We start from the raw sequence: 56,746 nt of genomic DNA on the forward strand, positions 1-56,746 counted from the left end.
GTGGAGCGGCGATGAGCGCCCTCTCCGCTTTCGCGGGGCGGGCGCTCTCGCCGTTTTGACGGCCTGTCCGGCGATGCGCCGCGCGGCCCCGGCGCGGTCGGGCGTGGCTCACGGCGCCGGCGCCGCAACCGACGGTGCGAACCTTCTCGTCGGCGCGCGCCGCTCCTTCGCCAGCGGCCAGCCATGAGGCGCCTCGCGAGAGAGAGTGGACGGGCGAGCCCCCCATATTCCAATGCCACGCCTAGGATTGATCCCCCTCCCGCCGCGCCGGAACCAGCGCCACGGCGGCGAGGCCGGTGAGGATCAGGAGGGCGCCGGCGAGTTTTTGCGGGGTGAGGGGCTCGCCGACGACGAGGGTGGCGAGGATCCACGCGGTCACCGGCTCGGCCAGCGCGAGGGTGACGGCGGTGGAGGCGGCGACGCGGGCGAGGCCGGCGGTGTAGAGCCGGTAGGAGAGCCCGGTGGCGACCACGCCGAGGAAGAGCATCGCCGGCCAGCTTTGCGGCGCCGCCAGCCAGCCGAGCGGGGTGAGGAAAAGGACGGGCAGGGCGGCCAGCGCCGCCACGCTGAAGGTGGCGGCGGCCAGCGTCGCGGCGGGGGCGCGCCCGCCGAGCGCGCTGGTGGCGAGGGAATAGGCGGCGTAGCAGGCGCCGGCGAGCGCGGCGAGAATGACGCCGGTGAGCGAGGCGCCGGCCCCGCCGCCGGCCAGCGCGAGGAGCGCGACCCCGAGGATCGAGATCGCCTGCCCGAGCGCGCGAAGCCGGCCGGGCCGGCGGCGGCGAAAGGCGGCCTCATAGGCGGTGGCCCAGATCGGCGCGCCGCCGATGGCGACCGCCGTGCCGACGCCGACGCCCGCATCCAGCACCGCGCGAAAGAAGAGAAGATTGTAGGCGCCGATGGCGAGCCCGGCGAAGACGACGCCGCGCCAGGGAAGGGCTCCGAATCCGCGCCGGCCGGCGGGCGCGCCGAGCGCGAGCGCGAGAAGGGCGGCGGCGCCGAAGACGAGGCGAAGCGCGCCGACGGCGAACGGGTCGCTCGCGGCGGGCAGCAGGGTCTGGATCGTGCCGGTCGAGCCCCAGAGGCCGGCGGCGGCGACGACCGCGCCGACGCCGAGCGCCCGTCTGGAGGGGGAGACCGCGCTCATTTCAGATCCCGCATCGGTGGCCTGTCATCTGATCGCCGCGCGCCATCGCGCCGGGCTGCGGAGATTCGCAGGTTCGCGGGCGAGCGTCCACCTCGCGTGGAGAGCGGGGGCGCGCCTTTGCGGCGATGGCGCAGTCGGAAGCCGAATCGTCCGGTGGACGAAGCATGTCCTGGCTTTCGGCAGCGAAGGCCTCTCGGCGAAATTTTTGAAGTGTTGATGGCGGCCGGGCTAATCTTGTGAGTTGTCGACGGCGGCCTTGCGGACTTTGTGGATCGTCGCCCGCGCCCGTGCAGGCTATCTTAAATAATGAAAAGAAGCATATGTCAGCGCAAGCATTTCTTCGCGATAGGTATCGGCTAATGATATGGTAGAGAGATCGATCCCAGAGAACCTACAGCGGCTCTGGGCCGCAGAAGATGAGTTAATTTCGTGGGGTGCCGAAACCCTGCTATCGGAACAGTACTTGATCGATCACATCGAACTTATCGAGGCGTACATGGATTGCGTCGAGCTAGTGCGTGTATCTGGACTGTCGAGCGATAGGTTCACCGCATTGGCAGGCTTATTTCTGCGCACATTCGATGCGCTGTCTCATTGTACTCGCGCTGCATTAAGTGGCAACTATAGCGGTAGTGCTATGTATGCGAGGGATTTGCTAGAGACTCACTTTCTGATCAACTATCTTATGGACCAACCGGGAAGGCCGGAAGAGTGGTTGCGATCAGACCCGCAAACGATTCGGAAAAAATACAGGCCAATGAAAATCCGAGAATACCTCGATGCTAGGGACGGGTTTAAAGAGCAGAAGCGCAGGAGGCATTATGAAGTGCTCTCTGTATTAGGCAGCCATCCAACACCATCCGCGCTGGATCTCAAGCGAGATGGGACTAAGGCGATCAACTCTGGCCCTTTCAAGCAAGCCAATATGCTCAAGAATTGCATTCAGGAGGCGGCAAAAGCTGCATTCCTCCTCAGCCGTGACTTGATCACCTTCTGTAATGGAGAGGTTCCACAAGGACAGAGCCGCGCCAGCCGGTTGGCGTTGGCTCGACAGCGTTCATGTGAAAAATACCTCGGGTCGTCGACCGATCACGGCGGTTAAAAGTCCGAGTCTTGCAAAAAGACAGACTTCAGACGGACGCCTTGGGGTCGAGGCCCGCCCTCAGACCGGCGCGAAGCGTCTTGCGATGTCGTCGAGCACATCCTCCATCAGGCCGTCCCGCGCCAGCTTGCCGGTGAAATGGAGGATGTAGCCGTCCGGCGTCCGCTCGCGCCGGATGGTGAGGCCATGCTTCGGGCGGAGCACCCGGCGGGGGCGGCCCGGGGCGGGCGCGGGGGCGCCGGGGCGGGCGGGAAGCTCGGCCTCCGCCAGAATCGGCTCGATCAGGCGCCATTGGGCGTCGAGGCTCCGCGCGCTCGATTGCTCCAGCGCGGTCTGGATCGTCTCCATGAAATTCTCGCGCATGTGGACGGCGGCGAGACGGAGGCATTGGCGCTCGCTCAGCCGCCACGGCTCGGTCAGCAGGTCTTCGAGCGCTTCGACCACGCGGGCGACGGCGCGGATCCGCGAGCGCTTCATCGGTTGCGCGGCGGGGTAGAGGCGGGCGACCGCCTCCTCGACGCTGCTGAAATAGCCCTGATGGGCGGCTTCGACCGCGATGCGGCCCTTCTCCCATGGCGAGATGTCGCGGCGGACGTCGTTCTCCTCGACCATGCGGGCGATCAGGTCGGCGTCGGTCTCGGCCTCGCGGACCCAGGCGGGAATCGCGGCGAAGCGGGCGAGGCCGGTCCGCTCGCGCAAGAGCCGGAAGGCGGTGAGGCGGCGAAAGCCGGAGACCAGCCCGTAGCGAAACGGCGGGCGCGGCGCGGCGAGCGGGAAAAGCTCCACCGGCGCGCGGAGGCCGGAGGCGGCGATCGAGCGGATCAGCTCCTCGAGCGCGGTCTCGTCCATCGCGACGCGGTCGCGGAACAGGGCGCTCTCGTCGATCTCGTCCAGCGGTGCGAGAATCGGGGGCTCGGTCGTCTCCATGGCGGCTCCTTTTCCTGCGCTGCGTGGGCGCGGAAGAATGGCCGAAAGGAGTGAGAGAGTGGTTACAGCTCCGCGCGCTGGGCGTTGCGGACCGGGGGCGGGGCGGGGCTCAGGTCTCGGCGATCTCCGCCAGAATCGCGCGGGCGGCGGCGGCGGGGTCGGCGGCGGCGGTGATCGGCCGGCCGACGACGATGTGGTCGGCCCCGGCCCGGAGCGCGGCCTGCGGCGTGGCGACGCGCTTCTGATCGCCGACGGCGGCGCCGGAGGGCCGGACGCCGGGGCAGATGATGAGCCGGCCCGCGGCCTCGGGCAGCGCGCGGATCGCGGCGGCTTCGAGGGGCGACGCGATGACGCCGTCGGCCCCCGCCTTCAGCGCGCGGCGGGCGCGCTCCAGCGCGATCTCGGCCGGGGCGCCGGAGGCGATCATCGCTTCGTCGAGGTCGTCGCGATCGAGGGAGGTGAGGATGGTGACGGCGAGAATGCGCGGGCCGCGCGCGCCCCGGCCCCGGATGGCGGCGCGCACCACGCTCGGGTCGCCGTGGACGGTGAGAAAATCGAGATCATAGGCGGAGAGGCCGGCGACCGCCGCCTCCACCGTCGCGCCGATGTCGAAGAGTTTCAGGTCGAGAAAGACGCGGGCGCCGCGCTCCTTCAGCGCCATGGCGAGCGCGAATCCGCCGCCGGTGAGCATGCCGAGGCCGATCTTGTAGAAGCCGATATCGGCGCCGAGCCGCTCGGCCAGCTCCTCCCCGGCGTGGGCGTGGGCGACCTGCGGCGGGTCGAGGGCGACGATCAGGCGGTGGTCGGTCATGGCGGCTCCTTCAACGGGGTGATGCGGGTTGGCCGGGGGGGGCGTCAAGGCCGGGATCGGGCTTTTTCCGGGGGCGGGGGCTCTTGCGGTTCCGTTGCCAAAACACCACATCCGCATCGGCGCGCCGTTGGGGCGCCGGTGACTGAATAAGATTATGAGGGACGGCGGGATGCGCGCTTCGGGCGGGTCCCGGAGGCCGGGCCTGGAAAGCGAGACATCATGGATCTGGAAAAATTCACAGACCGCGCGAGGGGCTTCATGCAGGCCGCGCAGACCATCGCGTTGCGGGAGAATCATCAGCGATTCCTCCCCGAGCATCTGCTGAAGGCGATGCTGGACGACAAGGAGGGCGCCGCGGCGGGCCTCATCCAGCGCGCGGGCGGCGACCCCGCGGCGGCGCGGAGCGCGGTGGAGGCGGCGCTGGCGCGCCAGCCGGTCGTCGAGGGCGGCGACGGGCAGCTCTATATGGACGGCGCGACCGCGAAGGTCATCGTCGAGGCGGAGAAGATCGCCGAGAAGGCGGGCGACAGCTACGTCACCGCCGAGCGGCTCCTGACCGCGCTCGCGCTCGCGAAGGGAACCGAGGCGGCGAAGGCGCTGGCCGCGGCCGGGCTCACGCCGCAGGCGCTGAACAGCGCGATCAACGATCTTCGGAAGGGCCGCACCGCCGACAGCGCGAGCGCGGAGCAGAATTTCGACGCGCTCTCGAAATACGCGCGCGATCTCACCGAGGATGCGCGCGAGGGCCGGCTCGACCCGGTGATCGGGCGCGATCAGGAGATCCGGCGCACGATCCAGGTCCTGTCGCGGCGGACCAAGAACAACCCGGTGCTGATCGGCGAGCCGGGCGTCGGCAAGACCGCGATCGCCGAGGGGCTCGCGCTGCGCATCGTCAACGGCGACGTGCCCGAGAGCCTGAAGGACAAGCGCCTGATGAGCCTCGACATGGGCGCGCTGATCGCGGGGGCGAAATATCGCGGCGAGTTCGAGGAGCGGCTGAAGGCGATCCTCGCGGAGGTGACCGCGTCGGCGGGCGAGGTTCTGCTCTTCATCGACGAGATGCACACCCTGGTCGGGGCCGGCAAGGCGGACGGGGCGATGGACGCCTCCAACCTCCTGAAGCCGGCGCTGGCGCGGGGCGAGCTGCACTGCATCGGCGCGACCACGCTGGAGGAGTACCGCAAGCATGTCGAGAAGGACGCGGCGCTGGCGCGGCGGTTCCAGCCGGTGTTCATCGACGAGCCGACGGTGGAGGACACGATCTCCATCCTGCGCGGGCTGAAGGAGAAATACGAGCTGCACCACGGCGTCCGGATCACGGATTCGGCGCTGGTCGCGGCCGCGACCCTCTCGGCGCGCTACATCGCGGACCGGTTCCTGCCGGACAAGGCGATCGACCTGATGGACGAAGCGGCCTCGCGCCTCAGGATGGAGGCGGAATCGAAGCCCGAGGAGCTGGACCGGCTCGACCGCGACATCATGCAGCGCGAGATCGAGGCCGAGGCCCTGAAGAAGGAGACCGACGACGCCTCGCGCGACCGGCTCGCCGCGATCCTGAAGGAGCTGGCGGACCTCAAGGAGGAATCCGCCGGGCTGACCGCCCGCTGGCAGGCGGAGCGCGAGAAGCTGGAAGGCGCGCGCGGCATGCAGGAGGCGCTGGACCGCGCCCGGATCGAGCTGGAGGCGGCGAAACGCCAGGGCGACCTCGCCCGGGCGGGCGAGCTCTCCTACGGGGTGATCCCGGAGCTGGAGGCGAAGCTCGGCGCGGCCGAGGCGACGGAGGACGTGATGGTGGCCGAGGCGGTGACGCCCGAGCATGTCGCCGGCATCGTCAGCCGCTGGACCGGCGTGCCGGTCGACAAGATGCTGGAGGGCGAGCGCGACAAGCTGCTCCGGATGGAGGAGGCGCTGGAGCGCCGGGTCATCGGCCAGCACGAGGCGGTGACCGCGGTCTCCAACGCGGTGCGCCGGGCGCGGGCCGGGCTCTCGGACCCGAACCGGCCGATCGGCTCCTTCCTCTTCCTCGGGCCGACCGGCGTCGGCAAGACCGAGCTGACCAAGGCGCTGGCCGGGTTCCTGTTCGACGACGAGACGGCGATGGTCCGGATCGACATGTCGGAGTTCATGGAGAAACACGCGGTCAGCCGGCTGATCGGCGCGCCGCCGGGCTATGTCGGCTATGACGAGGGCGGCGTGCTGACGGAGGCCGTGCGCCGGCGGCCCTATCAGGTGATCCTGTTCGACGAGGTCGAGAAGGCGCACCCGGACGTCTTCAACGTGCTGCTGCAGGCGCTCGACGACGGGCGGCTGACGGACGGGCAGGGCCGCACCGTCGATTTCAGGAACACGCTGATGATCCTGACGTCGAATCTCGGCTCCGAGGCGCTGTCGGCGCTGCCGGACGGCGCGCGGGCGATCCAGGCCGAGCCGGAGGTGATGCAGGCGGTGCGCGCGCATTTCCGGCCCGAGTTCCTGAACCGGCTGGACGAGATCGTGCTGTTCAACCGGCTGAGCCGGGCGAACATGACCGGCATCGTCGATCTTCAGCTGGAGTTGCTGGAGGCGCGGCTGGCGGATCGGAAGATCACGCTGGACGTGGACGCCGACGCGCGGCGCTGGCTCGGCGATCGGGGCTACGACCCGGTCTACGGCGCGCGCCCGCTGAAGCGGGTGATCCAGAAGACCGTGCAGGACCCGCTGGCGGAGATGCTGCTCGGCGGGGAGCTGAAGGACGGCTCCACCGTCAAGGTCGGCGCCGGCGAGGACGGGCTGATCATCGGCGGCCAGGTGCGCCCGCTCCGCGGCGCGCCGACCGAGCCGCCGGCGGCGACGGTGCACTGACCCGGGCTTTGATCCGGCGAGCGATCCCTCCCCGCGGCGAGAGCCGCGGGGAGGTTTTTTTTATTGGGGGGGGTGTTTTCCCCCGACGCCCCTCAACGACGCATCAGTCGATTGGCGGTCTCTTCGCTTCCCTGTTTGGCGCCGCTATTCCTGAACTCCGCGTTCGATCACAAAAGCTCTGAGGCGTTCCCCAGCCGACAGCAGTTCATCCGCGGCTCGTCCGAAGTCCTCAAGGATGAAATCCGGTTCGCCTTCTCCATAGCCCGTCCCCCTTGCCTTGCCGCCGTGAATGGTCAGGTGGGCTGGTCTCAGGGATGCGGGCCTGTCGCCTGTGGTCCACCAATCGTGGGCGATGGCGTTTCGGAGCTTTGAATAGTTCTGGTGCTCATCGATGATGTTCAGAAGACGCTCAGCGTCAGCGGCGGGGAGGTTTCTTTTCTTGGTTAGTGATGTGGCGACATTTCTCAAGGCCATAGCCGAATAGGGTTCGGTTAGGATAACCGCGTCAAGAATCGTGATGTCCGCAAGGGCGGCGATGGCGATCTTGAGCCGGGTTTCCAACGCCGCATAGAAGTAAATGATGCGCCCCCAGGCTTCGAAATGCGCATCGCTGATGATTAGAGATGCGTCATAACCAGATTTTTCATCGTTTGACTTCACTGCAGGCTCCGCTTCTGGTTCCGCCGAGGTCCCATGAAGGATAAGCGGCGGGCGATGAAAAAGACGACGGCCGAGATGATCCAGGCCGTCGCCTCCGCCGATCTGTTTAGTGGGCGATCAGCAGTTGCGGGGCTTGCGACGAGTGTGGCTGGACACCTTCACCGTCTTGGGCCCTTTTGGGGTGGTCTTGCACCCGCAAGACTTCTTGCTCTTGGCCATTGGCTTCACCTCCTTTCCCGGGCCGTTGCCCGGCGTTCAGCAAGGCTAGGGATTGGGGTGGGGGCGATGGCGCACACAATATACTGACGCCCGCCGGGGCGAGCAAGGAAATGTTCTTGTAATGTTCAAGTAAATCAGCGCGGAGTCGCGCCACGGATAGCGTTGAAACGCGCGCGTAGTCGTTCTGTCGCGTTGTGGTCGGGATGGCTCGGAGGGGGGTGGGCGAAGTTCATATCGCCGGATCCGGCCGCGCCGTGATGAGGTGCGTCTGACGCCCGGTCATCGCGGCCGGGGCCTGGCGGCCCGGCGCCATGGGGCCGCCTCCCGGGAAGAACGATGTTCCGGACTCATCGGGAGGGGCGGGGCGATTGCGCCAGAGCGTTCGCGAGGTCTGGAATCGCCCCGGTTTCAACGGCTGTCCGGGGGCGATCCCTGAGCGGGCGCGCGTCGCCGGGGCTCAGGCCCGGCGGCGGCGCGCGGCGGCGATGAGCGCGCCGAGCCCTGTCATCAGCAAGAGGAGCGGCGCCGGCGCCGGGACCGGCATCACCGGCGGCGGGGCCACTTCGAAGGGCGGCTCGATGTCGATGGTGGGCGGCGCCAGGGGGGGCTGCGGGCCGTCGCCTCCCTCGCCCGTCTCCACGGGCGGGCGGATCACTTCGATCGGGAGCAGCGGCGTGATTTCCTCTCCGCCGCTGGACGAGCCGCCGCCGCCGCCGAAGAAGAAGCCGCCGCCGCCAAAGCCGCCGCCGCCAAAGGGGCCGCGGGCTGGCGGGGCGACCCGGGCGTCCGCGACCTCGATCGGCGCCGCGGGCCCGAGCAGCCGCGCGGCGGGTCTTCTGCGCGGGGCGTCGGGGTCGAAGCGGCTGAGGACCTGCACCGCATTGCCGCATGCGTGCACGAAATGCCACGAGCCATAGGATTGCGAGGGGACGCAGGACCGGCCGTCCGCCAGAGTGCGGTGCTCCAGGCCCTGACTCTCCAGCCAGTCGCGATCGAACGCGACGCCTTCGCGCGGGATGTAGAAGGCGCGCCCGTCGCGCACGCCGGAATTCGAGATGACGTCGCCGTCGCAGATCTCGTCGACCGTGAAGCGCCCCTCCGCGAAGTCGGAGCGCAGCTGCGAGATCACCGGCGCGCTGGACTGGCCGGTCTCCACCGCGCGGTTGAAGATGTCGTCGCCGTCCCAGCAGGGATTGCTCCCGTCCTCCTGCCGGCAGGGGAGGGAGTTCGGCCATTTCCATGCGGAGGAGTAGGTCGCTTCGCCGAGATGAACCGGGAGCGGCCGGAACGCCGCGGCGACCGCGCCCTGATCGGCGAAGGACCCGGCGTGAATGGAAGGCGCTGTCGACTCGTCGTCCACCGAGAAGGCGGTCGACGCTTGCGCCGCGGCCGCCATCAGAGAGACACAGGCCGCCGAAAGCCACCGACGATACATTATAAGGCCCCACACGTTTATTGCGGCTACATTGAAGCACGCAATAGGTTAACTTGACGTTCCGGTCGTTCCCGGAACGGTCATTCAGACAGATTTTCCGCCACGGAGATCAGATAGTGTCGGGTTGTGCGATATGCAAGTAAAAATGCAAGCAATGCGGGTTGCGTGATATTTTTGCGCTCAGAAGATGAAGTGTCAGTATTTGAATACACGCTTGGGGAGAAAAGAGTGTTAACAAAACCCTGAATACAGTGATTTTCCGGCGAAAATGGGGCCGGGGGCGAAGAATGCGCGCGAAAAAGGGCGGCGCGGATCGGTTCTATCATGTCGCTGCGCGTCCTCGCTCGCTCCGGGATGTGGCGAGTAGCGCCGGTTCGCCTGCGCGCGCGATGCGAAAGATCACATGGCCGGGCGCGGGCTTGCGCTTTGATTTTTCCGGCGCTCCGGCTACAGTCCCGGCTCCGCGCCGACATGGAACCGTGAAAGTCTCAGAGCCTTGATCATCCAGACATTCCTCCGGCTTCGCGCCGCCCCTGCCGGACCTTTCCCTTGACGGGACGTCTCGCGCGGGGAGGCGGGCGATGAGCGGCGCGGCGACGGGGGCGGCGCCGCGTCTGGCGGTGATCATCCCGCATTACAACGATCTCACGCGGCTCGGGGTCTGCCTCGAGGCGCTGGCGCCGCAGCTTCGCCGCCGCCGGGCGGAGGTGGAATGCGTGGTGGTGGACAATGACAGCCCGTGCGACCTCGCCCCGGTGACGGCGGCGTATCCGGAGATCCGCGTCCTCGTCGAGGTGAAGAAGGGCGCGGCCGAGGCGCGCAATCGGGGGGTGGCGGAGACCACGGCGCCGAACCTCCTGTTCATCGACAGCGACTGCGTGGCCGCCCCGGACTGGCTGGAGACGGGGCTGGCGCTGGCGGGATCGGACGAGGTGATCGGCGGGCGGGTGGACACCTTCGACGAGACCCCGCCGCCCCGCTCGGGCGCGGAGGCGTTCGAGACGGTGTTCGCCTTTCACCAGAAGACCTATGTCGAGAAGAAGGGCTTCTCCGTCACCGCCAACCTGCTGACCACGCGCGCGGTCTTCGAGGCGACCGGGCCGATGAGGGCCGGGCTTTCGGAGGATGTGGACTGGTCGCGCCGCGCGGCGGCGGCGGGGTATCCGCTCCGCTATGTGGATGAGCTGGCGGTCTCGCATCCGACCCGGCGGGACTGGCCGGCGCTGGCCCGGAAATTCCGGCGGACCACGGATGAGGGGTTTCTGCTCAACGGGGTGACGCCGGCGGCGCGGGTGAAGTGGCTGCTCCGCGCGGCGCTGGTTCTGGGCTCGGGGGTCCTGCATGTCGGCAAGATCCTCCGCTCGCCCAAGCTCGCATCCGGGCTGGAGCGGCGGCGGGCGGCGGCGACGCTTCTCCGGATCCGCGCGGCGCGCTGCGGCTGGATGATCCGCCAGGCGCTGACGGGGAAGCCGCTCGGCGCCTGAGGCGCCGGGGCGGGCGCCCCGCGCTATGGAATCGGCGCCTTCCGCGCTGCGATCCGGCGATGGGCCGGCTTCCGCAGCGCGTCGCCCCCCCCCTTTTTCGTCAGGAGATCGTCAGCAGACCGCCGGCGCACGGGCCGCAGACCGCGGCGCGGGCCTCGTCCGTCTTTGGCGCTTGATTTCCTCCGGAGTGAATAATATATCGAGATATATGGATAGATCTCACGCTCTCGACGCCTTCGCCGCCCTCAGCCAGCCGACCCGGCTCGATGTGTTCCGCCTGCTGATCACGGCCGGCGAGGGGGGCATGTCGGCGGGCGCGATCGGCGAGGCGCTTGGCGTGCGGCAGAACACGATGTCGGCCAATCTGTCGATCCTCGCGCGCGCCGGGCTGATCCGGGGGGAGCGGGAGGGCCGCTCCATCCGCTATTTCGCCGACATGGGGGGGGTGCGCAGCCTGCTCACCTTCCTGATGGAGGATTGCTGCGGCGGGCGGCCCGATCTCTGCAGGCCGGTCATCGATGAGCTCGCCTGCGCGTGTCCGGACGCCGCCCTGACCGGAGACGCGCGCGACGACGCGGGCGGGGCCGCCGCCAGGGCCGACGGATCTCCAATCTCAGAAAGGGCGCCATGACAGACGCAACGCTTCCCGCGGCGGCGGGCCTCGGAACCTTCGAACGCTGGCTTTCCGTCTGGGTGTCGCTCGCCATCGGCGCGGGACTGCTGCTTGGCAATCTCTTTCCGGGGATCTTCTCGGCGCTGGCCGCGCTGGAGGTCGCCTCGGTCAACCTGCCGGTGGCGGTGCTGATCTGGGCGATGGTCTATCCGATGATGGTCGGCGTGGATTTCGGCGCGCTCCGCCAGGTCGGCGACAAGCCGAAGGGGCTGATCGTGACGCTGGCGGTGAACTGGCTGATCAAGCCCTTCACCATGGCCGCCCTCGGCGTGCTGTTCTTCAACCATGTCTTCGCGGGCCTGATTCCGCCGGACGACGCGCAGGCCTATCTGGCGGGGGTGATCCTTCTGGGGGCGGCGCCCTGCACGGCGATGGTGTTCGTCTGGTCGAACCTGACGCGGGGCGACGCGACCTACACGCTGGTGCAGGTCAGCGTGAACGACGTGGTCATGATCTTCGCCTTCGCGCCCATCGTCGCCTTCCTTCTGGGCGTGACGGATATCGTCGTGCCCTGGGGGACCTTGCTGCTGTCGGTCGGGCTTTACGTCATGCTGCCGCTGCTGGCCGGCTATCTGACGCGGCGCCGCCTCGTCGGGGAGGGCGGCGAGGCGGCGGTCGACGCGTTCAAGACCCGCGTGCAGCCGTTCTCGATCCTCGGGCTGCTGGTGACGGTGGTGCTGCTGTTCGGGTTTCAGGGCGAGGTCATTCTCGACCGGCCGCTCGTCATCGCGCTTATCGCGGTTCCGCTGCTGATCCAGTCCTACGGCGTCTTCTTCCTGGCCTATGGCGCGGCGCGCGCCTGGCGGATCCCGTTCAATATCGCCGCGCCCTGCGCGCTGATCGGAACCTCCAATTTCTTCGAGCTCGCCGTCGCGGTCGCGATCAGCCTGTTCGGGCTCGGCTCGGGCGCCGCGCTGGCGACGGTCGTCGGGGTGCTGGTGGAGGTGCCGGTGATGCTCTCTCTCGTCGCCTTCGCCAACCGGACGAAGCACTGGTTTCCGGCCGAGGACGGCGCGTCGTGAGCGCCGCCGCCCGCCGCGCCGCGCGAACAGGGCCGCCCGCGCGAAGGGCGGCCGCCACGCCTTTTTCCGCGGCGCCGACGACAGGGGGCTCAACGCCATGGCCGACCGTCTCTCCTTGATCCTGTTCCTCGCGCTGGCGCTGGGCGGCGGCCTCGTCATCGGCGCGGCGACGGCGCCGGGCGAGTGGTTCGCGCTGCTCGCCAAGCCAGCCTTCAATCCGCCGGCCTGGGTCTTCGCTCCGGTCTGGACCGCGCTCTATGTCGTGATCGCCATCGTCGGGCAGCGCGTCTGGCGGCGGGAGCGGGGCGGCTGGGCGATGAGGCTCTGGTGGCTGCAGCTCGGCCTCAACTTTCTCTGGTCGCCGGTCTTTTTCGTCGCGCATCGGATCGATCTGGCGCTGGGCGTCGTTCTTCTTCTGCTCGTGGTCATCCTCGCCTTTATCGCCGCGGTTCGGCGGAGCGACCCGGCGTCGGCCTGGCTGTTCGCGCCCTACGCGGCCTGGGTCGCCTTCGCCTCGGCGCTGAACGCGTCGATCGCCGCTCTGAACTGAGCGCGCGCCGAATTTGCGGCCCGAACGGCCCGTCGGGCGGAGCGGGGCCGGGGCTCATCGGTCGCGCGGGGATCTGGCGGATTTGTGATGCGCCCGAGGGCGCGCGGCCGCGTTTCGGTTGTTTGGAAACCCGGGGTCTTCGGCTAGACTTCCGCCATCACAGGCGCAGCCGAGAGCCCCGACATGCCACGCAAGACGCTTCGCTCCCTCCTCCTTGCGACCGCGCTTCTCCCGCCCGCCGCGGCTGTCGCGCTGCCGGAGGGCGAAGGGCGCGAGACGGTCGAGGGCGTCTGCGCGGCCTGCCACGGGGTGAACCTGATCGAGCGCAGCGCGGGCTACTCCCGCGACGACTGGCGCTTTCTCACCTCGACGATGATCGACCTGTCGGGCGATCCGGCGACGGAGGCCGAGGCGCTCGACTATCTGGCCGCGCATTTCCCGCCCGGCGACAACAGGGCGGCGACGCCGGTCGCGGGGCCGCTGACCCTCCGCTTCGAGGAATGGCGGGCGCCCACGCCGGGCCAGCGCGCGCGCGACCCGGTCGAGGCGCCGGATGGCGGCGTCTGGTGGGTGGGGCAATGGGGCGACATCATCGGCCGGCTCGACCCCGAGACCGGCGCGATGGAGGAGTTCGATCTGCCCGCGGGCGCCCGCCCCCACTCGGTGACCATCGGCCCCGACGGCGCCGCCTGGTACACCGGCAACGGCAACGCCACCATCGGCCGGTTCGACCCGGAGACCGGAGAGATCACCGAATATCCCATGCCGGACCCGGCCGCGCGCGACCCGCACACGGCCGAGTTCGACGCGGACGGCGTTCTCTGGTTCACTCTTCAGATCAGCAACATGATCGGGCGGCTGGACCCCGGGACCGGAGAGGTTCGGCTGCTCGCCAGCCCGCGCGCGGGCGCGCGCCCCTATGGGGTGAAGATCGGCGCGGATGGCGCGGTCTGGGCGGCGTGCAACGGCGCCAACTGCCTGCTGCGCGTCGACCCCGAGACGATGGAGATCAGCGAGATCGCCTTGCCCGAAGCCGGAACCACCGTGCGCAGGCTCGATATCGACGCGGACGGGATGGTCTGGTGGGTCAATTCGGGGTTGGGGCGGCTGGGCCGGTACGACCCGAAGACCGGCGCCGTTCAGGAATGGGATTCGCCCAGCGGCCCGCATGCGCATCCCTACGCCATCGCGGTTTTCGACGGGGCGGTCTGGTACAACGAAAGCGGGGTCCGGCCCGACATGCTGGTGCGCTTCGACCCGGAAACCGAGACGTTCCAGAGCTGGCCCATCCCCTCCGGCCCGGTCTACGCCGGGATCCTGCGCCACATGCGCGCCACCCTCGACGGCGAGGCGCTCCTGATCCATCAGAGCGCGACCGGCCACATCGCCCGGGTCGCGGTGGAGCGCGCCGGCCCGGCGCGGTAGCGCCCGCCGCGCCGGCACGCGCCGATCGGAGCGCGCCGGCGCCGGGCGTTAGCCCCGCCCTCAGACCCGCCCTCAGCCCCGCCGCAAGCCCCACCCGAAAGCCCGCGAAACGCCCGCCCCAGGCGGGGTTTTGAGGGCCAATCGGGCCAAAATTCCTCAGCCGGTTGAGGAATTGGCGAGGACCTTGCATAATGGCCCCGCTAGGATCAGCGCGCCTGGCGCGGGGCGATAGTCCTTGATGGTCGCCCCATTTCCGAGCGGGGGAACGCTTTTGGCTCCGGCCAATTCCCGTCGAACGCCATGCAGTCGCCAAAACAAGGAAAGCCGATGAGCTTCAAGAAAACGACATTGACGACCACACTTGCATTCACGTTGGGGGCGATGTTCGCCGCCGCCGCGCAGGCCGGCCCGCTGGCGGACCGGGTCGCGGCCGGAGAGCCGATCCGCCTCGGTTTCGCCGCGGCGCCCCCCTGGGCCTACGCCGGCGAGGACGGGTCCGCGAAGGGCTTCGTCAACGACATCACGATCGCCGTTCTGGAGCGGATGGGCCACACGAATATCGAGCCCGTCCTGACCGACTGGGCCGCCCTGATCCCGAGCCTGACCGCGTCGCGCGTGGATATCGTGACCGGGGGCATGTATATTCTGGCCGCGCGCTGCGCGAATATGGATTTCTCCGAGCCGATCGGCGTGTTCGGCGACGCTTTCGTCGTTCCCGTGGGCAACCCCAAAGGCGTCAGGACCTATCAGGAGATCATCGATCAGGATCTGGTGATGGCGGCGCCGGCCGGCTACAACACCGTCGCCGACGCCAAGGCCGCCGGCGTTCCCGACGCCAACATCATGGAGGTGCCCGGCACCACCGAGATGCTGGCCGCGGTGCGCGCGGGCCGCGCCGACGCGGGCGCCACCAACGCGCTCGAGGCGCAGCGCGTTCAGGAGATGTCGGACGAGGTCGAGATGACCGATCCGCTGGCGTTCCCGCCGGAAAGCCGCACCCCGGTCGGCGTCGGCTTCCCCCCCGACGACGACGCCTTCCGCGAGGAGTTCAACAAGGTTCTGGCGGAATATCTCGGCTCGGACGAGATGATGAAGAAGGTCGCCGAGGAAGACTATATCCCGGCGTTCCTCCCGAGCGGTCAGACCACCGCCGAGGCGTGCAAGGCGGACTGACCCCGACGCGCTCAGCATTGAAGGCCGGGCGGCGCCTCTCCGCCGCCCGGCCTTGTTTTACACGCCACCCAGAGGCAAGGAAGCCGATCCGAGATGTCCTATCTGGAATTCCTCAGCGACCACAGCGATCGCCTGGTCGACGGAACGCTGATCACCATCGCGCAATTCGTGCTGGCCGCGCTCGTGGCCGTCGCGGCGGCGCTGATCTCTGGGCTGATGAAACTGGCGCCTTTGAAGATCGTGCGCGGCGCGGCCACGGTCTATATCGAGATCTTTCGCGGCACTTCGCTGCTGGTGCAGCTGTACTGGATCTTCTTCGCGCTGCCGCTGTTCGGGATCAATCTCGACAAGTTCACGGCCGGCTTCGTCACCGTCGGCCTGTGCTACGGGGCCTATGGCGCGGAGCTGGTGCGCGGCGCGATCCTCTCGGTGCCGAGGGGCCAGTGGGAGGCGGCGCTGGCGCTGAACATGTCGCCTCTGCGGCGCATGCGGCGGATCATCCTGCCGCAGGCGCTGGTGGGGATGCTGCCGCCCTGGGGCAATCTGATGGTCGAGATCCTGAAGGGCACGTCGCTGGTCGCGCTGATCTCGGTCACCGACCTGATGTTCGAGACCCGTCAGATCAACAACAACACATTCCTCTCAGCGCAGGCCTTCGGAACGGCGCTGATCATCTACTACGTCTTCGCCCGGCTGATGGTGACGCCCTGCATGCGCTGGCTGGAGCGGGTGATGGCCCGCAAGATCGGAAGGGCCTGAACCATGGTCGGCTGGAAATGGGAGTTCACGTGGGAGATCCTGCCGCGCCTTCTGGCGGCGGCGGGCAACACGTTGCTGGCGGCCGGGGGAGGCTACGCGGTGGCGCTGGCGCTGGGGCTGGCGTTCGCGCTGGCGCAGCGCACGCCCATCCGCCCGCTGACGGTGGCGACGCGCGAGCTGGTCGAGTTCGTCCGCTCGACCCCGCTCCTGTTGCAGATCTTTTTCATCTATTACGTCGGCCCGCAATTCGGCGTGCGCCTGTCGCCCTGGACGGCCGGGTTGATCGCCATCGGGTTGCATTACGGGGCCTATCTCTCGGAGGTCTATCGCGGCGGCATCGAGGGCGTGCCCAAGGGCCAGTGGGAGGCCGCGCGCGCCATCAACCTGTCGGTCGTCCAGACCTATCGGCGCATCGTCATCCCGCAGGCGCTGCCGCCGGCGCTGGCGGGCATGGGCAATTATCTGGTCGGCATCTTCAAGGACACGCCGATGCTTTCGGTGATCGGCGTGGGCGAGCTGATGCACGCCGCCAATTCCATCGGCGCCGAAAATTACCGGTATCTGGAGCCCTATACGATCGTCGGCCTCATCTTTCTGGCGATATCGCTGCCGACGGCCTGGCTCATCCGCCGCTTCGAGACGGTCGTGCGCCGCAAACTGGGACTGATCAAATGACAGACGACATGAGCCAATACCCCCTGACGCTGGAGGGGGACGACGCGCCCATGGTGCGGTTTCAGAACGTGACCAAGAAATACGGCCGGCTGACCGTGCTGGACCGGCTGGATCTCGATGTCGCGGCGGGAGAGATGGTGACGATCATCGGCCCGTCCGGTTCGGGCAAGACCACGGTGCTGCGCATGCTGATGACGCTGGAGAAGATCGACAGCGGCGTGATCTACGTCGAGGGGGAGCCGCTGACCCATATGGAGAGAAAAGGCCGTCTGGTGCGCGCGAACGCGGCCCATATGCGCCGGATGCGCTCCAAGATCGGCATGTGTTTCCAGCATTTCAACCTGTTCCCGCACATGACGGCGCTCGGCAATTGCATGGAGGGGCCGGTGCAGGTTCTGGGCATGCCGAAGAAGGAGGCCGAGGCGCGCGCGCTCGAACTGCTCGACATGGTCGGCATGAGCGAGAAGCGCGACCAGCACCCCGCGCGGCTGTCCGGGGGGCAGCAGCAGCGCGTGGCCATCGCCCGCGCGCTCGCCATGCGCCCGAAGGTCATGCTGTTCGACGAGGTGACGTCGGCGCTCGATCCCGAAGTGATCAGCGAGGTGACGGGCGTGATCCGCGGGCTGGTCGATCGACACAACCTGACGATGCTGATGGTCACGCATCAGATGGGCTTCGCCCGGGAGATCTCCGACAGGGTCTGCTTCTTCTTTGACGGCGGCATCGAAGAGCAGGGGGCGCCGGAAGCCCTGTTCGACAACCCCCAGAAGGACAGAACGCAGCAATTCCTGAGCGCCGTCATGGACGCGAACTGACCTGAGCCGTTCCGCCTCTCGGCGTTTGCGCGCGGACGCGCGCCGGTGAATAGTGGGGCGGGCCGCCGCGCCATGTCGCTTTCGGGCCCGGGGTCATCATGACGCCGGCGGGCGGGCGCCGCATTCGCTCAGGGAGGATCGATGACGCCGACATTTCAGTTCGATCCGGTCGGATTGCCGCAAGAGGCCGAGCGCGCGCGCCGCGACATCCGGGAGTTCCTGGAGAGGGAGCTGGCCGAAGGCCGGTTTGAGCCGCATCGTTGCAGCTGGAGCTCGTTCGACGCGGAGTTCAGCCGCAGATTGGGGCGGGCGGGATTCATCGGGATCACATGGCCGACGGATTTCGGCGGGAAGGCGGCGTCGACGCTCACCCGCTTCGTGATCACCGAGGAGCTTCTCGCCGCCGGAACCCCCTGCGGGGCGCACTGGATCGCCGACCGCCAGTCCGGCCCGCAGATCCTGCGCCATGGGTCCGAGCGCGCGAAAGCGGAGATCCTGCCTCGGATCGCCAGGGGAGAGTGCTTTTTCGGCATCGGCATGAGCGAGCCCGGCGCGGGGTCCGATCTGGCCGCGGTCAGGACGCGGGCCGCGAAGGTGGAGGGCGGCTGGTCGATCACCGGCCAGAAGATCTGGACCACGCAGGCCCATCAGGCCCACTACATGATCGTTCTGGCGCGCACGGGAGACCGGGGCGCGAGCCGGCATGAGGGCCTCTCGCAGTTCATCGTCGACATGAAAACGGACGGGGTCACGCCCCGCGCCGTCACGGATCTGGCCGGCAATCACGAATTCAACGAGGTCTTCTTCGACGAGTGCTTCGTTCCCGACGACATGGTCGTGGGCGACGTGGGCGGAGGCTGGGCTCTGGTGACCGGGGAGCTGGCGTTCGAGCGGTCCGGGCCGGATCGGTTCCTCTCGGACTTCCAGTTGTTCCGCGCGCTCGTGGACCGGATAGGCCCCGACCCCGACCGGGGGCAGGCGGTGCGGATCGGCGCGATGGTCGCCGAGCTTGCGAGCCTTCGGCGGATGTCGGTTTCGGTGGCGGGCATGCTGGATCGCGGCGAGCAGCCGCTGATTCAGGCCGCGATGGTGAAGGATCTCGGGACCGCGTTCGAGCGTTCCGTCCCCGAAATCGCCCGCGAACTGGCGGCGGTCGAGCCGAGCAGGCGGGCGGATGACCCTTTCGTCGAGGCCATGGCCGACACGATCCTGAGGGCCCCGTCCTTCACGTTGCGGGGCGGCACGCGGGAAATCCTGAAAAGCATGATCGCCCGCGGGCTCGGGCTGCGCTGAGGCGACAGGAGAGGCGTTGGCATGAATGACGATATCGGCCCGATCATCGAAGACCAGTTTTCCCGGCTGCTCGGCCGGATCGTGGATCGGGCCGCGATCCGGGCGGCCGAAGGCGCGGAGACGCCGGCCGGGCTCTGGCGCGCGGTCGAGGAGGCGGGCGTTCCCCTCGCGCTGGTCTCGGAAGCTGGCGGGGGGATCGGGCTGGCGCCGACGACCGCCTTCAACCTGATCAGCATCGCCGCCTATCATGCGCTGCCGCTTCCCCTCGGCGAGACGATGGCGGCGGCGGGGCTGCTCGATCGGGCGCTGACGGGGCCGGCGACCCTCGCCAGCTTTTCCGGCCTCGCCGCGAAACGGGCGCCCTATGGCGCCGACGCGGCCCATGTGCTCTGCGCGCTTGAGCGCGGGTGGATTCTCGCGCCCGCCTCCTGCGTCGAGGCGCGCCGGGGCGCGAACCTGGCGGGCGAGCCGCGGGACGATCTGCGCATCGCCGCCGGGGCGGGAGAGCCGGTGGACGCGCCGGCCTGGCTCGGGCCGGACGGGCTCGACGCCGTCGGGGCGCTGGTCCGCGCGGCGCAGATGCGCGGCGCGATGCGGCGCGCGGTCGAGATGTCTCTCTCTCATGCGCGTGAGAGAGAGCAATTCGGGCGCCCCATCGCCAGGTTTCAGGCGGTTCAGCATATGCTCGCGGACGCGGCGGGCCAGTCGCTCGCGGCGGGCGCGCTCGTCGACAACGCGGCCGAGGCCTGGGGGGACCCCGATTTCGCGTTTCGGGCGGCGTTGGCGAAAAGCCGGGCGGGCGCAGCGGCCGGGAAGGTGGCCGAGGCGGCGCATCAGACGCATGCGGCGATGGGTTTCACGCAGGAGCATGACCTGAATTTCCACACGCGGCGGCTCTGGGCCTGGCGCGATGAATTCGGCGGCGAAGCCCTGTGGCGGGAGCGGATCGGGCGCGCCGTCTGCGCCGAGGGCGGGGAGGCTCTCTGGCCGCGCATCGTCGCGGCGACGTCGGGGCCTCGGGCGTGATCCGGCTCATGGCGCCATGGGCCGGCCGGGCCGCATGGCGCCTGCGGACCCATCAACCGTCGCGCGCGCGGAATGCGCGGACAAGAAATCGCAAGGAGGAGGCTTGATGTCCGAGAATCTGAAATTCCAGGTCGATGACGACGGGATTGGCCGCATCACTCTGGACCGGCCCGAACGGCTCAACGCGTTCACGTTCGAGATGATCGACGCGTGGCGCGACGCGCTCGAGCGCTGCCGGACCGATGAGCGGGTGAAGGTGGTGATCGTCACCGGGGCGGGGGGCGCGTTCTGCTCGGGCGGCGATATCGTGGAGATGGAGGACCGGCTGGAGCAGACGCCGGCCCAGAGGAAGGCCGAGCTTTTCGAGCGGATCGAGCGGATCCCTCTCCTGCTGGAGGATATCGACAAGCCCGTCATCGCCGCGATGAACGGGGCCGCGGCGGGCGCCGGGCTGGACATGGCCCTGATGTGCGATATCCGCATCGCCGCGCGCTCGGCGAAATTCGGGGAGACCTATACCAAGGTGGGCCTGGTGCCGGGCGCGGGGGGAACGTGGTTTCTGCCGCGTCTCGTGGGGGCGGCGAAGGCGCTGGAGCTGTTCTGGACGGCGGAGTTTCTGACCGCCGAGGAGGCGCATGAGATCGGCATGGTCAATCGCGTGGTCGACGACGCCGACCTGATGGACGCCGCCAACGAGATGGCGCGAAAGATCGCCGCCGCCCCGCAGCAATCGGTCCGGATGATCAAGCGGGCGGTCCTGGGCGGCCTGAGGACCGATCTCAGAAGCCATCTCGACATGATCTCGTCGCATTACGCCGTGATCACGGCGGGAGAGGATCACAAGGAGGCCGTCCGCCGGTTCGTCCGGAAACGCGGCGAGCGGGGCTGACGCGGCGGGCGAGGGCCTTCCGCGCCGGGGGCGGGGCCGGTCAGCGGCGCTCCAGCGCGGGGAGCATCTCCGCCAGCCCGAGCGCGCGCGCGATCCCGGCGATGCCCTCGATCACCGCTTCGGGCGCCGGGAGCCCCTCTTCGAGGCGGCGCCGGCGGAGCTCGCGTTCGGGATCGCCCGGGATGCGCACCCGGTCCACCCCCGCCGCCGGGCGCGCGCCGCGGATATAGGCGATATAGTCCGCGACCTCGCGCGCGAAGCCGCCGGGCGCGTCGAGCTCGGCCGGGCGGATGAAGATCGAGAGCATGCCGTTGCCGAAAGGCGCGTCCGCCTTGCCGTTGGTCCCGTTGCCGGTGAGGGCGCCGGCGAGCAGCTCGCAGGCGAGCGCGAGGCCGGAGCCCTTGTGCTCGCCCATCGCGCGGAGCGCGCCCGGCCCCCCGCGCGGATCGGGAACGCCGGTCGCGAGGCTGTCGCCGTAGAGCGCGGCGGGGTCGCCGGTCGGGACGCCGTCGCCGCCGATCAGCGCCGCGTCGGGCAGCGGCTTGCCGCCCTGCGCGGCGACGAGCGCCTTGCCCTCGGCGACGGAGGAGGTGGCGAAATCGAGGATGAAATCGTCGCCGTCCCCGTTCGGGACGCCGATCGTCACCGGGTTGGTCGAGGCGCAGCGCTCGGCCGAGCCGAACGGCGCGACGAGGCGCGAGCCGGCGACATTGACGAAATGGATGCTGACCAGCCCGGCCGCCGCGGCCTGTTCGGCGTAGGCGCCGACGCGGCCGATATGGCCGGCGCGGCGCAATGAGACCAGCGCCAGCCCATGCGCCGCCGCCCGCTCGATCCCGAGCGCGGCCGCCTCCGCGGCGAGGCGCTGGCCCATGCCGTCCTGACCGTCGAGCTGCAGCATCGCGCCGGTGTCGGATACGGTGAGCAAGGGGCGGTTGGCGTGGATCTGGCCGCTCCTGAGCCATTCGTGATAGCGCGCGGTGCGGATCACGCCGTGGCTGTCATGGCCGCGGAGGCTGGCGTCGACGAGGTGATCGGCGACGATCCGCGCCTCCGCCTCGGCGCAGCCGTCGGCGCGGAGAATCGCCGCGATGAGATCGGCGAGCGCCGAGGGGTTGAGCAGCCTGTCCGACATGGGTGGTTTCCTGATTTTGGGTCCGGGCGACGCCGCATTCATGCCGCATCGGGCGGATTCGTCCAGCCCGTTCCGCGCCGTCGCCGCGCGCGCCGGTCAGCCGCCGGTGGCGCGGGCGATCAGCAGCGCCTCGTCCATCCGCCCGGCGCCGGCCCCGTAAGTGAGCCCGCCGCCGCCGCCGAGCCGCGCGCCGGTGAAGGTCGCCGCCACCGGGCCCGGCGCGAACCGGGTGAGGAGCGCGCCCTGAAGGATCAGCGCCATCCGCTCCGCCAGCCGCCGGGCGCCGCGCTCGTCGAGGCCGCCGTCGGCGAGATCCGCTTTCAGATCGCGGAGCGCCGCGCCGAGTGCCGGATCCTGGGCTCCGGCCTCCTCGACCTCCTTGAAATAGGCGGGGAGCGCCGCCTCCTCCTTGCGGATGGTGCGGATGACGTCGAGGGCGATGACGTTGCCGGAGCCTTCCCAGATCGCGTTCAGCGGCGCCTCCGCATAGAGACGCGCCACCGGGCTTTCGCGGATATAGCCGCCGCCGCCGTGGCATTCGAGGCATTCGCAGACGAAATTGGCGCAACGCTTGGTCACGAGATATTTCGCCAGCGCGACCGCGAGCCGCGCGAAGCTCCGGTCTTCGGGCGCGGGGGACTCGTAATATTTCGCCACCCGCATCACCAGAACCGCCGCCGCCTCGTATTCGAGGGCGAGCTCCGCGAGCACGGTCCGCATCAGCGGCTGGTCGATCAGGGTCTTCTGGAAGGCGCGCCGGTGCGCGGCGTGGTGGAGCGCCTCGCCGAGCGCGGCGCGCATGATCCCGAGCGCGCCGGCGACCGTGCCGAGGCGGGTGTGGTGGACCATGTCGATGATGACGTTGACGCCGCGCCCCTCCTCGCCGAGGAGTTCGGCGAACGCGTCGTGATATTCGATCTCGGCGGAGGCGTTCGAGCGGTTCCCGAGCTTGTCCTTGAGGCGCATGAGGCGGACCGTGTTCCGCGCGCCGTCGGGCCGGACCCGCGGGACGAGAAAGCAGGAGAGGCCCTTGTCGGTGTAGGCGAGGGTGAGGAACCCGTCCGACATCGGGGCGGAGCAGAACCACTTGTGGCCGCGGAGGACCCAGGCGTTCTCGCCCGCCCCCTTGAAGCGGGCGGCGCGGGTGGTGTTGGCGCGCACGTCCGAGCCGCCCTGTTTCTCCGTCATCGCCATGCCCATGGTGAGCCCGCGCTTGCCGGCGATCGGGGCGAGGGGCGCGTCGTAGACGCCGCCGATGATCTTCTGCAGCCAGAGGCCGCCGATCTCGGTGTGGGCGCGAAGCGTCGGGACGGCGGCGTAGGTCATGGTGACGGGGCACATCACGCCGGCGTCGACGCTGTGAAAGAGGGCGAGCATCGCGGCGTGCGCGCAATGGGCGCCCGGCCCGGGATCGGTCCAGGAGATGTCGTGGATCCGGTGCTCCATCGCGAGAGTCATCAGCGCGTGATAGGCGGGATGGTAGCGCACCTCGTCCAGCCGGCGGCCGTAGCGGTCGAAGGCGACGAGCTCCGGGGGGTTGCGCTCGGCCTCCACGCCCCATTCATGGGTCTCGGCGGCGCCGAGCGCGGCGCCGAGGGCGGAGAGGCGGCGGTCGAGCCAGTCTCCGGCCTCGCGGAGCGCCGCCTCGCGCAGCGGCGTGTCGAGATGGTGGAGATTCCGGCCGGTGAAGGGGCCGGGCTGGTTCGTCACCTCGTGGGTTTCGAGAGTGGCGGCGGCGGGAACAGCGCTCATGTCCGGCTCCATGTCTGGCTCGTCACCCCTCCCGGGCGCAGAGTGCCGCGCCCGCGGCCGGCGCGTCAAGCGCGGGGCCGGGTGAACTGCGGGCCGCGTGATGATAGCATCGGGCGCGACTCGCCGCCGGCGCTTTTCGTCGGCGGCGGACGCATGAGGCCCGCGCCGATGAAGATCCTTGTCGCCGAAGACGACGCCAGCTCCGCCGAGTTCATCCGCAAGGGATTGATCGAGGCGGGGCACAGCGTCGAGGCGGTCGCGGACGGGCGCGACGCGCTCACCCATTGCCTCTATAATCCCTGCGATCTGATCGTGCTGGACCGGATGATGCCGGGCATGGACGGGCTCTCGGTCCTGAAGGCGCTGCGGGCGGCGGGGCGGGCGACGCCGGTGATCTTCCTCACCGCGATGGGCGACGTGGAGGACCGCGTCGCCGGGCTCACCGCCGGGGGCGACGATTATCTGGTGAAGCCGTTCCATTTCTCCGAATTGCTGGCGCGGATCGAGGCGCTGGCGCGCCGCCCCGCGCCGAGCGGGGAGGCGACGGCGCTGAAGGTCGCGGATCTCGAGCTCGATCTGCTCAGCCGCACCGCGACGCGCGCCGGCGTGACGATCGAGCTTCTGGCCAAGGAGTTCGCGCTGCTCGAGGTTCTGATGCGCAACGCCGGGCGCATCGTCACCCGGACGATGCTGCTGGAGCGGGTGTGGGATTTCAGCTTCGATCCGAAAACCTCGGTGGTGGAGACGCATATCAGCCGGCTCCGCGCCAAGATCGACAAGCCGTTCGCGACGCCCCTGATCCACACCACGCGCAATTCCGGCTACTCGATCCATGCGCCGCGGTAGGCTGTTCTCCGGCGCCATCCTCTCGGGCGCGCCGCTTCGCGCCATCGCGCTCTCGCTCATAACCTTCCTGGTGGTGATGGTCGTCGCGGGGGCGGTTCTGGTCGAGATCATGCGGGTCTCGATGGTCAACGATCTTCGGGCGCAGATCCGCGAGGAGGCGATTCTCTTCGGCGAGATCTACCGGAACGAAGGCCCGGAGGCGCTGGCCGAGGTGGTGCGCACGCTCTCGCGCACGCATGCGCACGGGAGCGGGGTGGTCGGCCTTTTCGGCGCGAACGGCGCGCCGCTGGCGGGGGATCTGTCGCTGGCCCCCGATTTCATCGGCTTCGGGACGCTCACCCGGCGGATCGCGGGCGGGGGGGCGGGGCCCTTTGACGTCGAGGTCGTCGATCTCAGCGCGCACAAGCTCGTCGTCGGCCGGAACATGACCAGCGCCGACGCGCTCCGCGCGACGCTGATCAAGGCGCTGGTCCTCGTGGGCGGGGTGGTGACGGTGGTCTCGCTCATGATCGGCTTCGCCGTCAGCCGCGATGTCTTCGGCAAGCTCCAGCGGATGTCCTCGGTGCTTGAGCAGGTCTCCCGCGGGGACGGCGACGCGCGGCTGCCGACCGGGGGCGGGCGCGACCAGATCGACCGGGTCTCGGTGCTGATGAACGCGCATCTCGACCGGCTCTCGGGGCTGATGGAGGCGACGCGGAACTCGATCGTCGCCATCGCGCACGATCTGCGCACGCCGCTGAACCGGGCGTTCCTGCTGGTCCAGAAGGCGGGGAGCGCCGGCGAAGACGAGGCCGCGCGCGCCGCGGCGCTGGCGCGCGCGGAACGCGAGATCGAGAGCATCGGCGAGACCTTCGACACCATCCTCCGGATCGCGCGCATCTCCTCCTCGCGCAGCCGCGCCGATTTCGAGCCGGTCCCGGCCGCCGATCTGATCCGCGAGATCGCCGAGACCTATCAGCCGGTGCTGGAGGACGCGGGCCAGACCCTGACGGCGGCGCCGCCGCGAGACGCGGGCCCGGAGCCCCGGATTTTTGGAGACCGGCGGATGATCGGCCAGATGCTGGTCAATCTCGTGGAGAACGCCAGCCGCCACACCCCGGCGGGAACCGAGGTGACGCTGAGCGCCGGCGTCGTCGACGGGGCGACGGTGATCGAGGTCGCGGATGACGGGCCGGGGATCCCGGCCGACATGCGGGACGCGGCGATGAAGCCGTTCGGCCGGCTCGACGATCTGCACGATCTCGGCGGCGCCGGGCTCGGCCTCGCGCTGGTGCGGGCGATCGCGGAGCGCCATGGCGCGCGGCTCACCCTTTCGGACAATGCGCCGGGGCTCCGGGTCTCGGTGCGGTTCCCGGCCGAGGGCGCCGGCGCCCCGGGTCCATCAAGGGCGCGGAATCTTTCGGAGATGTAAGCGTCGCGCAAGGCGCGCGCGAGCCCGCGCCGCTATCGGGGGCGTGGACCGCGACCGGCCGGACCCGCGGGGCGCCGCCCCGAGCGCGGCGCCGGCCGGGGCGGATCCGCACCAGGGCCGCCGGGCCGGATCGAGGCGCCGGCGCCCGCAAGCCGGAGTTTCGCGATGAATGTCGTCTTCATCTACCAACCCGCCCTGTCGCTTCTGGCCGGGCTGATCATCCTGATGGTTCCGCAGGTGCTGAATTATGTCGTCGCCGGATATCTGATCCTGATCGGGATCTTCGGGCTCATTCCGCTGCTCTTCGGCTGACGCCCGGAACCTTGCGATTTCGTAAGGTCCGGGCAAATGGCGCGCAGGGAATGCGCTTCATATGTCTCAGATCGCCCGGCCGAGGCCGGGCGTCGATACAGGAGACAGGAAACACGACATGACATATCACGCTAGAACCCTCGCCCACAGCGCCGCGGCGCGGGGCGTCTGCGCGGGGCTCGCGGCGGCGACGCTGCTCTGGGCGCCGATGGCGACCGCGGAGACCGGCGGCCAGAACGTCGCCGATCTTGTCGAGAACGTCATCCCCGCCGTGGTCACGGTGCTGACGACGCAGGAGGCGCGCGGCTCCACCGTCTTCGGCGGGCAGGCGAGCCCGTTTCCGCCCGGCTCTCCGCTGGAGCGGTTTTTCCGCCATTTCGGGACGCCGCCGGGCATGCAGGGGCCGAATCGCGGCGCTCCGATGCATGCGCTCGGCTCCGGTTTCGTCATCGACGAGGACGGCTATATCGTCACCAACAACCATGTGGTGGAGAACGCCGCCAAGGTGCAGGTGCGGCTGACCGACGAGCGCGAGTTCGACGCGGAGGTCGTCGGCGTGGACGAGCAGACCGACCTCGCGCTGCTGAAGATCTCCGCGAAGGATCTGCCCTATCTCAAGCTTGGCGACAGCGACGCGATGCGCGTCGGCGACGACGTGGTCGCGGTCGGCAACCCGTTCGGGCTTGGCGGCACCGTGACGCGGGGCATCATCTCGGCCAAGGGCCGGGACATCAAGGCCGGCCCCTATGTGGACTTCATCCAGACCGACGCCGCGATCAACCACGGCAATTCGGGCGGGCCGCTGTTCAATCTCGACGGCGACGTGATCGGCGTGAACGCGGCGATCTACTCCCCCTCCGGCGGCTCGGTCGGCGTCGGCTTCGCGATCCCGTCGAATACGGTGAAATACGTCGTCGCGCAGTTGAAGGCGGATGGCGAGGTGGCGCGCGGCTGGCTCGGCGTCACCATCCAGAACGTCACGCCGGAGATCGCGCGCGCGCTCGACATGGACAAGCCGCACGGCGCGCTGGTCGCCGATGTGGCGGCGGGCAGCCCGGCGGATGGGGTTCTGGAGCCGGGCGACGTGATCATCGGCTTTGGCGGCGACGACGTCGCGGACAGCCATGCCCTGCCGGGCCTCGTCGCGGCGACGAAAGCGGGAAGCGAGACGAAGGTCGTGGTGATGCGCAATGGCCGCGAGAAGACGCTGAACGTCACCGTCGGCGCGCTGGCGGGCGAGCGGCGCGCGGCGAACGACGCGGGCGGCGCCGCGCCGGCCGACGGATCCGGCGCCGTCGATTCCGACCGGCTCGGCGCCGCGCTGGTCGCGCTCACGCCCGAGGCGCGTCAGAGGCTGGGCGTCCGGTCCGCCGAACGCGGCGCGGTGATCGCGGCGCTGGAAGAGGGCGGGCCGGCGGCCGAGGCCGGGCTGAGGGTCGGCGACGTGATCGAACGGGTCGGCGACGCCGAGATCTCCACGCCCGCGGATGTCGTCGCCGCGCTCGACAAGATCGACGCGGGCGTCGCGCTGGTGCTGGTGCGGCGCGGCGACGGCCGGGTCTTCGTCGGCGTCGACGTCGCCGCGTGATCCGCGCGGATCGGCCCCAAGGCCGACAGGACGAACCGACCGGCCGGGGCCGCCGCCCCGGCCGGTTCAGCGTTTGGAGGTCAGCATTCGGGCAGGTTCACCGCGAGCCCGCCGAGGCTCGTCTCCTTGTATTTCTCGCTCATGTCGCGCCCGGTCTGGCGCATGGTCTCGATGCAGTTGTCGAGCGGCATGAAATGCGCGCCGTCGCCCCGGAGCGCGAGCGACGCGGCGGAGACGGCCTTGATCGCGCCAAGGCCGTTGCGCTCGATGCAGGGGACCTGAACCAGCCCGCCGACCGGATCGCAGGTCATGCCGAGATGATGCTCCAGCGCGATCTCGGCCGCGTTCTCGATCTGCTCCGGCGCGCCGCCGAGCGCGGCGCAGAACCCCGCCGCCGCCATCGCCGAGGCGGAGCCCACCTCCCCCTGGCAGCCGACCTCCGCGCCCGAGATCGAGGCGCGGTGCTTGATCAGCCCGCCGATCGCCGCCGCCGTCAGCAGGAAGATCCGCTCGCCCTCCTTCGTCGCGCCGTGGCAATGATCGCGGTAGTAGCGAAGCACCGCGGGCGCGACCCCGGCGGCGCCGTTGGTCGGCGAGGTGACGACCTTGCCGCCGGCGGCGTTCTCCTCGTTCACCGCCATGGCGTAGACCGAGAGCCAGTCGTTCGCGATATGCGGCTGGGCGATGTTCAGGCCCTTCTCCTCCAGCAATTGCCGGTGGATCCGCTTCGCGCGCCGCCGCACCCGGAGCCCGCCCGGCAGCTCCCCGTCCTGGACCAGTCCGCGGTCGATGCAGGCCATCATCGCGGCGGTGATCTCTTCGAGCCCGGCGTTCAGCGCCTCCGCGCCGATCCCGGCCTCCTCGTTCCGCCGTTTCATCTCGGCGATGGAGAGGCCGGACGCCTTCGCCATTCTCAGCATGGCGGCGGCCGAATCGAACGGATAGGGCCGCGCCGGCCCTTCCTCCGCGCGAGGCGCGCCGGCGCGCAGCTCCCGCGCCGTCAGGACGAAGCCGCCGCCGACGGAATAATACGTCTCCTCCATCGCCAGATTCCCGGCCGCGTCATGGGCGAAGAGCTTCAGCCCGTTGGCGTGGCCCGGAAGCGAGGGGCCGCGGTCGAAGACGATATCGGCGCCGGGGTCGAAGCGGAGCCGGCCCAGCCCCTCGACCTCCACCGCCTTCTCCGCGCGCACCCGCGTCTCGATCAGCGCGGCGTCGTCCGGGTCCACGTCGCGCGGATTCTGGCCGGCGAGGCCGAGCAGAATCGCGCGATCGGTCCCGTGTCCCCTGCCGGTGAAGGCGAGCGAGCCGTGAAGGCTGCATGAGAGCCGCGCCGGCGCGCCCGCGCCGGGCACCCGGTCGCGCCCGCCGCGGAGCGCCTCCAGAAACCGGCCCGCCGCCGTCATCGGCCCCATCGTGTGGGAGGAGGACGGGCCGATGCCGATCTTGAAGATCTCGAATACGGACAGAAACATCTGACGCTCCGCGCAATCGGGCCGTTTCGCCCGCGCCGGCAATCTCGTTCGCGGCTTCGGTGGCGTCAACCGCATCCGAGCAACCCTCGGTTGTATATAGAAGGTTGTTTTCAAGTTTGATTTTGTTTTTTAGCGTGTTAGGGAGAATGCGCTGTTGTGGGGAGTCAGGCACGCATCGGCGTTTGTAAGTTGTTTTGTCCTGACGAAAAACCAACCCGGCATGGCGCCGGGGCTGTCTTGTGGGAGATATTCACGTGTCCAAGAGTCTCATTGCCGCGGCGGTCGCCGCGACCGCGTTTTGCGTCATGCCGTTCGCCGCGTCGGCGGTTCCGACGATCACTGTTCTCGCCAGCTCGACGCAGGGCGCGGGAAACACCGCCGACGTCTACGGCGCCGATTTCAACGGCTCGACGCCGGCGGGCGCGACCTGGGACGGAGCCGCGCCGGTGGTGACGCCGCCGCCGGGCAACGCCAACGGCAGCTACCAGTCGCCGTTCAACAACACCGGGCTTGTGGACACGCAGTCCTATTTCTCGGTCGGCGGCTCCAATGGCGGCAATGGCGGCCCGTCGCCGATGACGCTGACCTTCGATACGCTGCAGGACAACTTCACCCTCCTCTGGGGGTCGATCGACAGCTACAATTCGATCGAGTTCTTCGACGCGAACGGCGTCTCCGTCGGCGGCTCCACCGGAACCGACATCGCCAATGATCAGCTCGGTCTCGGCGGCGGCGGAATCGGCGTCGGGATCGGCCTTGGCGGCGGCATCGGGCTCGGCGGGCTCGGCGGCCTTGGCGCCGGCCTCGGCGTCAACATCGGGCTCGGCGGCGGCGACGCCGAGGGGCCGAATTTCGAGCAGGTGGCGTTGCTGGAGTATGTCTTCGGCGCCGACGAGATGTTCAAGAGCGTGACCTTCACCTCGACGAGCGCCGCGTTCGAGTTCGCGCTGCCGGCCGCGGTGCCGCTGCCGGCCGCCGCGTGGATGCTGATCAGCGCCATCGCCGGGCTCGGCTTCGTCTCGCGCCGCCGGCGCGCCGCCGCCGCCTGAGCGGGCGCAGGGAGCGCGCCCGGCGCGCTCCTCCCGGTCTGAAGAAAACGACGGCGCCCGCATTGGCGGGCGCCGTTTCGTCTGAGCGGCCCATGCGCGGGCGGGCTCAGGCCGCGGCGCGCGATCACGGCGATGCGCGGCCGCGGCGTAGTGACGCTGGAGGCCGCCGCGGCTCGGCGGGGGGCTGGGCGCGAAGGCGCGGCGGGCGCGGACTCCAGCCCCGATTTCGCCTGAATTCGAGAAAAACCGGCCGAGACGCCGCCCCGCGCGCGGAGGCGGCGGAAGGTGCAACTTAAGCGTGTAAGCCTTCAATTAAATTCAATTTTACTTCTGATTTGAGGAAGGTTAGGAACATACCCGAGTTGGAATCAGTTTGCTGTCATGGGGTGTCGGGGCTGCGACAGCGTGTTCCAGTTTGTGCTCACCCTGACGTGAAACTGATGCCAGCGTGTGACTGAGTCAGCGCTTGTGGGAGAAATGACATGACCAAGAGTTTCTTTGTTGCGGGGATCGCCGCTGCGGCGCTCTGCGCCATGCCGCTCGTCGCGTCGGCTGTTCCGACGCTCAACCTCCTCGACAGCTCCACGCAGGGCGTGGGCAACACCGCCGACATCTTCGGCGCCGATTTCGACGGCACGACGCCCCTGGGCGCGACCTGGAGCGGAGCCGCTCCGGTGGTGACGCCGCCGCCGGGCAACGCCAACGGCAGCTTCCAGTCGCCGTTCAACAACACCGGGCTCGTGGGCACGCAGTCCTATTTCTCGGTCGGCGGCTCCAATGGCGGCAATGGCGGCTCGTCGCCGATGACGCTGACCTATGATTCGCTCCAGGACAACTTCACCTTCCTCTGGGGCTCGATCGACAGCTACAACGAGATCGAGTTCTTCGACGCGAACGGCGTCTCCCTGGGCGGCTCCACGGGCTCGGGCGTCATCGCCGCGCTCAACCTCCCCGGCTCGCCGAACAACTTCGAGCAGGTGGCGTTGCTGGAGTATGTCTTCGGCGCCAACGAGATGTTCAAGAGCGTGACCTTCACCTCGTCGAGCGCCGCGTTCGAGTTCGCGCTGCCGGCCGCGGTGCCGCTCCCGGCCGCCGCGTGGATGCTGATCAGCGCCATCGCGGGGCTCGGCTTCGTCTCCTCGCGTCGCCGGCGCTCCGCCGCGGCCTGAGATCGGCGCCCGGGGCGCCGCGCGCGCCCCTTTCCGCCTGAAATCAATGACAGCGCCCGCTGATTGCGGGCGCTGCTTTTTTTTGCGCGCGCCGCGGGCGGGCGGAGCGAACTGGAGGCGCGGCGCGCTCGACTCCGCGGAGCCGCGGCGCGTTCGAACCCGTGGTCCCGGCGCCGCCGCGCATAGGGGCGCATTGGCGCGCCGGTCCAGCTCGACGGCGGGAGATTCGGATGGGGCGAGCGTCCGGGCCAACGCCTCGCGCGGGCGGCAGGCGGTGGCGAAGCGCCGGTCGCGGCGCCGGCCCGGACGATCCGCGCGCCGCCATCGCCGATCGCCCCGGCGTCAAGCCGGATCGGCGCGCGCGCCGGAGGCGGCCGCCATCGGCGGATCTCCGCCTCGCGCGCCGCCGCCGCCCCCCGCGCGGGGCCGGGCCGACCGTGGATCAGGCGATGACCGACACTGGCGGCGGCGGTTATGCGACGCGCGCGCAAGCCGGTTGAAGCCTGGTTCCGCGGCTGTTTCCGCGCAGTGGTTTACGGTGGTTCATGGCCGGGGAGACGCCGATGCGCGCCCCGCGGCCAGGGGCGAGGCGACGGCGTCATGTGAGCGAGGCGAAGGCGCGCCCGCCGATCCGGCTTGACGCCGGGGGCCTTGTCGGTGCGGGGGCCGCCGCGATGGCGATGTGGAGGAGGGCGGCTTCGCCCATCGGGTTTTCGCGGACGCGGGCGCCGTCGGCGCACCGGGAGGGGCGGATCCGGAGCCATCGCGTGCGAAGCGCGTCGAGGATGGCATGCGCGCCGGCGCCTTTCGCCAGGGGGCGGGTCGAGCATCGAGAGCGGCTCGTCCGGATCGGTTGCGATGCGGCATCGGCGTCAGGCGCCGCGCCCGGCCCCGTCATCGCCGCGTCTCGCGGCAGCGGCCCCCGGGGGGGGGAGGGAGAAGCCTTCGGCGGCGTCCGCCAGCCCGGTCGGGGCGCGCGGATGGCGACAGACGATGGACGGGATCCCTTTCCAGGCGGGCTCTGGGGCGCGCGTTCGAAGAGCTGTGCGCGCGCGGCATCGGCGTCAGGCGCCGCGCCCGGCCCCGTCATCGCCGCGTCTCGCGGCCGCGGCCCCCGGGGAGGGGAGGGAGAAGCCTTCGGCGGCGTCCGCCAGCCCGGTCGGGGCGAGCGGATGGCGACAGACGATGGACGATCCCTTTCCAGGCGGGCTCAGGGGCGTGCGTTCGAAGAGCTGTGCGCGCGCCGCATCGGCGTCAGGCGCCGCGCCTCGAAAGCGAAGGACAGAGCGGAGCGTTGCGCCTTGATCGCGCTGGCGGGATGGGGCCATGTCCGCGCGATCCCGGATCGCGGACCGGCGCGCCGGTCGCTCGGAGGCGCGGCGCGCGGGGCGGTCGACGGGGGATGGCGGGCTCTGCTATTGGGGGCGCGGGGCTGAGGAGAGGTTCGATGGCGGTCACTCCGTTCGACAGTATGGTTTGGCGCGGTCTCTACGGCGATGCGGAGATCCAGGCGCTCTTCACCGACAGCGCGGAGATTCGCGCGATGCTGCTGGTTGAAGGGGCGCTGGCGCGCGCGCAGGGCCGTCTTGGCCTGATCCCGGCCGACGCGGCCGAGGCGATCTCGCGGGCGGCGGAGCTGGTGTTGATCGACCCGGCCGAGTTGACCGCGGGCGCGGCGGCGGCGGGCGTGCCGGTTCCGGCGCTGGTCGGGGCGTTCCGGCGGGCGATGGCGGCGCCGGCGCACGCCGCCTATGTCCATCATGGCGCGACGAGCCAGGATATCGTCGACACCGGGCTCGCGCTGCGGCTTCGCCGCGCGCTCGACATCATCGGAGGCCGGCTTCGCGCGCTGACGGAGGCGCTGGAGACGAAGGCGGCGGCGGAGGCCGAAACGGCGATGGCGGCGCGCACCCGAAGCCAGATCGCGACGCCGACGACCTTTGGCGCGCGGATCGCGGTCTGGCGCGCCGGGCTGGTGCGGTGCGAGGCCCGCCTGGCGGAGCTTCGCCCGCGGCTCCTGCGGGTCTCGCTCGCGGGGGCGTCGGGCACGTTGGCGGCGATGGGGCCGAAGGGGCCCGAGGTCGCGGCGGCGCTGGCGGCGGAGCTGAAGCTCGGCCATGATCCGGTTCCCTGGCACGCCGCGCGGGACGGGGTCGCGGAGCTTGGCGGCGCGCTGACGCTGATCACCGGCGCGCTCGGCAAGATCGGGCTGGATCTCATGCTGATGACGCGCTCCGAGATCGGGGAGGCGGCGGCGGGCGCGCCGGGCGGCTCGTCCACGATGCCGCAGAAACAGAATCCGGTCGCGCCGGAGACGCTGGTCGCGCTGGCGCGGGCGAACGCCGGGATCGTCGGCCGGCTTTATGAAGCGCAGATCCATGCGGAGGAGCGCGAAGGCGCGGCCTGGGCGCTGGAATGGTTGACGCTGCCGCAGATCGTGGTCGCGGCCGGCGCCGCGCTTCGCCATGCGGCGGCGCTCGTCGCGACGCTGGAGGCCCGGCCGGGCGCGATGCGCCGGACCATGGCGGCGAGCGGCGGGCTGATGCTGGCGGAGGCGGCGACATTCGCGCTCTCGGCGTATTCGCCGCGCCCGGAGGCGGAGGCGCTGGTGAAGGCGGCCTGCGCGCGGGCGCTGGCCGAGGGCCGGCCGCTCGGCGCGGTTCTGGCGGAAGAGAGCGACGCGCCGATCGATTGGGAGACGGCGCTGGACCCGATGACCTATCTTGGCGCGGCGCCCCGGATCGCGCGGGGCGGCTGAATTCAGCTCATCGCGGCCCTGAGGACGCGGCGGCTGTTCTCGCCCGCGACCAGCGCCAGCTTCTCGGGGGGAAAGAGCGGCGCGCCGGCGCCGTCGGTCGCCGCCGCGAGCGCGGCCACGACATGGCTTATCCCGGTGGTGTCGAAGGCGGTGGTGACGGCGCCGTCGAAATCGGAGCCGAAGGCCAGGTGCTCATACGGGTCGTAGCGGCCGTAGCGGCCGTGCATCTCCTCGACGAAATCCTCCGCCGAGAGAATCGCGAGCGCGGCGGCGAAACTGTCCACGATGCGCCGCATCTTCGCCTCGAACGGCTGGTCGTCCCGCCAGCCCATCGCGCCGCGCCAGAACCCGATGCCGATGAGGCCGCCGGTCGAGGCGATCGAGCGGATGTCGGCGACCGAGAGATTGCGCGAGATCGGATGGACGGCCTTCACCCCGCAATGGGAGAGAATGACCGGGCGCGGCCCGTCATCCTGGGTGAGCGCCATGCCGCAGGCCTCGCGGATCAGGGCGGAGGAGGCGTGCGCGAGATCGAGGACGATGCGCCGGCGGAGGCAGGCGTTCACGAAGCGGCGGCCGGCGGCGGTGAGGCCGATCCGCCCGTCCGAATCCTCGTTCGAGCCGCCGAGCCCGTTGGAGAAGCGGTGCGTCGGCGCCATCATCCGGAATCCGGCGCCATGCAGCTCGGCCAGCGTGTCCTCGACCCGCTCCATGGTCGAATCGGGGCGGAGCCAGTGAACCCCCTCCAGCGCCAGCATCACGCCGACCTCGGGGCGCCCGTCGCCGCGCGGCGTCAGCTTGTCGAAATCCTCGGCGGCCCTGATCGGGATCGCGCGGAAGGGGGCCTTTCGGTCCTGGCTGGCCTCGACCATCTCGTCGAAGCGGCGCGCGATGCGGAGCGCCCGGCTCCGGCGCGTGAGGCCGCGCCGGCGGGCGGGCGAGAAGATCTCGGTCGGGAAGAGGGCGTGGCTCTGATCGAAGCCGCGGGCGTTGACGACGAGGCGCGAATCCTCCGTCCGGAACGGCAGCGGCGTCCAGGTCGGCGCGGCGAAGACCTGAAGCCCGACCCCGGCGGCCGAAAGGCGCGGCCCGTCGAGATGCCCCCCGGAGCGCGGCGCGAGCGGTTCGATCCCCCAGAGCAGCGTGTCGGCGTGTAGATCGGCGATGAAGAGCCCGGACGCCGCCTCATGGAACGGCAGATCGCGAAGATCCGTGCGGTTCGACACCCGCTCCGCGATGCGGGCGATGGCGCCCGGGAGGCCCCGCGGCAGGGATTTCGGATCGATCGGCGTCATCTGGTCAGGCGGGCCGTTTCATCGTGAAGACCTCGGTCACCGACGTATAGTCCAGATACCCCATGCGCGCGAGCGGCTGAAAACGGGTCGGGTCCACGAAGCCCTCATTGAGAATCGCGTCGCTGATATGCACGCCGACGACTTCGCCGAAGACGGTGCAGTTTTCGCCCTCGCCATCGTTCGGCAACTCGACCAGCCGCACCAGCCGGCACTCGAACGTCGCCGGCGATTCGGCGACCCGGGGCGCGGCGATCATCTCGCACGGGGCCTCGGTGACGCCGGCGGCGGCGAATTCGTCTTCGCCGGGCGCAAGATGCGCGGAGGTGGCGTTCATCGCGTCCTTCAGCGCGGTCGAGACGATATTGACCGCGAACACCTTCGTTTCGCGGATATTGGCGAGGGAATCCTTCCGCTCGCCCTTGCGGGCGCCAAGCTTGGCGCCGGTGAAGGCGACCGAGACGATCGGCGGCTCATAGGCGGCGCCGCTGAAAAAGCTGAATGGCGCGAGGTTGGGCGCGCCGTCCGAGGCGCGGGTCGAGACCCAGGCGATGGGGCGCGGGGTGATCAATGCGTTGAACGGATTGCGCGGGAGGCCATGACCCTGCGCGCCCGGTCGATAGAACATGAAATTTTCCTTGTTTTCCCGCGCTGGACGCGATCACGGCGCCCATGCTACCGCGCGATGGCATCGGCGCAAGGGGGGCGGCGCGGGCCGCGATGCGCCGCAGGCGGTGGAGCGCGTTGCGTCATGTACGTCTTGAGTGAGGAACAGGCCGCCGATTCTGACGAAGTCGAATGGCTTTACGATCTCGCGTTCGCGCCCGGCCGGCGGGCGCTCTCCTCCTATCAGCTTCGCGAAGGGGTGGCGCCGGTCAGGGACCTCTCCATGGTGGCGCGCGACGGGTTCGGCGCGCTGGGCGGGGCGATCCGCTACTGGCCGGTGCGGATCGGCGAGAGCGGGGCGCCGGCGCTGCTGCTCGGGCCGGTGGCGGTGCATCCGACGCGGCAGGGCGAGGGGCTGGGCGCGCTCCTTCTCGGCGAGACGCTGGCCCGCGCCCACGAGGCCGGCTGGACGCGGGTCGTGCTGGTCGGGGACGAGCCGTATTACCGCCGTTTCGGTTTCAGCCGCGAGGCCGCGCGCCGGCTTTCCTTCCCGCCGCCGACCAACCCGGAACGGCTGCTCGCGCGGGCGCTGGAACAAGATGCGTTCGACGGCGTTGAAGGAGAGATTGGCCGCTGGACCGAGAGGCGCTGAAGGCCCTCCGAATGGATGAGTCCTTGAATTCGTCGATACGCAATATCTTCAATGCATGTTTCCCGGTATCTGGTGAAATTTTCATTGGCCGGGCAAGTAAAAGGGGCTTGCAATCGTCGCTGAGTCTTTTAGAAAGGCGGCGACAAGAAAGTGACGTATCAGATACACAAGGCTGCATCATGATACCAGTTTCGCGCGAAATCACCGCGGCTGTAGCCAGTCGCGCCAGATCCATAATGCAAGTAGGAGACTGAAACGTGACTGATGATCAACTCGATAGGTCGGAGCTTCTGGCGCTCACCTCCGAGATCGTGTCGTCGCATGTATCCAACAATGCGGTGAACCAGAGCGATCTGACTACCATGATCGAATCGGTGTTCCAGACGCTCGCCGGCCTCGCCAATCCAGTAGAGGAGGTGGTTGAGGAGTTGAAACCGGCGGTCCCGATCAAGAAGTCCATCACTGATGAGCATATTATTTGCCTCGAAGATGGCAAGAAGCTGAAAATGCTGAAGCGCCACTTGAAGACGGCCTATGACATGACGCCCGACGACTATCGGGCCCGGTGGGGCCTGCCGGCGGATTACCCGATGGTTGCGCCGGCTTACGCCCGCAAACGTCAGGAGCTGGCCAAGAAGATCGGCCTCGGCCGCAAGAAGAAGGCCGCCTGAGCCGCGCGCCCGTTGCGGGCGCGGCTCATGACGCGTAGAACGCGGCGCGCCCCGGATCGAGCCTGGGCGCGCCGTCATCTATTGGAGGGCCGTTCATGACCGCGCCGAAGAAGCTCTTCATCAAGACCTATGGCTGCCAGATGAACGTCTATGACAGCGAGCGCATGGCCGAAGCCATGGGCGGCGCCGGCTATATAGAGACGGACAGGCCTGACGACGCCGACATGATCATTCTCAACACCTGCCATATCCGCGAGAAGGCGGCGGAGAAGGTCTATTCGGAGTTGGGCAGGATCAAGAAGCTGACGGCCGCGAGACGCGCCGCCGGCGCGCGGCCGCTGATCGGGGTCGCGGGCTGCGTCGCGCAGGCGGAGGGCGAGGAGATCGTCCGGCGCCAGCCCTTCGTCGATATCGTCGTCGGCCCGCAGGCGTTCCACCGGCTGCCGGAAATGGCGGCGCGCGCGGCGGCGGGCGGCGGCGCCGTGATCGACACCGATTTTCCCGAAGACGACAAGTTCGCGACGCCGCGGCCGAAGGCGCGGCGCGCGCCGGCGGCGTTCCTGACGGTGCAGGAGGGATGCGACAAGTTCTGCGCCTTCTGCGTCGTGCCCTATACGCGGGGCGCGGAAATCTCGCGCCCGGCGGCGCGGGTTCTGGCGGAGGCCCGGGATCTCGTGGAGCGCGGGGTGGTCGAGATCACCCTGCTCGGCCAGAACGTCAACGCCTGGCGGGGCGAGGCGACAGGCGGCCGCTGGGGGCTCGGCCGGCTGATCCGGGAGCTCGCGGAGATCGACGGGCTCGCGCGCATTCGCTACACCACGTCCCACCCGAACGACATGGACGACGACCTGATCGCCGCGCATGGCGAGGTGGCGGCGTTGATGCCCTATCTTCATCTTCCGGTGCAGTCCGGCTCCGACCGGGTGCTGAAGGCGATGAACCGCCGGCATGGCGCGGAGGCCTATATCCGGCTGATCGAGCGGATCCGCGCGGCGCGCCCCGACATCGCGCTTTCGGGCGATTTCATCGTCGGTTTCCCCGAGGAGACCGAGGCCGAATTCGAGGAGACCATGGCGCTGGTCCGGGAGGTCGGCTACGCGCAGGCCTATTCCTTCAAGTATTCGCCGCGCCCGGGCACGCCCGCGGCGAGCCTCCCGCTTGTTCCGGACGCTGTGGCGGCGGAGCGGTTGCAGCGGCTTCAGGCGCTTCTGGCCGAGCAGCAGGCGGCGTTCCAGGCCTCGATGGTGGGGCGGAGGCTGCCGGTGCTGATCGAGAAGCCGGGCCGGCGGGAGGGGCAGATGGTCGGCCGCTCGCCCTATCTCCAGGCGGTTCACATGGAGGCCGCGCCCGAATTGGCGGGGCGGATCGTCGCGGCGGATATTCTCTCCAGCGGCCCGAATTCGCTTTCCGGCCAGCTGGCGAAGGCGGCCTGACAGGCGTCGAGACATTAGAGAAGTCGGAGAACGCGGCGGCGGCGGTTGCCAAAGCCCCGCCGCTCCGGTCATCTCGCGAAAACCGGGAAAGGGACGGAAGATGAAGACGGGCGGCGAAATCCTGATCGAATGCCTTGAAGCCGAAGGCGTGGAGCGCGCGTTCTGCGTGCCGGGCGAGAGCTATCTCGCGGTGCTGGACGCGCTTCACGATTCGAAGATCGACGTCATCAACGCGCGCCAGGAGGGCGGCGCGGCGATGATGGCCGAGGCCGACGGCAAGATGACCGGGCGCCCCGGCGTCGCCTTCGTCACCCGCGGGCCGGGCGCGACCAACGCCGCCTCCGGGGTTCACGTCGCCAAGCAGGATTCGACGCCGATGGTGCTGTTCGTCGGCCAGATCGGCCGGCGGATGAAGGGGCGCGAGGCGTTTCAGGAGGTGGATTTCCGCCAGACCTTCGGCGATCTCGCGAAATGGGTCGAGGAGATCGACCACGCCGACCGGATTCCGGAGGTCGTCTCCCACGCCTGGCGGGTCGCGATGAACGGCCGGCCCGGCCCGGTGGTGCTGTCGCTGCCCGAAGACATGCTGACGGAGACGGCGGACGCGCCGCGCCCGGCGCCGAGGGCGGAGCCGGTGGACCCGGCGCCGACGCCGCGGAACGTCTCGGATTTCGGCGCTCTGTTCGCGGCGGCGGAGCGCCCGGTGCTTGTGCTTGGCGGCTCACGCTGGGATGCGGCGGCGGTGGCGGCGGCGCAGCGGTTCGCGGAGCGGCACGACCTGCCGGCGACGGTCACCTTCCGCCGGCAGGGGCTCTTCGATCATGAGCATCCGAACTACGCCGGCGAGCTTGGCATCGGCCCGAACCCGAAGCTTCGCGAGCTTGTGGAGGGGAGCGACCTTCTGATCCTGATCGGCGGGCGGCTGTCGGAGATGCCGTCGCAGGGGTTCTCGCTGCTCTCGATTCCGACGCCGCAGATGAAGCTGGTCCATGTGCATCCCGGGCCGGAGGAGCTTGGCCGGATCTACGCGCCGACGCTGGCGATCAACGCGGCGCCGGGCGCATTTTTCGATTCGGTCGCGGAGCTGCCGGCGCGGGCCGGGGCCGGGGCGGGCGCCGCCGCCCACGCCGCCTATAACGACTGGTCCGGCCAGCCGCCGGCGACGCCGGGCGACGCCGAGATGGGGCCGATCATGTCCCATCTGCGCGCGGTCGCGCCGGATGCGATCCTGACCAACGGCGCGGGCAATTACGCCACCTGGACGCATCGCTTCTGGCGCTTCCGGCGATTCGGCCAGCAGCTCGCGCCGGTCTGCGGCTCGATGGGGTACGGCCTGCCGGCGGCGGTGGCGGCGAAACGGCGACACCCGGAGGCGGAGGTGATCTGCTTCGCGGGGGACGGCTGCTTCCAGATGACGATGCAGGAGTTCGGGACGCTGGCGCAATACGACCTGCCGGCGATCGTGCTGGTGGTCGACAATTCGATCTACGGCACGATCCGGATGCACCAGGAGCGCGACTACCCGGAGCGGATCTCGGGCACGACGCTGATGAACCCCGATTTCGCCGCCATCGCCCGCGCCTATGGCGGGCACGGCGAGACGGTGGTGAAGACGGAGGAGTTCGAGGGCGCGTTCGCGCGCGCGCGCGCCTCCGGAAAGCCCGCGCTGATCCATATCCACACCTCGCCGGAGGCGATCACTCCGACGATGACGATCGCGGGGCTGAGGGCGCGGAAGCGGTGATCTCGCCGAGAATGCGCATGACTTCGGCCGCCTGATGGTCATAGCTTTGGATCTCGGCCGCGATCTTTTCGCGGCCGGCGTCCGACGGCGTGGGCGGGCCTTCGGCGACGAGCCGCTTCATCGCGCGCCGGAGGCTTGAGGCGGAGCCGAATCCCTTCAGGATCGTGGCGGTGTCCCCGTCGATCAGGGGCTCGATCGGGGCGCCGCAATCGGTGGCGATCACATGGACGCCCCGGAGCGCGGCCTCGCGGCTGGTGAGGCCGAAGGTCTCCTTCCAGGTCGAGAGGAAGAGCAGCACGTCGATCCCGGCGAAGAAATCGTCGACCGTGGCCATGGTGTAGCCCGGAACGACGGTGACATGGCGCTCCAGCGGCCCGAATCGGTATTCGCTCCACCAACTGGCGCCGAGATGGGTGGCGGCGTCGACGACGACCAGCTCCGCCGCTTCGGGATCGAGGGTGCGGAAGGCCCGCTCGATCATCGCCCAGCCCTTCAGCGGACCGGGCCCGCCGATATAGCCGAAACGGAGCCGCTTCGACGTCCTGGCGGCGCGTTTCGCGGCGTAATCCGGCCCCGGCGGGGTGACGCCGTTGGCGAGAACGAAGCCGCGCTCCGCCGGCGCGCCGTTCCGCTCATGCTGGAGGCGGGCATAGCGGCTCGGATAGGTGATGACGGCGGGCTTTCGAAGCGTGGCGAGGGACTTGTCCCAGCGGGCCTGAAGCCCGGACGAATCATAGACGCAGCGCCCGCAGATCTTGAGGTCGATCTCCTCCTGGCGGCAGTAGACGCCGAGGTGGTTGAGCATGAATATCTTCTCGCAGATCCACCAGTAGTCATGGGTGGAGAGCAGGATCGGAACCCCCTCCGCCTCCAGCGCGTCGATCACCCCGGCGCCGAGCCCCTGGATGCAATGCGCATGCGCGGCGTCGGGCGCGATCTCGGCGATCAGCGCGCGCGCGGCGCGGGTCATGGCGGGGTTGTCGAACTCCTGATCGGGGGTGCGGTCGCCGCCGAAATTCAGCGTGTAATGGTCGACCCCGCCGGGCAGGCGGGTGCGGATCAGAGTGGGCTCCGCGACGTCGCCGAATCCGGAAAAGGAGAGGACGCTGACCCGCCATTCGCCGGAGGCGGCGACGCGGCGCGCGACCTCCTCCGCGACGATGGTGGCGCCGCCGAAGGAGCGGGGCGCGAAAAAGAGATTGACGACAAGAAGATGTTTCACGCTGCGCCGATCTCCTCCGCCGCGCCGATCTCTCCCGCCGCGAGCAGGCGCAGCTCGGCGCGGAGCGGCTCGGGAAAGCCCGCCTCCTCGATCAGCCGGTCGCGAAGGGCGCGCAGGCGCTCCGGCGCGCTCGCCCGTTGGGGCAGGCCGAGGCGCGCGGCCTCCAGGCTGAGCCAGGGCAGGCGCGCATCGTCCTCGAGGCCGATGAAGACGACCGCCGACGCGTGCTGAAGCGCGGCGATCGCGGCCTGCGCGTCTTCGAGCGGCGCGCGAAGTTCGAGCGGAGACCCCGCGCCCGGGGGCGCGCGCAGGAGGTTTTGCAACGCCGCGGACTCCCAGCTTTCGAAAAGCACCCGCATGCCGATCGGGTCCGGAACCTTTTTCCCCTTGCCCGCGCGGCGGCGCGCCGCCTCGCGCCGCAGGATGCCGGGGATATCCTGCGGGCGGGAGAGAATCTTGCGCGTGAAGTAGACGATATCGTCCACCTTCGGCGGCTTTCGGATGAGGTCGACAACGAATGACACGATATGCGAAGTAGCCGCGATACGAGGGCCGCGCAAGCGGGCGAACGGAGCGGCGGGTGTTCATGATCGCTGACATGATCGGTGGCGCCTACGCCTTCTGGGAGGCGCGCGGGCTCGCCTTCGAGGCGCGGCGCCGGGGGGAGCGGCGCGCGGCCGGCGCCGCCGCGGACCCGGATGCGGCGGGCGCGCTCGCGGAGATCGCCGGGCGGGTCGGCGATGCGCGAATCGTGAGCTTCGATCTCTTCGACACGCTTTTGCTCAGGCGCGGGCTGGCGCTGGAGGGGATCCAGCGAAAGACCGCCGGCTACGCGCGCCTGATCGCGGGGCGCCGGGCGGGGGAGGCGATCTTCGCCGCGCGCCATTACCTCTCCGGCCGGATCAAGGCGCGGATGATCGCGGCCGGCGCGGGCGACGAGCCGCCGCTGGAGGTGATCTTCCGCGAGGCGCTGATCGGCGCGGGGCTTTCCGGCGCGGCCGCCGCCTCCGCCGCCGCGAGCCTCGTCGCGTTCGAGACCGAGGTGGAGGCGCGGGGGATCCGGCCGGCGCCGGGAGCGGCGGCGCTCCTCTCCGGGCTCCGCGCGCGCGGGCTGGTCGTGATCGCGGTGACGGACATGTATCTCCGGGGCCCGGAGGTCGACGCGATTCTCCGCCGGGCGGGGCTCCGGGACGGGTTCGACGAGGTTTTCGTCTCGGCCGATCTCGGCTGGACCAAGCGCGGCGGAAAGATCTTCAACGCCGTCGCGGGCAGGCTGGGCGCGGCGCCGGAGGACATTCTCCATATCGGCGACCGGCTGGACAGCGACGTCGTTCCGGCCCGGGACGCCGGTTGGCGGGCGATCCATTTCATGGACCGGGCCGGGGTCGCGGAAACCGAGGCGGCGAACATCCGCGAGAGCTACGCGCCGACGCCGACGCTCCGCCGCCGCGGCGTCGCCGCCGCGCTGGACATGGCCGATGAGCGCGCGCTCGGCTCGCCGGAGCGGATCGTCGATCAGCTGATCGGGCCGGCGGCCGGGATTCTGGCGCTCCGGGCGCTGGGGCTGGCGCGGCGGACCGGGGCGGCGCGGCTCTATCATCTGACGCGGGACGGCACGGTGATCGGCGAGATCGCCGAAGCCGCGCGGGGGCTCCGCCCGCATCTCGCGCCGGAGGGGCTGGAGATCCGGGAGCTGGCGATCAGCCGCGCGCTCGGCGCCCGGCTCCAGGTGCGGGACGCGCGCGATCTCTGGAAACTGGCGAACCTCGCGCCCTATATCGCCGGCGCGCCGTTCTCGGCGGAGACGCTCCGGCGGGCGTTCGATCTGCCGGAAGACGCGCTGGTCGGCGGCGCGCGGCGCGCGGAGGGCGAGGCGCTGCGGCGCGCGCTCGACGATCCGGCGGTCGCGGCGCCGCTGCTCCGGGCGCTGGACGCCGGACGCGAGGCGGTGGAGGCCTATCTCGAAGGGGCGGGGCTTCTGGAGCCGGCGCCCTCGGTCGCGGTCGATATCGGGTATTCCGGCACGTTCGCGGCGCAGCTTTCCGATCTCTTTTTCGCGCGGCCGGCGCCGGGGCGGCGGGTCGATTTCCTGTTTCTGATGACGAGCCGCTATTTCAACGGCAATCTCAGGCGCGTGCATCCGCAGATCCGGATCCACCCCGGGGTCGCGCTCGATCATCGCCGCCGTTCGGCGCGGTGGGCGACGTGGAATTTCGCCTGGGTCGAGCCGTTCCTCGTCGATCCGGAGCGCGGGCGGCTCGTCAGCCTCGGGCCGGACGGGCCGGTTTTCGCGGAGAGCCCCTACGGCGCCGGGGCGCGCGCGGAGCTCGGGCGGCTCCGCGCCGCGATTCGGGAGCGGGCGCTCCGGCTCGTCGATGATTTTCATGCGGCGCCGGGGGATCTCGACGAGGCGGCGGCGGTTCTTCAGCGCCGCTTCGAGCGGTTCGCGGGGCGCCCCGCCTTCAGCGAGGCCCGGGCGGTGCGCGGGCTCGCGCATCAGACCGGCCAGGTGGAGCTGGCGCTTCGCGCGCCGACGCGGCGGGTGAACCCGCTGCGGCTCATGGCGGAGCTCCAGTCGATGAAGAAGACCGATATCTGGGCGCAGGGCAGCCTCAAGCTGTCCGGGCTCGGGCTCGTCAACCGGATCATGGCCGACGCGCCGACGGCGGACTCCCGCGCCGACACGCGCGCGGCTCAGGATTGAAGCGCACGCGGGCGCATGCATAAAGAGATCCCATGAAGAAGCTATTCCTTTGCGTCGGCGCGGCGAAGTCCGGGACAACCTGGCTCTACCAGAACATCCGCGCGAATCCCGGGCTCTGGTTCACGCCGGAGAAGGAGCTGCATTACCATTTCTCGATCCATGGCCGGTTCGACCGGCTGACCCCGGAGATCCGCGAGGGCAAGCTGGAGCGGTATCGGAAATGGATGGCGGAGCCGGGGCGGAAGGCCTCCCGCATGGAGGAGCGGCTGGAGTGGTATCGCCGGTTCGCGGCCGGGCCGGTGGACGACGCATGGTATCGCAGCCTGTTCGACGGCATGCCGGAGGACGCATGGGCCTGTGATTTCAGCCCCTCGACCGCGCTGCTGCCGGACGCGGGATGGGCGAGCGTCGCCGCCTTCGCGCCCGAGATCAGGATCGTCTATATCCTGCGCGAGCCGGAGGAGCGGCTCTGGTCGCATGCGAAATTCCACGCCGCCTTCATCAACCAGCTCGACGCGTTCAAGGCGATGAAGCCGGCGGAGATGCAGCGCTTCATCAACCGGTTCAGCCTGACCGAGGATGGCGATTACGGCGACCATCTTCGGCGCATTCTGGCCCATATCCCGCGTGAGAACGTGCTGCTGCTGGAATATGCGGAAATATCCAAGGCGCCGGTGAACGCGCTCCGCCGGGTCGAGGCGCATCTCGGTCTCGGGCCGACGCCGGAGCGGGACGGCAAGCTGGAGGAGCGGATCAACGTCTCGGAAAAGATGCCGAAGCCGCGGGGGTTCGGCAGGAGCCACCGGGCGCGGTTCCGCCGGGAGATGAAGCTTCTGGTCGAGCAGGGCGTCGAGTTTGCGCGGCCTTGGGCGGAGCTCCACTCCCCCGGCCCGGCGCGGTGGCGCCGGCTTCTGGCGGAGGCGCTGGAGCGCTGAAGATCGGGCCGGAAGATCGAGACCGGAAAGTTTTTCCGGCCTGTTGACCTTCCATCTGCTGGAGACCCTATCTGATGAGGGAATCAGATCGGGAGCATCCATGTCGACTCGGCCAAATCTCCGACTGCCCCTCCGGAACATGTCGTGCGCGTCCTGCGTCGGCAGGGTGGAGCGCGCGCTCGCTTCCTTGCCCGGGATCGGCGATGTCCGGGTCAACCTCGCCAGCGAAACCGCGGAGATGCGGATCGACGCGCCGGGGCGCGCCGCCGACGTGATCGCCGCGCTGGACCGCGCCGGCTATCCCGCGCGGGTCGAGACGGTTCGGCTGAACGTGGCGTCGATGACCTGCGCGTCCTGCGTCGGGCGGGTGGAGAAGGCGCTGGCGGCGGCGCCCGGCGTGCTGGATGTCGCCGTCAACCTCGCTTCGGAAACCGCAACCGTGACCTACGCCGAAGGGGCGGCGGCGGTGGCCGATCTGTTGAAGGCGGCTGAGGAGGCCGGCTATCCGGCGACGCCCGTCGACGCGGCGGCCCGGGAAGACCCGGCCGCGCGCAAGAGCGGGGAGGCCCGCGCGCTGGCCCGCAAGACCCTGTTCGCCGCCGCGCTGGCGCTGCCGGTCTTCCTGTTGGAGATGGGCGCGCATATGGCGCCGGGGATGCATGATCTGATCGGCCGGACCATCGGGCATCAGGCCAGTTGGCTGATCCAGTTCGCGCTGACCTCCGCGGTTCTGGCCGGGCCCGGCCGGGGCTTCTACGCGAAGGGGTTTCCGGCGCTGTTCCGGGGCGCGCCCGACATGAACAGCCTTGTCGCGGTCGGCACGTCGGCCGCCTATCTCTATTCCGTCGTGGCGTTGTTCGCGCCGACGCTGCTGCCCGAGGCCTCGCGCGCGGTCTATTTCGAGGCTGCGGCGGTGATCGTCGTGCTGATCCTCGTCGGCCGCTGGATGGAGGCCCGCGCCAAGGGCCGCACCGGCGCGGCGATCCAGAAACTGCTGGGGCTTCAGGCGCGCACCGCCCGCGTGCTGGTGGACGGCGCGCCGCAGGATCTTCCGATCGAGCGCATCCGCGCGGGCGACATCCTCGTCGTTCGGCCGGGCGAGCGCATCGCGGTCGATGGCGAGGTGACGACGGGGAGCGCCCATGTCGACGAGAGCATGATCACCGGCGAGCCGCTCCCCGTCGCCAAATCCGAAGGCGACCCCGTGACCGGCGGCACGGTCAATGGCGCGGGCGGCTTCCAGTTCCGCGCGACCCGGGTGGGCGCGGACACCACGCTGGCGCAGATCATCCGGATGGTCGAAGACGCGCAGGGCGCCAAGCTGCCCATTCAGGGGCTGGTCGACCGGATCACGCTCTGGTTCGTGCCGGCGGTGATGGCGGCGGCGGCGCTGACCGTGCTGCTCTGGCTGGCGCTCGGGCCGTCGCCCGCGCTGCCCTTCGCGCTGGTGGCGGGGGTGTCGGTGCTGATCATCGCGTGCCCCTGCGCCATGGGATTGGCGACGCCGACCTCGATCATGGTGGGCACGGGCCGCGCCGCGGAGATGGGGGTGCTGTTCCGCAAGGGCGACGCGCTGCAACAGCTCTCGCGCGTCGAGGTGGTGGCGCTCGACAAGACCGGCACCGTGACCGAGGGGCGCCCGGAACTGACGGACCTCGTGCTGGCCGACGGCTTCGAGCGGGCCGAGGTTCTGGCGCTGGCGGCGGCGGTCGAGGCGCGGTCGGAACATCCCATCGCCGACGCCATCCTGCGCGCCGCCCGCGCCGAGGGCGCCGAGACGCATCCGGTCGACGGCTTCGAGTCGATCACCGGCTACGGGGTGCGGGCGCGGGTCGCGGGGCGCGAGGTTCTGGTGGGGGCCGAGCGCCTGATGGTCCGCGAAGGCGTGGCCACGGACCCGCTCTCCAGGGCCGAAGCCGATCTCGCGAGCCGGGGCCGCACCGCGCTTTTCGCGGCGATCGACGGGCGCCTGGCGGCGGTGATCGGGGTCGCCGATCCGGTCAAGCCCGCCAGCGCCGCCGCCATCCGGGCGCTGCGCGATCTTGGGCTGCATGTCGCCATGATCACCGGCGACAAGCGCGAGACGGCGCTCGCCATCGCGGCCGAGACCGGCGTCGACCATGTCATCGCCGGCGTCCTGCCCGACGGCAAGGTGGCGGCGCTGGACGCGCTTCGCGAACACGGCCGGATGGTGGCCTTCGTGGGCGACGGGATCAACGACGCGCCCGCGCTCGCCCATGCGGATGTCGGGATCGCCATCGGCACGGGAACCGACGTCGCGATCGAATCCGCCGATGTGGTGCTGATGTCGGGTGACCTGCGCGGCGTGGTGAACGCCTATCAGGTGTCGCGCCGCACCTTGCGCAACATCCGGCAGAACCTGTTCTGGGCGTTCGGCTACAATGTCGCGCTGATCCCGGTGGCGGCGGGCGCGCTCTATCCGGCGTTCGGTCTGCTGCTGTCGCCGGTTCTGGCCGCCGGCGCGATGGCGCTCTCCTCGATCTTCGTGCTGACCAACGCGTTGCGGCTTCGCGGCGTCCGGCCGGCCATGGATGAGGCGCCGCATGGCGGCGCGCCGGCGCCCGCGCCGGCGCCGAGGGCGAGCGGAGCGCGGAAGGCCGCCCTGGCCGGATCGCGCGCGCAGGGCTGAAGCCCGCTGGACGGTGAAGCGCCGCCGCCGGGCATGGGGCGGGTGAAACGGGCCCATACAGCCCAGAAATGCGCATGATACGCTGACGGATTGTGCTACCATCCGGCGCACGAGCCGCGTTTTCGGCGGCGATCCGAAACTGACATAACGGTTGACTTTTCCTGACCGAATCGCGGAGGCTCGAAATCCGGAGCGAAGCAAGGAGCAACGCAAAGCGTAGTTCGTATCGTCAGAACTTGGCCGGAATTCCAACAATCAAGAAAAACGCCACATCGATTGCGACGTGATCGATGGCGGGGAGGAACATCAGAATGAAGCGCCTAGATCATGCAGTGAACCGACGTGCTTTCAACCAACTTCTTGTTGGCGCGGGCGCGGCCGGAGTCGGTGTTCACGCATTTCCTCTTCATGCGCAGACGCTGAAGACGGTGAACTTCAGTGAAGCCGTTCACAACCTCGGATACATAAATCTGTATGTCGGCATGCACGCCGGCATCTTCGAGAAGAACGGCCTCGCCATGAAAGTATCGGCGGCCGGCGGCGACACCCAGACCTTCGCGTCGGTTCTCGGGGGGTCGTCCGACTTCGCGATCGGCGACGCCACGATGGCGCAGATTTCTCGCGAGCAGGGCGGCCCCGGCATGGTGGTGGGGACGGTGATCCAGAGGGCGCATTATTTCGGCGTCTCGAAGACGCTCGACATGATAACCGATCCGAAGGACTTCAAGGGCCTGACGATCGTGACCTCGCCAGAGCCCAACACGAACTTCTCCGTCGCCAAGCGCATGCTGGAGACGGCCGGTCTTCGCGTCGGCGAGGACACCAAGATTCTCCAGGTCAGCCCCGGGACCGAGATCGCCGCGATGCTGGCCGGACAGGCGGACATGGCGATCGCGTACCAGCCGTCGGTCGCGTCGGCGGTCGACCAGGGAGCGAAAGTCGTCTTCGACTTCTCGAACTATGTCGGCCCGTTCTGCAACACCGGAATCATGGTGCTCGAATCCACGATCGAGCGCGACCCGGAGATGGTGCAGGCGCTGGTGACGTCCTTCGAGGAAGCGTCGCGGCGCACGTATTCCGACCCCGAATTCTCCATGGAGGTCGCGCGGAAGGAGTTCCCCGACCTGCCCGGCAACGTGGTGGACGCCGCCATCGCCGCGGAGCTCGAATTCAAGATCCCCGCCGAGACGGTCGTGGTTCAGCGGGATCAGTGGGACAACCTGATGGATATGCAGCTCTATCTGGGGAACATTCAGGGCACCGTCCCCTACGAGGACATCGTCGACAATTCCTTTGCGGAAAAGGCAGTCGCGAGTCTTGGCTGACGGCGGCGTTGCGACGATATCGGGACCGGATCCGACGGCTGAGATTCCACCTCTCCGTGTGATTCACGTCTCAAAAAGCTATGACGTGGGCGATCACCGCGCCCACGTCATTCGGGATCTCACCGTGACCCTGCACTCAGGGGAGATCGTTTCGATCGTCGGCCCGTCCGGCTGCGGGAAGTCGTCCCTGCTCAACGTGGTCTCAGGCCTCATTCCCCCGTCTTCCGGCGAGATCTACTGGTATGACAAACCGCTGGCGGGAGTGCCGCCCCGGGTTGGATACATGCTCCAGAAGGATCTTCTCCTGCCCTGGCGCACCGCGATCCAGAACGTGGTTCTGGGGCTCGAGATCGCCGAGGTCGACCGCTCGGAGGCCCGTGAGCGCGCGGCGCTCATGCTCGACCGGTTGGGCCTGCGCGGGTTCGAGAGCGCATATCCGGCCACGCTTTCCGGCGGTCAGCGCCAGCGCGTGGCGCTCGCGCGCACGCTCGTCACCGACCCCGAGGTCATGCTGCTCGACGAGCCGTTCGCGGCGCTCGACTTCCAATCAAAGCTGCTCATCGAGAACGACACCGCGGCGCTTGTGCGCGGGGAGCATCGCTCAGTGCTTCTGATCACACATGATGTCGAAGAAGCCGTGTCGATGTCCGATCGGGTTCTCGTCCTCTCACAAAGACCAACATCCGTGATCAGAACATATGAAATCGATCTGCCGGGCGCGCGCACGGACATGATGGAGGCGCGCAAGAGCCCGGGCTTTCAGGAATATGTGCGCGCCATCTGGAACGATCTTCAGAGCGAGTCGTCCTGATGGCCGATGACCTGCTCACCCTGCTGCCGGAGGCCGAACGCGCGGCGCGGCGCAGAGCGCGCACCGTTCGCGCCGGCGCCATCCTCGCGTGCCAGGTCGGCATTCTGGTTTTTCTCCTCGGGTTCTGGGAATGGGCGACGGTGGGGAACCGCGAGCTCGCCTTCCTGTTCGGCTCGCCGAGCGCCGTCTGGACCTTTATCGTGCGCGGCTGGCTGGATGGAACGCTTCTGCGCGACACCTATGTGACGGGAGCGGAGACCGTCATCGGCTTCCTGCTCGGCAACGCCATGGGGACGCTGCTGGGCCTCTCTCTCTGGTATTCACAGTTCGTCGCGCGGGTGGTTCAACCTTATGTGATCGCGATCGGCGCCATCCCGATCATCGCGCTCGCTCCGATCATCATCATCTGGTTCGGAACCGGCCTCGCCTCCAAGGTGGTCATGGCGACGCTCTCGGTCGTGGTGATCGCGCTCCTGACGTCCTACAAGGGCGCATCGAGCGTCGACCCCGACGAGATGAATTTGTTCCGCACGCTTGGGGCCAGCAAATTTCAGATGTTTCGGCGGCTGGTGATTCCGTCCGCCCTGTCCGACATCTTTTCGGGGCTTCGTCTGACCGTCGGCTTTGCGCTGATCGGGGCGATCATCGGCGAATTCATGTCGTCGTCCGAGGGCCTCGGCCACGCGATTTTCCAGGCGGGCTCGCTCTACAACATCCCCAAGGTGTTCGCAGGGCTGGTCGCGACGATCGCCCTGGCTCTGGTGTTGACCTGGGTGGTCGGAAAGCTGGAACGTCTGCTCACCCCGTGGAAGACGGATTGAAAAGGAGCCGAGAATGACTGCAGATAACGGAGCCGCGCTTGTCCGCAAGCAAGGCAACATCAAATACGCGCTGTCTGGCGATGACGCGTTCGTCGCGTCGATGACGCCCGGCGAGGTTTTCACCGTCGAATGCGCAATCAACGTCAATGACGGAACCATCCGCCATCTCGGCCAGCAGCTGACGCCCGCGGATGTGACGCTGCCATATGTCAACGGCGCGACCGGCCCGATCGAGATCAAGGGGGCGCAACCCGGCGACATGCTCTCGGTCGAAGTTCTCGACATGAAGCTGAACGGGTTGGGCTTCACCGCGCTCTGGCCCGGGATCGGCATCTTTCCCGACTGGGTCAGGCGCAAGGAGTTCGGCATCAGAACCCGCGTCGTCGAGGTGAGCGACGGGGTGGTTCATTGGTCGGACAGCGTCAAGTTTCCGATCCGGCCGATGATCGGCGTCGTCGGAGTGGCTCCGCTCCATGGCGCGGTGCTGACGATGGACAACGGCACGCACGGCGGCAACATGGATGTTCAGGAGATGACCACCGGCAACACGGTGATGTTGCGGGTCAATCGCGAGGGCGCGCATCTCTTCCTCGGCGACTGCCACGCGATTCAGGGCGACGGCGAAGTGAACGGCATGGGCGCGATCGAGATCGCCGCCGATCTGACGGTGCGGGTCTCGCTCGAACCGGCGCCGGAGCGGCTCATTCATCCGCGCATCGAGACGCCCACCCACATCTGCACAACCGGCTGCGCCCGCCCGCTCGAGGACGCCATGCGCATCGCGTTCGAGGAAATGGTCTACTGGCTGGAGGACAGCTACGGCGTCCCCGCCCACGAGGGCTACATGCTCCTGGGGCAGATAGCGGAGGCGCGGTGCACGCAGATGGTCAATCCCAAATACACCTATATCTGCAAGGTATCAAAGGACGTGCTGAAGCAGCTTTGATCGGGTTCATGGCTGACGTCGGGCCTCGATAGACGCTGCGCCGTCAGGCGCGCGCGCCCGCTTCGAGCGATCGGGAGCAATATCTCCTTTGGTCGCTCGGAGCGCGTCGGCCGGTCTCAGCCTGGCGGCGTTCGCCCCGAACCGGAGGCCCGGCGCCGCCGCCCGCGAATCCGCCGATGACCGGCGCCGATCAAGGGCGGGGCTGGGCTCCGGGCGCTTCCGCGGCGGGGGGCGCAGGCGCTGCGGCGGCGCCGAGCGGGTGGTGGCAGCGGAAGATATGGCCCTCGCCGCGGCGCTCCGGCGCTTCATCGACGCAGCGTTGATCCGCGAACTGGCAGCGCGGATGAAAGGCGCAGCCGGAGGGCGGGTTGACCGGGCTCGGAAACTCCGCTTCGAGCCCGTGCAGCTCGGGCAGGCGCGCGCCCGCGCGAGGCGGGAGAACCGCCTTCAGCAGCGCGTCCGAATAGGGATGGCGCGGATGGGCGAACACCTCCGCGCTCGGCCCGTTCTCCACGATCTGGCCGAGATACATCACCGCCACTTCATCAGCGAGGTGATGCACCACGGCCAGATTGTGGCTGATCAGGATCATCGTCAGGTCGAACTCGCGCTTCAGCCGGCTGAGGAGATTGAGGATCTGCGACTGAACGGAGACGTCGAGCGCCGATGTCGGCTCATCGCAGATCAGGATCTTCGGCTCTCCGATCAGCGCGCGCGCGATGGCGACGCGCTGCCGTTGCCCGCCGGAAAGCTGGCTCGGATAGGTGGAGATCAGGTGCTCCGGCAAGCCGACCTCCTTCGCCATCTCCCGCGCGCGGCGGCGCCGGAAGGCGGCGTTCCCCTCGCCGCGCACGGTCAGCGGCGCGGCGATGATCGCCTCGACGGTCATGCGCGGGTTGAGCGAGGAGTACGGGTCCTGGAAAACCGGCTGGATCAGGCGGGCGCGCTCGATCCGGCCATAGGATGTGATCGGGCGCCCCTCGACCAGCACCTCGCCCGATGTCGCCTCCTCCACGCCGAGGAGGATCTTCGCGAGGGTGCTTTTCCCGCAGCCGGATTCGCCGACGAGGCCGAGCGTGCGCCCGCGCGCCACCGTAAGATCGACGCCCCTGAGCGCGCGCAGGGTCTGCTTTCGGGCGAAGGAGCCGCCAACGGAATAATCGCGAGTGACGCCGCGCATGGTGAGGGTCTCGGCGGTCATGCGCCCGCCTCCTCGGCGTCGGCCCGGATCCAGACCTCCGGGTCGCGCGTGGCGGGGTCGTCGGGCAGGACGCAGCGCATCTTGCGCCCGCCGCCGACGTCCCTGAGCGGGACCGGCGCCGCCGCGCAGCGCGGCTCGGCGTAGGGGCAGCGGTCGATGAAGCCGCACGCCGCAAGCTCCCCCTCCTGCCGCGGGACGACGCCGGGAATGAAGCCCAGCATCTCGCCCTGGCGGGTCTCGCCCGGAACCGGGATCGAGCGCATCAGACCCTCGGTGTAGGGATGGAGCGGCTGGCTGAGAATATCGGCGCAATCGCCGGTCTCGACCACTTCGCCGCCATACATCACGACGATGCGGTCCGCGACGCCGGCGACCACCCCGAGGTCATGCGTGATCAGGACGAGGCCGATGCCGGTCTCGCGCTGGATATCCCGCAGCAGCCGCAGGATTTGCGCCTGGATGGTGACGTCGAGCGCGGTCGTCGGCTCATCCGCGATGATCAGCTCCGGCTCGCAGAGCAGCGCCATCGCGATCATCACCCGCTGGCGCAGCCCGCCCGAAAGCTGGTGCGGATATTGCGACAGCCGCTCCTCCGGCGTCGGAATCCCGACCTTGCGCAGAAGCTCCAGCGCCCGCGCCCGCGCCGCGCCGCGCGTGACCCGCCGATGCTGGCGCAGGATCTCGCACATCTGGTCGCCGATCCGGTAGCAGGGATCGAGCGCGGTCATCGGGTCCTGAAAGATCATCGCGATGCGGTCGCCGCGAAGTCGCCGCCAGCGCCGCCGGCTGACGCTGGAGATCGACTCGCCGTTCAGCTCGATGCGCTCCGAGCGCGCGCGCGCCGCGCGGGGCAGAAGCCCCATGATCGCGAGCGCGGTCAGGCTCTTGCCGCAGCCGGATTCGCCGACGATGGCGACGGTCTCGCCCCGGCCGACGGTGAGGTCGACCCGGCGCACCGGCTTCAGCAGGGCGCCGGGCGTCGGGATCTCCACGCTCAGGTTGACGACGTCCAGGATCGGGGGCGCGCTCATCTCAGGCTTTCCCTTCCGGGGTCGTCACGTCGCGCAGCGCGTCGCCAACCAGGTTGACCGAGAAGATCAGCAGCACCAGCGCGGCGCCGGGGATGGCGATCATCCACGGGCGAAACAGCATCTGGCCCTTGGCTTCGGCCACCATCAACCCCCAGGAGACCTGCGGCGGCTGTACGCCGAGCCCGAGAAAGGACAGCGCCGCCTCCAGCAGGATCGCGTGCGCGACCTCGATCGAGGCGACGACGATCAGCGGCCCGATGATGTTGGGCAGGATCTCCCGGAACAGGATCCGCGCGGTCGAGCTGCCGATGGCGCGGGCCGAGATGATATACTCGCGCGAGGCCACCTGCTGCGTCGCGGCGCGCACCACGATGGCGAAGCGATCCCAGAGCAGGAGGCCGATCACCAGGATCAGCAGCCAGAGCGAATTGCCGATCAGCGCCACCACGACCAGCGCCACCAGCACCACCGGCAAGGTCAGGCGGATGGTGATGACGAAATTGATGATCAGGTCGGGCCAGCCGCCCCAATAGCCCGCGGCGACGCCCATCGCCGTGCCGATCGCGCCCGAGATGAGCACCGTGCAGAACCCGAGAACAAGCGAAATGCGCGCGCCGTAAAGGAGGCGCGCCAGATAGTCCCGCCCGAGATTGTCGGTGCCGAAAATATGCTCCCAGCTTCCCTTTTCCGCCCAGACCGGCGGAATGTAGCGCCGCGCGAGGTCCTGAAGCGTCGGGTCATGGGGCGTCAGGAGCGGAGCGAAGATCGCGGCGAGGATGATCGCCGTGATGATCAGCCCGCCAATCCAGATCCCGCCGTGCCGGAGCGCGCGGCGGACCGCGATCTGGCCCGGCGAAAGCGAAATCGGCGTCGGAAGGGTGCGCGCGCCGCTCATGAAACCCTGATCCGCGGGTCGAGAAGAGCGTTGAGCAGGTCGGCCAGAAGCGTCAGCAGCGCATAGGCCGTGGCGATGACCAGAAGAATGGCCTGGATGATCTCGATATCGGCGCGTTGGATCGATTCCCACGCGAGATACCCGATGCCTTTCAACGAGAAGATCGTCTCGATCACGATCGAGCCGCCAAGCATGAAGCCGAGCTGAACCGCCGCGAGCGACACGACCGGGATGACCGCATGGCGAAGGCTGTGGCGCAGCACCACCCGCCAGGGCGCGAGCCCATAGGCGCGCGCGGTGCGGACATGGTCGGATTGGAGCACGTCCATCATGCCGGAGCGGGTCAGCCGCATGATCGCCGGCGTCGCGTAATAGCCGAGCGCGATCGACGGCATGAGATAGTTGAGCCAGCCGCCGCTGCCGGAGATCGGCAGCCAGCGCAGATAGACGCCGAAGATATACATCAGCCCAAGTCCGAACAGGAAAGACGGCAGCGCCTGCCCGGCGACCGCGATCCAGAGCGCGATCCGGTCGATCAGGGTGTTCGGAAAGAGCGCGGCGAAGACGCCGAGCGGGATCGAAAGCAGCAATGCGAAGCTGAGCGCGAGCGCCCCGAGCGTCGCGGTCACCGGCATGTGCTCCGCCAGAACCGCGCCCGCGTCCATTCTCAGATAGTAGGAGCGGCCGAAATCGCCGCCGAGCAACCGGCCGACCCAATCGAGATACTGGGCGGCGAGCGGACGGTCGAAACCGAAGGTCGCCCGCACCGCGGCGATGTCCGCGCTGCTGGCCCCTTCGCCGGCCATGGCCGCGGCCGGATCCCCCGAAAGGTGAACCAGCATGAAGGCGACGATCGAGGTGACGACGATCACCAGCGCCGTCAGCCCCAGGCGTTTCGCGATAAACGCAGCCATAAACGCTCCCGCACCGTCATGCGGGGGATTTCTCCCCCGCATGGAGCCGTCTTATTTCCACTTCGCCAGATAGAAGTGGGCCATTTCATCAGGCGTCACCGGATAGTCCAGCTCCTTGTTGAAGGCGTAGGTCCGGCCGTAGACGAAGAGCGGGATGTAATAGGCCTGATCCGCGATCTTCTTCAGCGCCTTGGAGTAGAACGCCTTGCGCACTTCGGGGTCGGAGTTGGTGTCGGCCTTGTCCAGCCAGTCCCGCACCTCCGCGTCGCGCGCATAATCGTCCGAGCTGAACTTGAAGTAGTAGCTGGTGCTGGCGGAGACATCGAGCATCCCGTTCGAGCCGAGCGTGAGATGCGCGAGCGCCGCCTTGTCGTCGACGATCAGCGGCCGAAGCGCCCGCCACTGGAGGAACTGGAGATCCGCATCGATGCCCACGGCGCGGAGGTAGTTCAGAACCGCCTCCGAATAGGGCCGG

At 69.2% G+C, this 56,746-nt stretch carries 50 protein-coding genes (1 of these 50 running past the window's edge); 32 read left to right on the forward strand and 18 right to left on the reverse strand.

Annotated features, from left to right (window positions below):
- Positions 1-241: 241 nt before the first annotated feature.
- Positions 242-1,144 carry a DMT family transporter gene (locus WG921_RS15645; RefSeq protein WP_340110191.1) on the reverse strand — a complete coding sequence of 301 codons (903 nt, stop codon included), beginning with the start codon at positions 1,142-1,144 and terminating at the stop codon, positions 242-244.
- A gap of 463 nt (positions 1,145-1,607) precedes the next feature.
- Between WG921_RS15645 and WG921_RS15650 the strand changes: the two genes are divergently transcribed.
- Positions 1,608-2,246 (forward strand): hypothetical protein, encoded by a 639-nt coding sequence (locus WG921_RS15650; RefSeq protein WP_340110192.1) that lies wholly within the window; start codon positions 1,608-1,610, stop codon positions 2,244-2,246.
- A 60-nt stretch (positions 2,247-2,306) separates the two neighbouring features.
- On the opposite strand, the gene WG921_RS15655 is transcribed toward WG921_RS15650, so the two are convergent.
- On the reverse strand, positions 2,307-3,173 hold the full coding sequence (locus WG921_RS15655) for a ParB/RepB/Spo0J family partition protein (RefSeq protein ID WP_340110193.1): 867 nt from the start codon (positions 3,171-3,173) through the stop codon (positions 2,307-2,309).
- A gap of 109 nt (positions 3,174-3,282) precedes the next feature.
- Positions 3,283-3,984 (reverse strand): orotidine-5'-phosphate decarboxylase, encoded by a 702-nt coding sequence (gene pyrF, locus WG921_RS15660; RefSeq protein ID WP_340110194.1) that lies wholly within the window; start codon positions 3,982-3,984, stop codon positions 3,283-3,285.
- Positions 3,985-4,203: 219 nt separating this feature from the next.
- Here pyrF and clpB point away from each other — a divergent pair, with 219 nt between their 5' ends.
- The gene (gene clpB, locus WG921_RS15665) at positions 4,204-6,825 is read left to right on the forward strand and encodes an ATP-dependent chaperone ClpB (RefSeq protein WP_340110195.1); all 2,622 of its coding nucleotides are present in this window, start codon (positions 4,204-4,206) and stop codon (positions 6,823-6,825) included.
- Positions 6,826-6,969: 144 nt separating this feature from the next.
- On the opposite strand, the gene WG921_RS15670 is transcribed toward clpB, so the two are convergent.
- The 3 genes from WG921_RS15670 to WG921_RS15680 all read right to left on the reverse strand — a co-directional run bounded on the left by WG921_RS15670 (position 6,970) and on the right by WG921_RS15680 (position 9,465).
- Positions 6,970-7,485 carry a hypothetical protein gene (locus tag WG921_RS15670; RefSeq protein WP_340110196.1) on the reverse strand — a complete coding sequence of 172 codons (516 nt, stop codon included), beginning with the start codon at positions 7,483-7,485 and terminating at the stop codon, positions 6,970-6,972.
- Positions 7,486-8,161: 676 nt separating this feature from the next.
- Positions 8,162-9,139 carry a hypothetical protein gene (locus WG921_RS15675; RefSeq protein WP_340110197.1) on the reverse strand — a complete coding sequence of 326 codons (978 nt, stop codon included), beginning with the start codon at positions 9,137-9,139 and terminating at the stop codon, positions 8,162-8,164.
- 80 nt (positions 9,140-9,219) lie between these two features.
- Entirely contained in the window at positions 9,220-9,465 is a 246-nt protein-coding gene (locus WG921_RS15680; RefSeq protein WP_340110198.1) for a hypothetical protein, read from the reverse strand.
- 255 nt (positions 9,466-9,720) lie between these two features.
- On the opposite strand from WG921_RS15680, the gene WG921_RS15685 reads away from it, so the two are divergent.
- The 12 genes from WG921_RS15685 (at position 9,721) to WG921_RS15740 (ending at position 20,923) form a co-directional block, all read left to right on the forward strand.
- On the forward strand, positions 9,721-10,623 hold the full coding sequence (locus WG921_RS15685; RefSeq protein ID WP_340110199.1) for a glycosyltransferase family 2 protein: 903 nt from the start codon (positions 9,721-9,723) through the stop codon (positions 10,621-10,623).
- A gap of 208 nt (positions 10,624-10,831) precedes the next feature.
- Positions 10,832-11,254, forward strand: a complete 423-nt coding sequence (locus WG921_RS15690) for an ArsR/SmtB family transcription factor (protein ID WP_340110200.1) — start codon at positions 10,832-10,834, stop codon at positions 11,252-11,254.
- Positions 11,251-12,318, forward strand: a complete 1,068-nt coding sequence (gene arsB, locus WG921_RS15695; protein WP_340110201.1) for an ACR3 family arsenite efflux transporter — start codon at positions 11,251-11,253, stop codon at positions 12,316-12,318. Before WG921_RS15690 ends, arsB begins: the two co-directional genes overlap by 4 nt.
- Positions 12,319-12,415: 97 nt before the next feature.
- Entirely contained in the window at positions 12,416-12,868 is a 453-nt protein-coding gene (locus tag WG921_RS15700) for a TspO/MBR family protein (protein ID WP_340110202.1), read from the forward strand.
- 183 nt (positions 12,869-13,051) lie between these two features.
- The gene (locus tag WG921_RS15705; protein WP_340110203.1) at positions 13,052-14,293 is read left to right on the forward strand and encodes a Vgb family protein; all 1,242 of its coding nucleotides are present in this window, start codon (positions 13,052-13,054) and stop codon (positions 14,291-14,293) included.
- A gap of 327 nt (positions 14,294-14,620) precedes the next feature.
- A complete protein-coding gene (locus tag WG921_RS15710) occupies positions 14,621-15,466 on the forward strand; it encodes a transporter substrate-binding domain-containing protein (protein WP_340110204.1) in 846 nt (281 codons plus the stop codon).
- 93 nt (positions 15,467-15,559) lie between these two features.
- The gene (ehuC, locus tag WG921_RS15715; protein WP_340110205.1) at positions 15,560-16,225 is read left to right on the forward strand and encodes an ectoine/hydroxyectoine ABC transporter permease subunit EhuC; all 666 of its coding nucleotides are present in this window, start codon (positions 15,560-15,562) and stop codon (positions 16,223-16,225) included.
- A 3-nt stretch (positions 16,226-16,228) separates the two neighbouring features.
- The gene (gene ehuD, locus WG921_RS15720; RefSeq protein ID WP_340110206.1) at positions 16,229-16,900 is read left to right on the forward strand and encodes an ectoine/hydroxyectoine ABC transporter permease subunit EhuD; all 672 of its coding nucleotides are present in this window, start codon (positions 16,229-16,231) and stop codon (positions 16,898-16,900) included.
- A gap of 8 nt (positions 16,901-16,908) precedes the next feature.
- On the forward strand, positions 16,909-17,715 hold the full coding sequence (ehuA, locus tag WG921_RS15725; RefSeq protein ID WP_340110207.1) for an ectoine/hydroxyectoine ABC transporter ATP-binding protein EhuA: 807 nt from the start codon (positions 16,909-16,911) through the stop codon (positions 17,713-17,715).
- Between the two features lie 141 nt (positions 17,716-17,856).
- Positions 17,857-19,008, forward strand: a complete 1,152-nt coding sequence (locus WG921_RS15730; protein WP_340110208.1) for an acyl-CoA dehydrogenase family protein — start codon at positions 17,857-17,859, stop codon at positions 19,006-19,008.
- A gap of 21 nt (positions 19,009-19,029) precedes the next feature.
- Entirely contained in the window at positions 19,030-20,034 is a 1,005-nt protein-coding gene (locus WG921_RS15735; RefSeq protein WP_340110209.1) for an acyl-CoA dehydrogenase family protein, read from the forward strand.
- Positions 20,035-20,140: 106 nt separating this feature from the next.
- Entirely contained in the window at positions 20,141-20,923 is a 783-nt protein-coding gene (locus WG921_RS15740; RefSeq protein ID WP_340110210.1) for an enoyl-CoA hydratase/isomerase family protein, read from the forward strand.
- A gap of 40 nt (positions 20,924-20,963) precedes the next feature.
- On the opposite strand, the gene WG921_RS15745 is transcribed toward WG921_RS15740, so the two are convergent.
- Complete coding sequence (locus WG921_RS15745; protein WP_340110211.1) at positions 20,964-22,058, reverse strand: Ldh family oxidoreductase; 1,095 nt, start codon at positions 22,056-22,058, stop codon at positions 20,964-20,966.
- Between the two features lie 96 nt (positions 22,059-22,154).
- Entirely contained in the window at positions 22,155-23,810 is a 1,656-nt protein-coding gene (locus WG921_RS15750) for an acyl-CoA dehydrogenase family protein (RefSeq protein WP_340110212.1), read from the reverse strand.
- A 168-nt stretch (positions 23,811-23,978) separates the two neighbouring features.
- On the opposite strand from WG921_RS15750, the gene WG921_RS15755 reads away from it, so the two are divergent.
- The 4 genes from WG921_RS15755 (at position 23,979) to WG921_RS15770 (ending at position 27,967) form a co-directional block, all read left to right on the forward strand.
- Entirely contained in the window at positions 23,979-24,656 is a 678-nt protein-coding gene (locus WG921_RS15755) for a response regulator transcription factor (protein ID WP_340110213.1), read from the forward strand.
- Positions 24,643-26,067 (forward strand): HAMP domain-containing sensor histidine kinase, encoded by a 1,425-nt coding sequence (locus WG921_RS15760; protein WP_340110214.1) that lies wholly within the window; start codon positions 24,643-24,645, stop codon positions 26,065-26,067. The genes WG921_RS15755 and WG921_RS15760 overlap by 14 nt, the downstream gene beginning before the upstream one ends.
- A 165-nt stretch (positions 26,068-26,232) precedes the next feature.
- On the forward strand, positions 26,233-26,379 hold the full coding sequence (locus WG921_RS15765) for a DUF3096 domain-containing protein (protein WP_340110215.1): 147 nt from the start codon (positions 26,233-26,235) through the stop codon (positions 26,377-26,379).
- Between the two features lie 118 nt (positions 26,380-26,497).
- Complete coding sequence (locus tag WG921_RS15770; protein WP_340110216.1) at positions 26,498-27,967, forward strand: Do family serine endopeptidase; 1,470 nt, start codon at positions 26,498-26,500, stop codon at positions 27,965-27,967.
- An 80-nt stretch (positions 27,968-28,047) separates the two neighbouring features.
- Here WG921_RS15770 and WG921_RS15775 read toward each other — a convergent pair whose 3' ends face one another.
- On the reverse strand, positions 28,048-29,442 hold the full coding sequence (locus WG921_RS15775) for an L-serine ammonia-lyase (RefSeq protein ID WP_340110217.1): 1,395 nt from the start codon (positions 29,440-29,442) through the stop codon (positions 28,048-28,050).
- Positions 29,443-29,696: 254 nt separating this feature from the next.
- Between WG921_RS15775 and WG921_RS15780 the strand changes: the two genes are divergently transcribed.
- The 3 genes from WG921_RS15780 (at position 29,697) to WG921_RS15790 (ending at position 34,418) form a co-directional block, all read left to right on the forward strand.
- Positions 29,697-30,491 (forward strand): Npun_F0296 family exosortase-dependent surface protein, encoded by a 795-nt coding sequence (locus tag WG921_RS15780; protein ID WP_340110218.1) that lies wholly within the window; start codon positions 29,697-29,699, stop codon positions 30,489-30,491.
- Between the two features lie 482 nt (positions 30,492-30,973).
- The gene (locus WG921_RS15785) at positions 30,974-31,660 is read left to right on the forward strand and encodes an Npun_F0296 family exosortase-dependent surface protein (protein ID WP_340110219.1); all 687 of its coding nucleotides are present in this window, start codon (positions 30,974-30,976) and stop codon (positions 31,658-31,660) included.
- A 1,447-nt stretch (positions 31,661-33,107) separates the two neighbouring features.
- Positions 33,108-34,418, forward strand: coding sequence for a lyase family protein (locus WG921_RS15790; RefSeq protein WP_340110220.1), 1,311 nt, complete (start codon positions 33,108-33,110; stop codon positions 34,416-34,418).
- A gap of 2 nt (positions 34,419-34,420) precedes the next feature.
- Here WG921_RS15790 and WG921_RS15795 read toward each other — a convergent pair whose 3' ends face one another.
- Positions 34,421-35,713 (reverse strand): dipeptidase, encoded by a 1,293-nt coding sequence (locus tag WG921_RS15795; RefSeq protein WP_340110221.1) that lies wholly within the window; start codon positions 35,711-35,713, stop codon positions 34,421-34,423.
- 4 nt (positions 35,714-35,717) lie between these two features.
- Positions 35,718-36,338, reverse strand: coding sequence for a flavin reductase family protein (locus WG921_RS15800; RefSeq protein WP_340110222.1), 621 nt, complete (start codon positions 36,336-36,338; stop codon positions 35,718-35,720).
- A gap of 123 nt (positions 36,339-36,461) precedes the next feature.
- Between WG921_RS15800 and WG921_RS15805 the strand changes: the two genes are divergently transcribed.
- The 4 genes from WG921_RS15805 to WG921_RS15820 all read left to right on the forward strand — a co-directional run bounded on the left by WG921_RS15805 (position 36,462) and on the right by WG921_RS15820 (position 40,816).
- Complete coding sequence (locus tag WG921_RS15805) at positions 36,462-36,968, forward strand: GNAT family N-acetyltransferase (RefSeq protein WP_340110223.1); 507 nt, start codon at positions 36,462-36,464, stop codon at positions 36,966-36,968.
- Positions 36,969-37,225: 257 nt separating this feature from the next.
- A complete protein-coding gene (locus WG921_RS15810; protein ID WP_340110224.1) occupies positions 37,226-37,639 on the forward strand; it encodes a Ros/MucR family transcriptional regulator in 414 nt (137 codons plus the stop codon).
- Positions 37,640-37,734: 95 nt separating this feature from the next.
- A complete protein-coding gene (gene miaB / locus WG921_RS15815) occupies positions 37,735-39,072 on the forward strand; it encodes a tRNA (N6-isopentenyl adenosine(37)-C2)-methylthiotransferase MiaB (RefSeq protein ID WP_340110225.1) in 1,338 nt (445 codons plus the stop codon).
- Positions 39,073-39,172: 100 nt separating this feature from the next.
- Positions 39,173-40,816, forward strand: coding sequence for a thiamine pyrophosphate-binding protein (locus WG921_RS15820; protein ID WP_340110226.1), 1,644 nt, complete (start codon positions 39,173-39,175; stop codon positions 40,814-40,816).
- Here the strand turns inward: WG921_RS15820 and WG921_RS15825 are convergent.
- Positions 40,770-42,038 (reverse strand): glycosyltransferase family 4 protein, encoded by a 1,269-nt coding sequence (locus WG921_RS15825; protein ID WP_340110227.1) that lies wholly within the window; start codon positions 42,036-42,038, stop codon positions 40,770-40,772. The two genes, WG921_RS15820 and WG921_RS15825, sit on opposite strands and share 47 nt — an antisense overlap.
- Positions 42,035-42,562 (reverse strand): hypothetical protein, encoded by a 528-nt coding sequence (locus tag WG921_RS15830; protein WP_340110228.1) that lies wholly within the window; start codon positions 42,560-42,562, stop codon positions 42,035-42,037. Before WG921_RS15830 ends, WG921_RS15825 begins: the two co-directional genes overlap by 4 nt.
- 62 nt (positions 42,563-42,624) lie before the next feature.
- On the opposite strand from WG921_RS15830, the gene WG921_RS15835 reads away from it, so the two are divergent.
- The 7 genes from WG921_RS15835 (at position 42,625) to WG921_RS15865 (ending at position 52,230) form a co-directional block, all read left to right on the forward strand.
- On the forward strand, positions 42,625-44,742 hold the full coding sequence (locus WG921_RS15835; protein ID WP_340110272.1) for an HAD-IA family hydrolase: 2,118 nt from the start codon (positions 42,625-42,627) through the stop codon (positions 44,740-44,742).
- Positions 44,743-44,774: 32 nt separating this feature from the next.
- On the forward strand, positions 44,775-45,677 hold the full coding sequence (locus tag WG921_RS15840) for a sulfotransferase domain-containing protein (protein ID WP_340110229.1): 903 nt from the start codon (positions 44,775-44,777) through the stop codon (positions 45,675-45,677).
- 100 nt (positions 45,678-45,777) lie between these two features.
- Positions 45,778-48,327: a heavy metal translocating P-type ATPase gene (locus WG921_RS15845; RefSeq protein ID WP_340110231.1), complete on the forward strand. Its 2,550-nt coding sequence runs from the start codon at positions 45,778-45,780 to the stop codon at positions 48,325-48,327.
- Between the two features lie 428 nt (positions 48,328-48,755).
- The gene (locus WG921_RS15850) at positions 48,756-49,652 is read left to right on the forward strand and encodes an ABC transporter substrate-binding protein (RefSeq protein ID WP_340110232.1); all 897 of its coding nucleotides are present in this window, start codon (positions 48,756-48,758) and stop codon (positions 49,650-49,652) included.
- 124 nt (positions 49,653-49,776) lie between these two features.
- Entirely contained in the window at positions 49,777-50,463 is a 687-nt protein-coding gene (locus tag WG921_RS15855) for an ABC transporter ATP-binding protein (RefSeq protein ID WP_340110233.1), read from the forward strand.
- On the forward strand, positions 50,463-51,284 hold the full coding sequence (locus tag WG921_RS15860) for an ABC transporter permease (protein WP_340110234.1): 822 nt from the start codon (positions 50,463-50,465) through the stop codon (positions 51,282-51,284). The genes WG921_RS15855 and WG921_RS15860 overlap by 1 nt, the downstream gene beginning before the upstream one ends.
- A gap of 13 nt (positions 51,285-51,297) precedes the next feature.
- Positions 51,298-52,230, forward strand: coding sequence for an acetamidase/formamidase family protein (locus WG921_RS15865; RefSeq protein ID WP_340110235.1), 933 nt, complete (start codon positions 51,298-51,300; stop codon positions 52,228-52,230).
- A 190-nt stretch (positions 52,231-52,420) separates the two neighbouring features.
- Here the strand turns inward: WG921_RS15865 and WG921_RS15870 are convergent, their stop codons facing one another.
- The 5 genes in view from WG921_RS15870 to WG921_RS15890 are tightly spaced (at most 51 nt apart) and all read right to left on the reverse strand, a layout consistent with a single transcriptional unit that may run on beyond the window.
- Positions 52,421-53,431, reverse strand: a complete 1,011-nt coding sequence (locus tag WG921_RS15870) for an oligopeptide/dipeptide ABC transporter ATP-binding protein (RefSeq protein ID WP_340110236.1) — start codon at positions 53,429-53,431, stop codon at positions 52,421-52,423.
- Positions 53,428-54,462: an ABC transporter ATP-binding protein gene (locus WG921_RS15875; protein WP_340110237.1), complete on the reverse strand. Its 1,035-nt coding sequence runs from the start codon at positions 54,460-54,462 to the stop codon at positions 53,428-53,430. Before WG921_RS15875 ends, WG921_RS15870 begins: the two co-directional genes overlap by 4 nt.
- A gap of 1 nt (position 54,463) precedes the next feature.
- The gene (locus WG921_RS15880; RefSeq protein WP_340110238.1) at positions 54,464-55,357 is read right to left on the reverse strand and encodes an ABC transporter permease; all 894 of its coding nucleotides are present in this window, start codon (positions 55,355-55,357) and stop codon (positions 54,464-54,466) included.
- Complete coding sequence (locus tag WG921_RS15885; protein WP_340110239.1) at positions 55,354-56,271, reverse strand: ABC transporter permease; 918 nt, start codon at positions 56,269-56,271, stop codon at positions 55,354-55,356. Before WG921_RS15885 ends, WG921_RS15880 begins: the two co-directional genes overlap by 4 nt.
- A 51-nt stretch (positions 56,272-56,322) precedes the next feature.
- Positions 56,323-56,746, reverse strand: partial view of an ABC transporter substrate-binding protein gene (locus tag WG921_RS15890; protein WP_340110240.1) — the 3' end only. Its footprint extends 1,118 nt past the window's final position; only the last 424 of its 1,542 coding nucleotides appear in the window; the start codon falls outside the window, past its right edge — the gene reads right to left on this strand; it ends in the stop codon at positions 56,323-56,325.

The sequence above is a fragment of the Paludibacillus litoralis genome (assembly GCF_037646705.1).
Lineage (GTDB): Bacteria > Pseudomonadota > Alphaproteobacteria > Rhodobacterales > Rhodobacteraceae > Pikeienuella > Pikeienuella litoralis.

Excerpts from the sequence above, each read along its gene's own strand:
- WG921_RS15645 (WP_340110191.1), bottom strand. The coding sequence starts at position 1,144 with ATGAGCGCGGTCTCCCCCTCCAGACGGGCGCTCGGCGTCGGCGCGGTC.
- WG921_RS15655 (WP_340110193.1), bottom strand. The coding sequence starts at position 3,173 with ATGGAGACGACCGAGCCCCCGATTCTCGCACCGCTGGACGAGATCGAC.
- pyrF (WP_340110194.1), bottom strand. The coding sequence starts at position 3,984 with ATGACCGACCACCGCCTGATCGTCGCCCTCGACCCGCCGCAGGTCGCC.
- clpB (WP_340110195.1), top strand. The coding sequence starts at position 4,204 with ATGGATCTGGAAAAATTCACAGACCGCGCGAGGGGCTTCATGCAGGCC.
- WG921_RS15675 (WP_340110197.1), bottom strand. The coding sequence starts at position 9,139 with ATGTATCGTCGGTGGCTTTCGGCGGCCTGTGTCTCTCTGATGGCGGCC.
- WG921_RS15680 (WP_340110198.1), bottom strand. The coding sequence starts at position 9,465 with ATGATAGAACCGATCCGCGCCGCCCTTTTTCGCGCGCATTCTTCGCCC.
- WG921_RS15685 (WP_340110199.1), top strand. The coding sequence starts at position 9,721 with ATGAGCGGCGCGGCGACGGGGGCGGCGCCGCGTCTGGCGGTGATCATC.
- WG921_RS15690 (WP_340110200.1), top strand. The coding sequence starts at position 10,832 with ATGGATAGATCTCACGCTCTCGACGCCTTCGCCGCCCTCAGCCAGCCG.
- arsB (WP_340110201.1), top strand. The coding sequence starts at position 11,251 with ATGACAGACGCAACGCTTCCCGCGGCGGCGGGCCTCGGAACCTTCGAA.
- WG921_RS15700 (WP_340110202.1), top strand. The coding sequence starts at position 12,416 with ATGGCCGACCGTCTCTCCTTGATCCTGTTCCTCGCGCTGGCGCTGGGC.
- WG921_RS15705 (WP_340110203.1), top strand. The coding sequence starts at position 13,052 with ATGCCACGCAAGACGCTTCGCTCCCTCCTCCTTGCGACCGCGCTTCTC.
- WG921_RS15710 (WP_340110204.1), top strand. The coding sequence starts at position 14,621 with ATGAGCTTCAAGAAAACGACATTGACGACCACACTTGCATTCACGTTG.
- ehuC (WP_340110205.1), top strand. The coding sequence starts at position 15,560 with ATGTCCTATCTGGAATTCCTCAGCGACCACAGCGATCGCCTGGTCGAC.
- ehuD (WP_340110206.1), top strand. The coding sequence starts at position 16,229 with ATGGTCGGCTGGAAATGGGAGTTCACGTGGGAGATCCTGCCGCGCCTT.
- ehuA (WP_340110207.1), top strand. The coding sequence starts at position 16,909 with ATGAGCCAATACCCCCTGACGCTGGAGGGGGACGACGCGCCCATGGTG.
- WG921_RS15730 (WP_340110208.1), top strand. The coding sequence starts at position 17,857 with ATGACGCCGACATTTCAGTTCGATCCGGTCGGATTGCCGCAAGAGGCC.
- WG921_RS15735 (WP_340110209.1), top strand. The coding sequence starts at position 19,030 with ATGAATGACGATATCGGCCCGATCATCGAAGACCAGTTTTCCCGGCTG.
- WG921_RS15740 (WP_340110210.1), top strand. The coding sequence starts at position 20,141 with ATGTCCGAGAATCTGAAATTCCAGGTCGATGACGACGGGATTGGCCGC.
- WG921_RS15745 (WP_340110211.1), bottom strand. The coding sequence starts at position 22,058 with ATGTCGGACAGGCTGCTCAACCCCTCGGCGCTCGCCGATCTCATCGCG.
- WG921_RS15750 (WP_340110212.1), bottom strand. The coding sequence starts at position 23,810 with ATGAGCGCTGTTCCCGCCGCCGCCACTCTCGAAACCCACGAGGTGACG.
- WG921_RS15755 (WP_340110213.1), top strand. The coding sequence starts at position 23,979 with ATGAAGATCCTTGTCGCCGAAGACGACGCCAGCTCCGCCGAGTTCATC.
- WG921_RS15760 (WP_340110214.1), top strand. The coding sequence starts at position 24,643 with ATGCGCCGCGGTAGGCTGTTCTCCGGCGCCATCCTCTCGGGCGCGCCG.
- WG921_RS15765 (WP_340110215.1), top strand. The coding sequence starts at position 26,233 with ATGAATGTCGTCTTCATCTACCAACCCGCCCTGTCGCTTCTGGCCGGG.
- WG921_RS15770 (WP_340110216.1), top strand. The coding sequence starts at position 26,498 with ATGACATATCACGCTAGAACCCTCGCCCACAGCGCCGCGGCGCGGGGC.
- WG921_RS15775 (WP_340110217.1), bottom strand. The coding sequence starts at position 29,442 with ATGTTTCTGTCCGTATTCGAGATCTTCAAGATCGGCATCGGCCCGTCC.
- WG921_RS15785 (WP_340110219.1), top strand. The coding sequence starts at position 30,974 with ATGACCAAGAGTTTCTTTGTTGCGGGGATCGCCGCTGCGGCGCTCTGC.
- WG921_RS15790 (WP_340110220.1), top strand. The coding sequence starts at position 33,108 with ATGGCGGTCACTCCGTTCGACAGTATGGTTTGGCGCGGTCTCTACGGC.
- WG921_RS15795 (WP_340110221.1), bottom strand. The coding sequence starts at position 35,713 with ATGACGCCGATCGATCCGAAATCCCTGCCGCGGGGCCTCCCGGGCGCC.
- WG921_RS15800 (WP_340110222.1), bottom strand. The coding sequence starts at position 36,338 with ATGTTCTATCGACCGGGCGCGCAGGGTCATGGCCTCCCGCGCAATCCG.
- WG921_RS15805 (WP_340110223.1), top strand. The coding sequence starts at position 36,462 with ATGTACGTCTTGAGTGAGGAACAGGCCGCCGATTCTGACGAAGTCGAA.
- miaB (WP_340110225.1), top strand. The coding sequence starts at position 37,735 with ATGACCGCGCCGAAGAAGCTCTTCATCAAGACCTATGGCTGCCAGATG.
- WG921_RS15820 (WP_340110226.1), top strand. The coding sequence starts at position 39,173 with ATGAAGACGGGCGGCGAAATCCTGATCGAATGCCTTGAAGCCGAAGGC.
- WG921_RS15835 (WP_340110272.1), top strand. The coding sequence starts at position 42,625 with ATGATCGCTGACATGATCGGTGGCGCCTACGCCTTCTGGGAGGCGCGC.
- WG921_RS15840 (WP_340110229.1), top strand. The coding sequence starts at position 44,775 with ATGAAGAAGCTATTCCTTTGCGTCGGCGCGGCGAAGTCCGGGACAACC.
- WG921_RS15845 (WP_340110231.1), top strand. The coding sequence starts at position 45,778 with ATGTCGACTCGGCCAAATCTCCGACTGCCCCTCCGGAACATGTCGTGC.
- WG921_RS15860 (WP_340110234.1), top strand. The coding sequence starts at position 50,463 with ATGGCCGATGACCTGCTCACCCTGCTGCCGGAGGCCGAACGCGCGGCG.
- WG921_RS15865 (WP_340110235.1), top strand. The coding sequence starts at position 51,298 with ATGACTGCAGATAACGGAGCCGCGCTTGTCCGCAAGCAAGGCAACATC.
- WG921_RS15870 (WP_340110236.1), bottom strand. The coding sequence starts at position 53,431 with ATGACCGCCGAGACCCTCACCATGCGCGGCGTCACTCGCGATTATTCC.
- WG921_RS15875 (WP_340110237.1), bottom strand. The coding sequence starts at position 54,462 with ATGAGCGCGCCCCCGATCCTGGACGTCGTCAACCTGAGCGTGGAGATC.
- WG921_RS15880 (WP_340110238.1), bottom strand. The coding sequence starts at position 55,357 with ATGAGCGGCGCGCGCACCCTTCCGACGCCGATTTCGCTTTCGCCGGGC.
- WG921_RS15885 (WP_340110239.1), bottom strand. The coding sequence starts at position 56,271 with ATGGCTGCGTTTATCGCGAAACGCCTGGGGCTGACGGCGCTGGTGATC.